The organism is Methanogenium cariaci JCM 10550 (genome assembly GCF_001315945.1).
Lineage (GTDB): Archaea > Halobacteriota > Methanomicrobia > Methanomicrobiales > Methanomicrobiaceae > Methanogenium > Methanogenium cariaci.
Genome location: NZ_BBBG01000006.1, coordinates 1 through 53,076, shown reverse-complemented (window position 1 = coordinate 53,076; position 53,076 = coordinate 1). Strand labels below are relative to the sequence as shown.

The window sequence follows — 53,076 nt, the reverse complement described above, 5'->3', positions numbered from 1 at the left end:
CTGCACAGGATGAACGGGCAGAAATGCATAAGAGGATTCAGGCGATACAGACCATCATACCCATGAGAGATATTCCGTTTGAGAGAGAAGCGCCGCATCGCGGCAGCCCGCCGAAAAAATGCACCTGCCCCCCCCTGTGTGGGTATGAAACAACGAGGACTCCTGAAGTTCCCTGCTGGAGTATGAAGTGCCCCCCCCGCTGTGACATGCCGTTGACGGGGGGGGAGTAACACCGGGCACACACCGACCAACAGTTCGTCACCTTTTTTTCTCATGCATCTCCGGGGGGAATCCTTTTCGGGACAACCGTGGCAGACTCACCTTATGAAGGGGATGAACGGATGGCAGGTATGGGCAGGTATTGCCTGCCTTACTCTGGTGCTCGTCGCCGGGTGTATGGATAATGACGGGGGGGCGGATACCCCCGGCAATGAACGAGACAGAACGGGCCATCGCCATCGCTCTCGCCGACCCGGAGGTGCAGGAGAACATCCCCCGTCGATACCGGGGGGGCGTATGAAATCGTGGATGCGAGGCCCGGCCGATATAAAGCAACCGGGCCGGATGGAACCATCTCATGGAGCGGCACCGAGGTGACATTCCGCGTCACCAACCAGTCGTCCGTCTACCATGTATTCGTTGACGTGCCAAACAGTGTTGTTGTCAAACACTATTGGCAATGGATCAAAGACCCCCCCATGCCCTGCATACAGACCGGCCCGCCGGAGGAATATTTCTCACTGGAAGCGGCGGCAACGGCCCCCCCCGGCCCTGCATGCAGACTTTCGGCCCCCCCATACTATGTGCCGGAGGGATATGGATTTACCAGAGTGCAGGTCTTTGGCGAGCCCTGCCCTCGGCGGTACATATCCTATACCGGCATTGACGACCGGCTGATGCTGGTGCAGACCTGTGCCGGTGACCCGCCCTGGGCCTTTGCCATCTCCATGCCGAAATACACCACCGTGATGGTGAACGGCGCAGAGGCGAAAGTCGGCGAGACTCAGATCTCATGGACCACAGACGACAACACGTCATACTGGCTCCGGGGGGGAACCTCAATACCAGTGAACTGCACAAAGTCGCCCGGTCGGTAGCGCCCTTCACTGGCCCTGCAACGCCGACGCCAACACAAACCCGCGGGCCGGGTGAACTCATCACACCCGGCAAGTCCCACTTCGGCACCCCCCCGGTGATATTCTGGCCGGACCACATCACCTTGAAGGCAGGGACAGAGAATACCGGAAATATTGTAGCAGAATCACGAGAGAAAGGCTACGGCATGGTGCACCTGAGTATCGTCTCCCGTGTTTCCGGGGATACCAGTCTTGCTGCCACCCTGCCCATACCGGACGGGATGGAACTCTCCATCACCCCCCCCGCTGATTTCATGACCTACCCGAAAGAGACCTACTACCCGACGATCACCGTCTCCACCGCGGCTGCCACCCCCGCCGGGAGAGTATGTCTTTTTGGTTCATGAAACATGGGAAGGAATGTATTATGGCGGAGGCCATTTTGACGTGATTGTCACCGGGTAGAGGAAAAAGCCCTTCAAATCAGAATCCAGACAAACGGCTAAGGGACCAAAAAACAGGGTATTTTTTTATTTCCTCCGTCTCTTCCCTCCTTTCCTTTGATTCGATTTATCCCATCCAATAGATGCCGGAGCTATCTGTCATCCCCCGACCGTGTAGCAAAACCAGCCACGGCGAGGCAAACCATAAATATCAGGAGAGAGTGAAAGCACTTCCTTAATGGCGGCAGATCAGGGAAAGCCGGAAACCAAACACCGGGCCGAGATACCGAACAGCTGGAAAAAGAACTCGCAGAGATGACCCGTCTCGCAGAAGAGCGTCGGGAACGGCTGTTGTATCTCCAGGCTGATTTTGACAATTACCGGAAATGGTCTGAAAAAGAGAAAGGGTCAGTCATTACCCACGCAAACGAGAACCTCATAACTGAACTCCTCGTCATCCTTGACGATTTTGAACAGTCGCTGCCATCACTTGAAAATGAAAAAAACCGGGATGGCATCCGTATGGTATACCAGAAGATGGTGAAAATTCTGGCGGGGTACGGGTTGGAACCGATTGAGTGTCTGGGGAAAAAACCCGACCCGCTGGTTCATGAGGTCGTCTGCAGAAAACGGTGTACAGAAGATGCTGACACCATTGTCGAAGAGATTGGCAAAGGATATGTGCTGAATGCAAAGGTGATCCGCCCATCGAAAGTCATGGTTGCAGAACAGGTTTCAGGAAAAAAAGGTGAGGAAAATGGGTAAAGAAAAGATAATCGGAATAGACCTGGGAACATCCAACAGCGAGGCGGCGGTGATGGTGGGTGGCAAACCCACCATCATCCCCCCTCGGCAGAAGGAGCCACCGTCGCGGGGAAGATGTTTCCCTCTTATGTGGCATTCACAGCAGACGACCAGCTGCTTGTCGGGGAACCGGCACGCAGGCAGATGGTCAGTAACCCTGATGGTACCGTCACCGCAGCCAAGCGGAAGATCGGCACCGATCATGTCTACCATATCCACAACAAGGACTACACCCCCCCCAGCAGATCTCCGGGTTTTTGTTAAAGAAAATAAAACGGGATGCAGAGGCATTTCTGGGAGAAACCGTCTCAAAGGCGGTGATCACCGTACCTGCGTATTTTAACGACAACCAGAGAACCGCAACAAAGGACGCCGGGAAAATTGCCGGTCTGGATGTGGTCCGGCTGGTAAACGAGCCCACCGCGGCATCAATGGCATACGGACTGGACCGGGGCGGAGAGTATAAAATTCTCGTCTTTGACCTGGGCGGCGGGACGCTGGATGTGACAATTATGGAGTTCGGCGGCGGGACCTTCACGGTTCTCGCCACGTCCGGGGACACCCATCTCGGCGGCACCGACATGGACAATGCCGTTTACGAATGGATTGCCTCTGAGTTCAAGAGACTGGAGGGAGTCGATATCCGGAATGACAAGATGGCCGTCAACCGGGTCAAAGAAGCGGCGGAAAAGGCAAAAATAGAACTTTCAACCGTCCTTGAAACCGAGATCAACCTCCCGTATGTCTCTGCAACACAGGAAGGCCCGAAACACCTCTCAATGAAACTGACCCGGTCAAAACTCGAACAGCTCGTCGAACCGACGATCAAACGCTGCGTCCACCCGTTCGAACAGGCACTCAAGGACGCCAAACTGACAAAGGACGATATCCAGAAGGTCATCCTTGTCGGCGGCCCGACGAGGATGCCCACGGTGCAGACATTTATTGAGAGTCATATCGGGAGAAAACCGGAACGCGGGATTGACCCGATGGAATGTGTCGCGATGGGGGGGGCAGCCATTCAGGGGGGGCGATTCTCGGGGGGGAGAGATCACCGACATGGTGCTCCTTGATGTCACCCCCCCCTAACGCTCGGCATCGAGACGCTCGGGGCGTCCGGACCGAACTGATTGAGAGAAATACCACCATCCCGACCAAAAAAAGCCAGATCTTCACGACCGCAGCCGATGTCCAGACCTCGGTCACCGTGCATGTGCTCCAGGGAGAACGGCCCATGGCAGCCGACAATGTGAGCCTCGGACAGTTTAATCTCGTCGGCATCCCCCCCCTGCACCACGGGGCATTCCCCCCCAGATAGAGGTCACGTTTGATATTGACTCCTCCGGCATCCTCAATGTCTCCGCAAAAGACCTTGGGACAGGCAAGGAGCAGAAGATGACGATTACGGCATCGACAAAACTCTCGGAAAAAGATGTCGATACGATGGTGAATCAGGCAGAACAGTATGAAGAGGAGGATCGCAGACGAAAAGATGAGGTCGAGGTCCGCAACACGGCAGATTCCCTGATCTATACGGCAGAAAAGACACTCGCGGAACTCTCCGACAAACTGAATCCCGAACTGACTGACAAGGTGAACACGGCGATCACCACCCTGAAGGCGGCACTGGAAGAGAAGGATACCCAAAAAATCAAATCAGAGACCGACCGTCTCCGGGATGTGCTGAGTGAGGCCGGTTCCGCGGTATACCAGCAGTCTGCGCAGCAGCAGGCACAGGCAGCAGGTCCGGAGACCGGGTATGCGAGTAGTGAAGGACAGGCAGAAGAAGGGAAGAGCGGTGAAGATGTGGTGGATGCCGATTTTGAGGTCCACGACAAATAATCGTTTTTTACAGATTGATGGGAAAAAAGGATTACTACGAAACGCTGGGCGTCGGCCGGGATGCATCGCCGGATGATATCAAAAAATCGTTCAGGCAGCTGGCACGGAAATATCATCCCGACCTCAATGAAGGCAGCAAAGAGGCCGAGGAGAAGTTCAAGGAGATCAATGAGGCCTACCAGGTGCTCAGCGATCCGCAGAAAAAAGCCGAGTATGATCAGGTGGGACATGCCGCGTTCACCCCCCCGGAGGACGTCGCCGGGTATCGGACTCCCAGCTATGACGATCTCTTCCGGGACTTTGGTCTGGGAGATATCTTTGACGTCTTTTCCGGGAGGACGGGACAGGCCGGAAGGCCACAAAGCCGGGCGGGGGGGCCGATCTCCGGTATGATATCAGTATCTCCCTGACAGACGCATTCTATGGTATAAAAAACACTGTTGAAGTCCCGCATGATTACGAGTGCACGACCTGTCATGGCACCGGGGGACAACCCGGATTTATGCGGGACTGTCCCACCTGCCGGGGAACCGGTGAGCTGCGCCGGGTGCAGCAGAGCGGCGGGCGGCAGGTGATGACCATCGCCCCCCCGTGTCCGGATTGCGGCGGACGGGGGGGAAGATCATCGGAAAGGTCTGTGAGACCTGCCAGGGGGGGAGAGGGACGATACAAAAGACCCGGCGCATTGAGGTGTCCATTCCCCGCGGGGGGGTGAGAGACGGCCAGTTTCTGCGCATTGCAGGCGAGGGGGGGAACCCGGCATGCAGCAGGGCGCCGGGGGGGGATCTGTATGCCGTTGTGCATGTGACCAAAAATCCCTCGTTTGAGCGGCACGGCACAGACCTCCAGAGCAGGACTGCCATCGGACTGAGAACAGCACTTCTCGGCGGGGGGGAGATCACAGTGCCGACCCTCACAGGGACCGCACGCCTGACGATTCCCGCGGGTACCCAGAGCCATACCACCTTCCGCCTGAAAGGACAGGGCATGCCGTTTCTGGGTTCGGACAGGCGGGGGGGGATCTGCTGGTGAAAGTGGTGGTGACGATTCCCAAAAACCTGACCAAAGTCCAAAAAGAGATGGTGGACGGGGGGGCCCTTTCCGGTCTCACCTGAATTCTGGTAACCTCCGGGGAATATTCCCCCCCTCTTTTCCATTCGGTTTGCAGGTATCAGGCCGTCGGGTCTGCCACCCGTCCCATGAAGAGCAGTTCGCCGGTCTCATCATCGGTGATCAAAAAGACGAACGGATGATCCGCCCGGAAGACCGGGACCGGCTCTTCCATGGGAGCCGATTTCAGACTCACAACAACCGCAGTGGCGGCGGCAGCTCGGTCCCCCCCTCCTCGTTGACATCCACAAAGGCCTTGTGGATGGCAGCACTGATGAAGAGCATATTGGTGCCGTCCATGCCGGAGAAGTCCGCATCGAGACCGAACGCGGTCGGCATCCCCCCCATCGATTTCAGGGTGTCGGGCAGGGAATAGGTAGTCTCAAGAGTGAACTTCGGGAAGAAGACCTCTACCTGTGTTGGTTCCATCGATGCAATGGCATCTGCAAGCCGGTGGTGCCAAGGGCAGTTTCTGCTGTAGTGATCTCACCATCTTTCGGGAGGAGCACGAGCATGGAGAGGGCCTTCCCGCTTTCGTGTTCATACGGCATGCGGAGAATCTGGAGGCCGTCCGTTTCTGAATATGCATAGCGGGCGTCAATATATGTTCTCTGCATCATATCCACCGTGACATACTCACCACCCTCACTACGGAACTCCGCCGGGTGGGTATTATTTTCATCAAACTGCAGCACCCAGGTGCCCTTGAAGTAGATGGCGTTGGTGATCACCAGGCGTGTGATGGAGTCAATCGCCCCCCCTTGCGGGATGAGGTCTTTGATCCGGTCTTCGGTCTGGTCCTCCACCCAGCGGTTGATTGTCTGCCGGGACTCCTCCGGCGCAGAGGCAAAGTTCATATTCCTGACCTCCGCTGCGTAATACTGCTGTGCAGTTTTGATATAGGCGGGGAGGAACGGGTAATTCTCTTCTGCCCAGAGGGCATTTGCCGTCTGAAGGGTGTACGCAGCATCCGGGCTGTTCAGGTCTGCAATGAGGACCCTATAGCCATCCTGCCGGACAGTGTCATTTGCCGGAAAATGAAAGACCGAGCGTATCTCCTCTGCGGTCATCCCCCCCTTCGCCCCCCCTTCGTAGGTCAGCGCAAAAGCGGTTGATATACTGTAAGGCGAGAAGAAGATATTCTGATCCGCATACTCTTCATCACTTTGAAGCGTGTGATAGAGATCGTAGGCAAAGCGGGTGTTTGCTTCGACAACATCTGCGGCGTTTTCTGTTGCCATCGGGGGGGTTTCAACCGGAGTGACAACCGGGGGGGTCACCACCGGGGGGGTTTCCGTCGGGGTTCCGACCGGCCCGTCGTCCGATGCCGTGCACCCGGCAAAAAAGGTGCAGGCGAGGGCGAGACAGACGACAGCCCCTATCAGGAATGCCTGTTTCTTCATGCAGAGCAATGGCTCTCAAATTTATATAATTCTAATGAGAATTACGAATCCATCTGCACCTATCACAAAAAAGGGGGGGAATAGGGATTAGAGAGGGAGGAAAAAATGGTGAAGACACCCATCATCTTCAGGCCCGTATAGACCATCACCACAATAAAGACAAATTTTCAGCTGTTTTGCGGGGGGGGTTGTGGCCCACCCGCACGCCCACCTGTGCCATCACAATGCCGGGGATGGCGAGGAGTGCCCATCGCTGCACCCCATATCTCACACTCACAGGAAGATTTCTCACCTGTGCCCCCCCATGACGAGGGAGGTGTCAGGCCATTGGATCTGCCACCCGTCCCATGAAGAGCAGATTCCCGGTTTCGTCATCGGTGATCAGGAAGATGAATGGGTGGTCTGCCCGGAAGACAGGGACTGGCGCGTCCTCTGTTGACATTCCCTTCCCCATAATAACTGCGGTGGCAGCGGCAGCCTCGGTCCCCCCCTCCTCGTTGACGTCCACAAAGGCCTTGTGGAGGACATTGGTGATGAAGAGGTCACGGGTGCCGTCCATGCCGGAGAAATCAGCATCGAGGCCAAACGCGGCCGGCATCCCCATCGCTTTCAGGGTGTTGGACAGGGAATAGGTGGTCTCAAGAGTGAACTTCGGGAAGAAGACCTTTACCTGCGTTGTTTCCATCGATGCAATGGCATCCACAAGCCCGGTGGTGCCAAGGGCGGTCTCCGCCGTGGTAATGTTGCCATCTTTCGGGAGGATCACCAGCATGGAGAGGGCCTTCCCGCTTTCGTGTTCATACGGCATCCTGAGGATCTGCAGGTCGTCCGTTTCTGAATACGCATAGCGGGCGTCAACATCCGTTCTCTGCATCATATCAACAGAGACATATTCGCCCCCCCTCGCTGCGGAACTCCGCCGGGTGGGTATTATTTTCATCAAACTGCAACACCCAGGTGCCCTTGAAGTAGATGGCATTGGTGATCACCAGGCATGTGAGGGAGTCAATCGCCCTTGCGGGATGAGGTCTTTGATCCGGTCTTCGGTCTGATCCTCCACCCAGCGGTTGATTGTCTGCCGGGACTCTTCGGGGGGGGCAGAGGCAAAGTCCATGTTCCTGACCTCCGCTGCGTAATACTGCTGTGCAGTTTCGATATAGGCGGGGGGGAGGAACGGGTAGTTCTCTTCTGCAGAGTGCATTTGCCGTCTGAAGAGTGTACGCAGCATCCGGGCTGTTCAGGTCTGCAATCAGATCACGGTAGCCTTCCTGCCGGACGGTGCTATTTCCGGAAATGAAAGACCGAGCGTATCTCATCTGCGGTCGTCCCCCCCTTCGCCCCCCCTTCGTAGGTCAGCGCAAAAGCGGTTGAGATACTGTAGGGGGAGAAGAAGATATTCTGATCCGCATACTGTTCATCACGTTGAAGCGTATGATACAGATCGTAGGCAAAGAGGGTGTTTGCGCTGACAACATCTGCTGCACTTTCTGGTGCAACCGGGGGGGTCAACACCGGGGGGGTTCCGACCGGCCCATCGTCCGATGCCGTGCACCCGGAAAAAAAGGTGCAGGCGAGGGCGATGCATACGACAGCCCCCTATCAGGAATACCTGTTTCTTCATGCAGAACGTTCATCGTCAGCTATATATAATTATGATGATTATTTCAAATTGTTCCGCAGTCATTACCAACGTGATCCAAAAGAGAGGGCCGGGAAAATGAAGACACAAATCATCTGTAAGCCCAGATAGAGATCACAGCAATAAAGACATTCACTGTTCTGTAGGGACTATGTGAACCAACAACTACCGTCACTCACTTGGGAAATCCCTCACCCGTTTCCAAAAAATTGGTGGATCTCAGACCGTCGGGTCTGCCACCCGTCCCATGAAGAGCAGCATGCCGGTTTCGTCATCGGTAATCAAAAAGACGAACGGATGATCTGCCCGGAAGACCGGAACAGGTTCCTCCATTGTTACTCCTTTTCCAAAAATGACCGCGGTTGCGGCGGCAGCCTCGGTTCCCTCCTCGTTGACATCCACAAAGGCCTTGTGGAGGATATTGGTGATGAAGAGGTCACGGGTGCCGTCCATGCCGGAGAAGTCAGCGGCGGGCCCGAACGCGGTCGGCATCCCCCCCATCACTTCGAGGGTTTTGGGCAGGAAATAGGTGGTCTCAAGGGTGAACTTCGGGAAGAAGACCTTTACCTGCGTTGTGTCCATCGATGCAATGGCATCCGCAAGTCCGGTGGTGCCAAGGGCGGTCTCCGCTGTAGTGATCTCGCCATCCTTCGGGAGGAGCACGAGCATGGAGAGGGCCTTCCCGCTTTCGTGTTCATACGGCATCCTGAGAATTTGCAGGTCTGCGGTTTCTGAATATGCATAGCGGGCGTCAACATCCGTTCTCTGCATCATATCAACAGAGACATATTCGCCCCCCCTCGCTGCGGAAATCCGCCGGGTGGGTTTTATTTTCATCAAACTGCAGCACCCAGGTACCCTTGAAGTAGATGGCATTGGTGATCACAAGTTCTGTGAGGGAATCAATCGCCCCCCCTTTCGGGATGAGGTCTTTGATCCGGTCTTCGGTCTGGTCCTCCACCCAGCGGTTGATTGTCTGCCGGAACTCCTCCGGTGCAGAGATGAAGTCCATGTTCCTGACCTCTGCTGCGTAATACTGTTGTGCTGTTTCGATATATTCGGGGGGGAGGAACGGATTGGTTTTTTCTGCCCAGAGGGCATTTGCCGTCTGAAGAGTGTATGCGGCATCCGGAATGTTCAGGCCTGCAATCAGATCACGGTAGCCTTCCTGCCGGACGGTGCTATTTCCGGAAATGAAAGACCGAGCGTATCTCATCTGCGGTCGTCCCCCCCTTCGCCCCCCCTTCGTAGGTCAGCGCAAAAGCGGTTGAGATACTGTAGGGGGAGAAGAAGATATTCTGATCCGCATACTGTTCATCACGTTGAAGCGTGTGGTAGAGATCGTAGGCAAAGAGGATGTTTGCTTCGACAACATCTGCGGCGTTTTCTGTTGCCACCGGAGTTTTCACCGGAGTGACAAGGGGGGTCACCACCGGGGTTTCGACCGGCCCGTCGTCCGATGCCGTGCACCCGGCAAAAAAGGTGCAGACAAGGGCGAGACAGACGACAGCCCCTATCAGTAATGCCTGTGTCTTCATGTTGAGCAATAGCTCTCAAATTTATATATATCTGATGATAATTACGAATCCATCCGCACCCATCATACAAAAAAGGTGAATGTAGATTAAAGAGGGAGGCCCAGGAAGGTGAAGACACCCATCATCTTCAGACCCATATAGATCATCACCGCAATAAAGACATATTTCAGCTGTTTTGCGGGGAGTTTATGGGCCACCCGTACGCCCACCTGTGCCATCGCAATGCTGGGAATAGCAAGAAGTGCCCACTGCAGCAGATTGACATACCCCAGCGAATATGCCGGAAGCCTGCTGCACCCCAGCCGTTGATGATATAGGCAATCGTGCCCCCCCAGGGCGGTGAAGATCATGAGGCAGTCGATGTTCCGACAGCGGTGTGCATCTTAAAGTGCAGGGCTAAGACCATCACCGGGATCAGGAGGACACCGCCACCGATGCCAATGATACCGGAGAGAAGACCAAGGGGATCCCCCCCACAAAAGGAAAGTGACCACATCGTCAACCGGTTTGGCATCCGCAGCAGGAGGTTTCGCCGTGAGCATCCGGATGGAACTGAGAAGGATCACCAGTCCGAAGAGGAATGTCAGATATTCTCCCGGAATAAGGGTGGCAATATACCCGCCCACAAGGGCTCCTGCAAAACCGGCAATTCCCATGGTCACTGCGGCATTCCAGGCAACCGCACCCTTTTTGTTGTGTCCGTATGCACCTGAGATGGCGGTCGGCAACACAACAGCCAGGTTTGTTCCGAACGCAATCAGAATAGCTGTTCCGGGGTCTAACCCCCCCATTGAGGTCAGAACCCAGTACTGCACCGGAATCATGATGAAACAGCCGCCGACACCAAGCATGCCACCGGCTAACCCGACCACAATACCAGTCAGAAGGAGGGCGATGATATAGATAAGTTCCATTGTCATATGAAAACCACAAATTAATTCAAATAATTTTGAACAAATTGTGTTGCCTTCGATTTACCATAAAGATAGTTTTGTGCATAATTTCCGTATTTTGACCGAAACCTAACAGGATTCCCCCCCATCTGGGAAACCTGAAATATCATTACTACCCCCCCTATCACCTGTCATGCGTACCACCCACGCCCTGCTCCTCCGCATCTGGCATGACCCGGAGTTTGACATCAAAAAAGCCGCGGTGGAATACCTCGACCGCGGGGCACCGGATGACCGTTCAACAGCAGAAGGCACATACATCAAACTCCTTGACCGGGACTATTTTGAAGTGATGACCAACACGGGAACAAAACCCATCCCCCCCTACCACCGCATCAGAAAGATCACCTACGCGGGCATCCCCCCCATCTGGGAACCAAAGGAGAAACAGGCAGAAAAACAAAAAACGTAAGCAAACCCGTCCGTCAGTAGCCGGTCACGTAATACCAGCCGTCCTCCTCTCGGATATGCACCGGCACCCCAAAGTGCCCGCTGATACGCTCACTGGTGAGCATCTCTGCCTTCGGCCCGTCCCCGCAGCACTGTCCATCCTTCATGAGAATGATCCGGGTCGTCTCCGGTATGATATCTGAGAGCGTATGCGTCACCATGATGATGCCGGTTCCCGCCTGTGCAATCTTTCGGAGCGTGGCACGGAAGATGTGCAGGGCATGGAGGTCAAGGCTCGTTGTCGGTTCATCAAGGATGAGGGCCTTCGGGTCATGCACGAGGGCACGCCCGATAAGAAACCGCCGGGCCTCGCCGGAGGACATCGTTGTGACCAGACGATCACTGAGAGAGTCAATCTCAAGGAACCGGAGAATTACATCCGTCTTCTGCTCCATCGCAGGCGTTGCCTCATTCCCGTAGAGCCCGATACTGGAAAAAAATCCGGAGATAACGACATCACGGCCGGTGATCTCGCGGGTGAAGGTGTACTGCAGTTCGTTGGAAACGATCCCAAAATGCGACCGGAGGTCAGAGACATGCCACACATCCCTGCCGCAGACACGGAACCGCACCCCGTCTCCCTGCAGCGGATAATATTCCCGCATGATGGCTTTGATAAACAAGGATTTTCCCGCACCATTCGGCCCCAGAATGGCAACGTGCTCCCCTTCCGGAATGGTCACCGAGAGGGAATCGAGCAGTTTTTTCTCTCCCTTCATCACCGTCACATTACGAAACTCCAGAAGCGGGGAAAGATGAGCACGCCCGGAGACAGTTTTCTCGGCATTCATGAATATATCAGCCTGAAACCTATCGGGAACCGTGCATATCAACATTTCCCCCACAGAAAGGAGGGCAGATGCAGCCGGAACGAGAGCACGCGTCACCCAAACATTCATTGGGGGGGATTACACAGATCACACCTGCTGTTCGGGGGGGAGTATACATGGAAAGTCACAAACTCTACGTTGGAAACATCAGCCATTCAATGACGGAAGCGGATCTCAGAGAGATATTTTCCGGGTTCGGCAAACTCACCGAGGTGAAAATCATCCGGGACCGGGGGGGATTCGGATTTGTCGCGTATGCGACACTGGAAGAGGCCGAAGATGCACGGAAAACAATGGCAGGAAAGGAATTTGAAGGACGGGCCCTCCGCGTGGAAGATGCCCGTCCGATCTATCAGAACACAAGGTAACCATACTGTACGGGTGGCGCAGGACCAGTCACACAGGAGAGAAGGGAGGCAGCTGAGTGCCGGATATGCAGTCTGCTGAACGGTCGCAGGCGACAGACCTCTGCATACGGTCGGGGGGGTTGGCTCCCTCTCTGGAATGGACAAACCACCATACCAAAACATTCTTTGGCGAATATGCAGATTTCACCTGCAATTCAGGGAGAACAAACAGATGGTAAGCCACAAACTCTACGTTTCAAACATAAAGCACTCAATGACGGCACGGGATCTCAGAGATCTCTTTACCGGGTTCGGCGAAATCAAAGAGGTTCAGATCATCCGTGGCAGGGGGGGAGCCGGGTTTGTCACCTTCGCGACACCGGAACAAGGCGAACTGGCAAAAAAATCCTTATCGGGAAGGGAATTCGAAGGAAAGACCCTCCATATAGAAGATGCCCATCCCGCCAGGCAGAACGAAAAGTGAACCAAATCCGGGTGGCGTATATGTCATTGGCAGATACGCCATCATTCATGCAGCCGGAGACCACTTTGAACCGTATTCTTCTCTCTTCATATCCTCTGCATCCATGAATGCCGGAACGAAAACAACATAACACCAGGAGATTGTATCCGTTTTTGAAATCATTTCAGGCAGCGGTGTGTTACCCGGATGCCGGAATATTCATCCGGCACCCGAAGAGCATACCAAAACAGGTGACCAGAGATATTTAAGCCATGAAGGGCACACAGGGATCAGATCCGCATGAACAGACATCAGTATGTTGACCTCGTCGCCATCGCTCTGGATGTGATGGAGAGATTCGGGTTTTACCCGGAATTTCCCCCCCGGTCTGTCCTTCGCGAAGTCAGTGTCATCAAACCGGGTTCCAGGAGGATAACGGGAATATCCGTGACCTCCGTTCCCTCCTCTGGTCGTCCATCGACAACTGGGACTCCATGGACCTCGACCAGATAGAATACTGTGAAGAGGGCAAAGACGGCAGCGTGCATGTGAAAGTCGCCATCGCTGATGTCGATGCATACGTTCCCTACTATTCCCACGCCGACCGGTATGCCGCACATAACGGCACCTCGGTCTATACCGGCATTGTTACCTTCCCTATGCTCCCCCCCGACCGGCTCTCCAAAGGTATCACCTCCCTTTTGCCGGGACAGGACTGCCAGGTGGTCGTCATCGACTACACCGTTCTCCCGGACGGAAGCATTCGCCACGGGAGTCTCTCCCGGGCCATCGTCGCAAACAAGGCCAAACTCATCTACGAAGAGGTCGGGGGGGAATGGCTGGAAGAGACCCGTGACATCCCTGCATCGGTCAGTGAGGTGCCGGGACTCGAAGCGCAGCTCCGTCTGCAGCATCGGACGGCACAGCGCCTGAGGCGCTACCGCATGAAACATGGCGCCCTTGACCTCCGGACCATCGAGGCAGAACCGGTGGTTGAATACGGTCTGGTCAGGGACCTGGTGGTCCAGCGACAGGATTTAGCCCGGCAGGTAATTGAGGAGTTCATGGTCGCCGCCAACGGGACGACCGTCGCATACCTGGAGGAGGCCGGGTCACCCATGATCGAACGGGTCGTCGTCACCCCCCCGAAATACTGGAATGAAATCGTTGATACCGCCGCAGAATACGACTGGAAACTGCCAAAAAGACCGGATGCAAAGGCCCTCTCCCGGTTCCTGGATAGTGAACGGGAGAGAAGCCCCCCCGAGACATTTCCCGACCTCTCTCTCACCATCGTCAAACTGATGGGTCCGGGGGGGAATACATCGCACGCGATCCAAAACGGGAACCCGTTGGCCACTTTGCTCTTGCGGTCACCGACTATACACATTCCACCGCACCCAACCGGCGCTACACCGACCTCATCATCCAGCGGCTGGTAAAATCGGTCATTGACAAAAAACACTGCCCGTATACCTACGAAGACCTGGAAGAAGAGTCAACATGGCTCTCTGACCGGGAAAAAGGCTCCAAGAAAGTCGAGCGGTTCATGCGCAAAGCGGCAGCGGCAGTGCTCCTCCAGGAAAGAGTGGGGGGGAGACGTTCGAGGGCTTTGTCACCGGTGCTTCAGAGAGCGGCACCTACGTCAGGTTACTTTCCCCGCCTGCGGAGGGCAGGATTATGCGTGGCGAAGAATGCCTGAAGGTGGGCCAGAAAGTTATCGTGCGCCTGATTCATACCGACCCGTATAAGGGATACATCGACTTTGAATGTACCGGCCAAAGACCGGAGATCAGACGATTTGGATAATTCCTCTCTTTTCCCACTGATACCGGGGGGGGAGGTGCACGTGATAAAAAAGGTGGGGGGGTGATTATGGGGGGGCAGATCTCTTTTTACATCGCGCTCTTGTAGATGCCAATGATCTCGGCCAGATCCGCCTCTCTCGGATTGGTCGCGCCGCAGACGTCCTTCATGGCATTCTCTGCAAGCACATTAAGATCCTCTTCCTTTGCTCCAAGCTCGGCAAGACCGGCCGGAATGCCAACTTCTGCGGCAAGTTTTTTAATTCCATCAATAGCAGCTTCTGCAGCTTCAGCTCTGCTCATCTTTGACACATCAACTCCCATCGCCTGTGCAATGACCACGAACCGTTCCGGCACGGCTTCTTTGTTGAATGTCTCCACATGAGGCAGGAGAACCGCATTGCAGACCCCCCCGTGCGGCAGGTTGTAGAATCCGCCAAGCTGGTGTGCCATCGCATGCACATACCCAAGGCTTGCATTATTAAAGGCAATGCCTGCAAGGTATTCGGCATACGCCATCATCTCACGGGCCTCGATGTCTGAACCATCTTTCACCGCTCTTGGCAGGAATTCTTTAATCAGTTCAATGGATTTCAGTGCCGCCGCATCGGTAACCGGTGTGGCAATCGTCGAGACAAATGCTTCAATGGAGTGTGTCAGTGCATCCATGCCGGTTGCTGCGGTAAGGCCCGGAGGCATACTGACCATCAGCTCGGGATCATTGATGCTACATCAGGTGTGATTCTCCAGTCAACAAATGCCATCTTTATGTGCCGGGCAGTGTCGGTGATGACGGCAAAACTGGTCATTTCACTTGCCGTACCGGCAGTGGTATTAACGGTTATCATCATCGGAAGTGGTTTCAGGTCGTGACCTGCCCCCCCTTCGTAATCTCCGATTTTTCCGCCATTCGCTGCAAGAAGTCCAATGCCTTTCGCACAGTCCATTGGGCTTCCACCACCGACAGCCACAATCATATCGCATGAATCTTGTGCATATATCTTTGCTCCTTCATGCACACTCGTATCTGTTGGATTTGGTTCTGCGCCAGCAAATATTCTCGATTCAACACCGGAACTCTTTAAAAGTGCCGCAATATCCTTTCCCAGTGCTTCACCGTGTTTTGAAACTCCGCAAACTATGAGAGCCTTCGTCCCCCCCCATTTGTTTTGCCTGGTTCCCAATTTCTTTTACACAACCCGCTCCCATAAGAGCGACTTTTGGGTTATAAAAGGTATAAACCATTTTTTTCTCCCCTTTAGCACATAAACTGTGCAGGTAACTCTCACGCATTCATCTGATATATTGATTCCCTATGATGCAAAAAAACGCCATTTTACGGATAATAATGGATTCTGGCCACATATATTTAATATATAAATCTATCATAGAAATGATCCAAAAAACAAAAAAGTAAATTACAAAAGAACACCAGATTCGAATTTTCGGCAATTGCAACATGGCTATCAGAGAAAAATAAAGCACTCTAATTTTGTGTGAATTTGTAGATCAATATTGTAAAACGAACAAATTCCAATGAGTGAGCAGTTACTCATTTAAACCGGAAAATGAAATACATATTACAGAATCCGCAGTAATGCACGGAAAATACGGAGAAATCGTATGAGCAGGCATTTATCTGAAGAAAAACGGAAGGCCCTGATGGAAGCAGCGGTAGATCTCTTTTCAACACAGGGGTTTCATGCAACACCGACACAACAGATATCGGAGCGTGCCGGTGTTTCCGCAGGTACCCTGTTCCGCTACTTCCGGACAAAAGAAGAGCTGATTGATTCCCTCTACACCTCTATTCACCGGGCACTCTCTGATGCAGTGGATGAAGGTATTCGCCCGGAAATCCCTGTGGAAGAACAGATAAAAAATGTCAAACGGCAGGTACTCCACTGGATGTTTGAAAATCCGAAAAAACCCTCTTCTTTGAACAGTTCGCCTCATCCCCCCCGAATATTACAAAAAAGGCAAAAGACGAGGCATTCATCCGGTTTTCCGCCCTTGACGAACTCTACCACAAGGCAGTCTCACGGGGGGGAACACTAAAAGGAATTAACCGGGAGGTATTTCTGGCAAATTTCTGGTACCCGAACTTTATGCTCATCCATCTGCATACCTTCGGCAAACTGCAGAGTGACGTCGAAGAGACCATTGAACAGTCGGTGGCATCGATGTGGTGTGGCATGGAGCAACAGAAAGTGAAACCGACTGAGCCGGAATACGGGACCGATGCCGCGTCATACGGGGGGGAGCCCCCCCCAGACATCTGCCCGCAAAAGCCGGATTTTTGAAACAAAACCGCAGAATTCCCGGTATAACACCGGACAGTAACCTACCGGACACCTACACCAATACAGGAACGATACAACAATGGACAAACTACAGGGATATCGAAAAATGCTCCGCACAAAAGACTGGATAAAATTTATCCGCTCTTTCCGCTTGCAGGAGCATGCATCGCTGCAGGCATCTCAGCCGACCTCATCATGGTCTTTGCGTTATTCTTCTTCATCACCGGATACGGATTTATCATCAATAATCTGTATGACGCAGAGATTGACAAAAACCATGCCGGGAAAGCAGAAATGGGAAAAAACCCGTTCGCTGACGGGGTGCTCTCAAAAGGGGAGACGGTCGGCATGTGCGCCGTATTCGGAGGAATCCCGCTCCTCATATCCCTCAGCATATCGGGCATGGGATTTGTCTTCACCCTCCTCTGCCTGATCACGCTGAGCCTCTATTCGGCAACACCCGCCCGGCTCAAGGACCGGTTTGCCGCAGACATCATCTGTCACGGCTCATGTTCGGGGGACTGCCGTTTATCGCAGGCTACACCCTTGCCGGAGGCGTTATTTCCGCCCTCGTCTCCCTTCCCGTTGCGTCGGCACTGGTCTGCACCTTCATCTGCTGTGAAGCGCTAATTGCCCATGAGATACAGGATTATCACGAGGATTTCGGCACCACGTACACCACGGTTGTCGGCATCGGTCTGAGAAACGGAGCGCTCCTTCTGGGCATCACGACGGTCCTCTCCCTTGTCGCACTTGAACTGACGGCATGGTGGTTCGGGGGGGTTGACATTGCCCTAAACGCGGCGATATTCATCTTCCTTATCGCCTATCCGCTCTACAGCTGTCGGGACAGCCTGACGCCCGCAGTGGGAAGAGGCCGCATGTTGCTGAATAACCGCATCTCCCGTATCCGGTGAACCGCATGATATCCATAATCATTCCCGCACTCAATGAAGAGGAGACCATCCTCAACTGCCTGAGATCTCTTACGGCCCAGAGCATCCCTCGGAAGGAGTATGAGATCATCGTTGTCGACGGGGGGGGATCATCGGACAACACCCGTGCAATAGCGGAAACCCTCGCGGATCAGGTGATATCTCAGAAACGGGCCGGTATCGGCGGTGCCCGTGGAGACGGTGCCGGGGGGGCGGCACACGGAACCATCCTTGTCTTCACGGACGCAGATACCCGTTACCCCCACCGACTGGCTGGAGACCATCCGGGAGAGACTCACGACGGGCAGGTATGACGTCTGCACCGGGCCGGTCCGGTTTTATAACAAAACCATCCGTTCATGCATCATCCAGGGATGGCGGCAGAGTTATCTGCTGCTCCACCCGTTTGGGTTTTACTGGCTGATCGGATCAAATTTTGCCGTCACAAAAAAATCTATCGTCAGGCAGGCGGCCACCGGGACATATCCATTCTTGAGGATTACGACCTCTCCTTACGCCTTGCGGATGCCGGTGCCCGGTGCACCTATGACCGCCGCACCGCCGTCTTCACCTCGGCACGCCGGATGAAGGGGGGGATCATCGGGTATACTGCCATCTATCTCACCGGATTTTATCACTACCATATCACCAAGAGTGATGACCGTCTCCTGAAATACCCGCACCCGCGTACGATTGCTCTTCAGCGGTCCGCGATATCCGGTGACCTGAGACAGGCCCGGCAGAAGATCAGCAGTGCCTGGGGGGAAATACATCCTGGAAGAACCCCCCCGGCTGGAATAGACCCCCCCGATACCTGACCGGAAAGCCGGAACATCCCGGAAAAAACCCTTTTTTGAACCATTCCGTATCGATTCCCCCCCTCACTGCCCACCGGTTCTCTTCCCCCCCATCGCCGGGAAACGGATCACCTGTGGGATACGCTCCTGTCATCACCCATACCCATAAGTAGCCATGCACAGATAGTACGATACCAAACCGTTCGCACAAGAACGGTTTTCAAAAGCACTATATGGAGACAATGTGATTGGACCATGAAAGGCATTCTGAAATTTTCCACCCATAACGGCCACACGCGGTCGCTGATAACCCTGTACGTCCTGCATTCCCTGCACCGTAAACCAAAAACCGGCTATGATCTCCTCAGGGAGATCGATGATATGACCAGAGGGGGGGAATGGGTGCCCAGCAAAGGGACACTCTACCCGATGCTCCGTCACCTGTCGGAAGAAGGACTGATTGCCCCGCAGGAAACGGGTGCACGTGCAAAGACCATCTATGCCCTGACAGACGCAGGAGAGACAACGCTTGCGGAAATAAAACAGCATCGGCACCGGTCACGGAAAAACTTCCAGCTCTTAAGAAACATCCATGCGGAGATCTTCGGGGGGGAGGAATTTGCATCCTTTGCAGAGAAGATGTGGGAGATACGGGAATGTGCCCGTGACCTGCCGGAGGAGAGACAGCAGGCAGCATCGGAGATCCTTGACCGATGCCTCAGTGACCTCCGGGAGCTGGAGGAAGACAAAGAAAAAGAGAAGACCGGGGGAACCCCCCCATGACCGCGATTCAGGTAGAAAACCTCACCAAACGGTTTGGGGGACTTCACCGCGGTCGATGCAGTCTCCTTTGATATCAAAAAGGAGAGATATTCGGTCTTCTGGGCCCGAACGGTGCGGGCAAGACCACGACCATCTCCATCCTATCCACCCTGCTTGCACCGACGTCCGGCACGGCCCTCGTCAATGGTATTGACATCCAGAAGGATCAGGACGGCGTGCGCAAGTCCATCGGGATTGTCTTTCAGGATCAGAGTCTTGACGAAGAGCTGACCGCATGGGAGAACATGGATTTTCACGGACGGCTCTACCGTATTCCCAAAGCAGTCCGGGAAGAACGAATCCGGGATCTCCTGCAGCTGGTCGAACTGGATGACCGCAAAGAGAATCTCGTCAAGACCTTCTCCGGCGGCATGCGTCGCCGCCTTGAGATCGCCCGGGGGGGACTGTTGCATGAACCGGCGGTGCTCTTTCTCGACGAACCGACCCTCGGCCTTGACCCCCCCCAGACCCGCAACCATCTCTGGGAGTATATCCATACCCTGAACCAGACAAAGGGCATCACCATCATCCTCACCACCCACTATATGGACGAGGCCGACCGGCTCTGCAACCGCATCGCCATCATCGACCACGGGACGATCATTGCGATGGACACCCCCCCGGAAGAGCTGAAAAAACGGGTGGGCAGCGATGTGGTGACTGTTACCTCCCCCCCGGATTCAGAGAGAATTGCAACAGAAATTTCCGCCCCCCCGTGGATCTCCGGTGCAGAGCAGCATGACGGGCAGGTCACCATCCGTCTGCACGACGCAGAGGAACATATCACGGAACTCATCCGATCGTTTGGGGATCACGGATATACCATTACCTCGGTCTCCATCCATCAGCCGACGCTGGAGGATGTCTTTTTGCACTACACCGGCAAGAGCATCCGGGAAAACGAGGCCGGAACAGCAGACCGGATGCGGATGATGATGGGGGGGGAGGCATTAATGGATATTGTCTATACGCTCTGGCTGCGGAGTCTCAAACGCTACGTCCGCTCAAAGAGCAGAATTGTCGGCAGCCTCGGCATGCCGGTCTTCTTTCTTCTGGCCCTGGGATTCGGACTCAATTCTGTCGTGCAGATACCGGGCGACACCGGAGGAAACTACCTCCAGTTTATTATCCCCCCCGGTATCATTGCGATGAGTGTGCTCTTCACCTCGGTCTTCTCCGGTATACAGATCATCTGGGACAAACAGTTCGGGTTTCTGAAAGAGACACTCGTCGCACCGGTCTCCCGCCTTGAGATCATGCTTGGCCAGACATTCGGCGGTGCCACGACCGCGGTCATCCAGGGAGCCTTTATTCTCATCCTGTCGCTCGTTATCGGCATCCGATTCACCAGTTTCACCGGGTTTCTCATCGCCTTTCTCTTCATGGCGCTCATCGGCATCTGCTTTGCCGCGTTCGGTATCGCCATTGCATCAAAGATGGAGGATATGCACGGCTTCCAGCTCATCATGAACTTCGTGGTCTTCCCGATCTTCGGCCTTTCCGGGGGCACTCTTCCCCCCCATCGAGAGCCTGCCGGAATGGGTGGTGCCCCCCCTGACGCTCATCGATCCCCCCCTCACCTATGGAGTGGAAGGCATCCGCTACGGCCTTCTGGTACATCCGCCATCCACCCCCCCCTGGTCTGCCTTGCGGTCCTCAGTGGCTTCACGGTAGTAATGATCGTCGTGGGTGCGCTGCTCTTCCGGAAGGCATCCATCTGACGGGGGGGCAGCACCCCCCCTCCGTCACATCGTGACCATCGGCTTCAGCAGCTGAAACGAATGGTCCAGAATTTCCATACCGGTGTCGATTTGCTGTTTTTCAATAACCAGCGGCGGGCAGAACCGGATCACCGAAACACCCGCGGGCAGCATCGTGAGCCCGCGGTGATAGGCCTCGGTTAATACCCGGTTGCGTTCCATTGTCGCAGGCATCTTTGTGGTGTGGTCGGTGACGAGTTCTGCGCCGATCATCAGACCCATGCCCCCCCGCACATCGCCGATCATCTCATGCTGTTTCTGCAGGGCACGCAGTTTTCCGGTCAGATATTCCCCCCCCATCCGGGTGACATGCTCCCCCCCGAAGCCGGGCTGGTCCATGACCGTGAGGGTAGCAAGGCCTGCCGCACAGGCCACGTTGTTCCCGCCGAAGGTGCTCGCATGTGAACCGGGCGGCCAGGTCATCACCTCATCGGAGGCAACGGTCACCCCCCCCAGTGGGAAGCCTCCGCCAAGCGCCTTGGAGAGGCAGACGATGTCAGGGACGACGCCGAACTGTTCGGATGCAAGGAAGGTGCCGGTGCGGTAGCACCCCGATTGCACTTCATCGACAATAAGGAGAATGCCGTGTTCGTCACAGATCTCACGCAGGCGCTTCAGAAACGTGATCGGCGGGACGATATATCCTCCTTCCCCCTGTATGTTCAACGACAATTGCCGCCACCTCCTCAGGCGAGACCTCCATCGGGAATATTTCTTCTTCAATATGCCGGACGACATCCTGGTCACAGGTCGCTTTCCGGGATCCGAACGGACGGTAGGGGTTCGGGTAGGGTGCGTGGACGACCGGCAGAAACGGCCCGAAATGTTTGCGCTGGATGACTTTTGCTGCGGTCAGACTCACCGCACCATAGGTCCGTCCATGAAAGCCGCCGTAAAATGCGATGAAATACTTCCGTTTGGTGTGGTGGCGGGCCAGTTTCAGGGCGGCCTCGATGGTCTCGGCCCCCCCGGAATTGGAGAAATAGACGCGGTTCAGGTTACGCGGGAGCATGGATACCAGTTTTTCCGCAAACCGAACCGGTGTTTCAGAGCAGTAGTCAAGAAATGCCCCCCCGTGGGAGAGCTTCTGCATCTGTTCGGATGCCGCCTGCACGACGTCCGGGTGGTTCCAGCCGAGGTTCATCACGGCGATGCCTGCGGAGAAGTCCAGGTAGCGGTTCCCGTCCACATCCCAGAGGTTCATGCCCTCGGCCCGGTCGATGACCAGCGGATATTCCCGCACCATCGACTGCGAGATGACCCCCCCGACATCCCTCCGGAGAATGGCCTGTGCCTTCGGACCCGGCAGAGGGGGGGTTGTTATGAGAGGATCCATGGTCTAAGATACCATCACGGGATATAATACCCACCGTCGGATTGGTGGTCACGGATACCAATATAATCCGGAAAAAAGATCCGTAGCGATCAGACGGATTATTTTAACCCTCCCCCCCAATATTTCAGAACGATATCGTGCATGATACTTCGCCGGGTCGGGGGGGTTTCGGCACCGGGAAAAAATCAGACACATAAATTTTGGTGAGAGAAAACATGAAGAGAGCATCCGCAATAAAATACGTTCAGGTCATCATCCTTGCAGTCACCGTGATTGCCATCACTCTCCTGGCCGTTCTTTCGACAGGAATCTTTGGCAGTCCGGGAAACACTGACGATGCCCCCCCGTATTCAGGGACAATCCGGATATTAACGACACCTGATATACACAGCCACCTGTTTCCGATGAGTGATAACGACACGGGCACACGCATCGGCAGAATCGGTGCACTCGCAGACTCGCTTGGTGAGGAGGAGGAAAATACCCTGTATCTCTTTGCAGGCGATCTCGGCGAGGGCAGTTTCTATCGCCGGTATGCCGGAGTTCCTGAGGTCACATCCTACTCGATGGCTGGGGTTGACGCGGCGGTTCCGGGAAACCATGCCTTTGATTTCTCAACGGGACTGTTTCAAAAATGGGCGATGAACGCGTCGTACCCGATTGTCTGTGCGAACCTTGATTTCACCGATCCCGCCCTGAACGATACGGTAAAGGATTATACCATCCTTGACGTCGGCGGGGGCACAGGTGGGGGTATTCGGGATCATTACCCCCCCACAGCTGGAGAAGATGGTCACGCTTGACAATGATGTCACGCTCTCCGAAAACACCACCGAGATTGGCACTGCAGCGGTGCAATCCCTGAAAGAGGAGGGTGCGGATATCATCATCGCCCTCACCCATCAGGACAAAGAGGATGATCGCGAACTTGCAGCGTCAGTGCCGGGCATCGATCTGATCATCGGGGGGGCCACGATCATCTCGTCTGGAACGAGATGGTCACCTCCGGTGACGGCACAGAGACAATGATTGTGCACGCCGGAAAGTACGGCGAGGAGATGGACACGGTGGATCTGACCATAATAGACGGTGTCGTTACCGAAACCGTCATTGAGCGCTACACAATCTCAGAGGATATGGCGGATGACAAGGCGATCACGGCGTTTGTTTCGCCCTATTACACCAAGTATACCGAGAGCCTTTCCGAGGGCATCGGGTATACAACCGTCCCGCTTGATGTCCGGAAACAGACGCTGAGAACGGAGGAGACAAATGCAGGAGACTGGGTAACGGATACCGTTCGCAGGACCGTGCCCGGTGTTGATATGGTCCTGATCAATGCAGGGTCAATACGGGGGGGTGACCGTATTATTCCGGCAGGAGAACTATCCTATCTCACCCTGAACGAAATGTTTCCCTACGAAAATATGATCGTAACGGTACAGATGACCGGCAGGGAGATAACAGAGACGCTGGAGTGGTCTGCGTCCGCACTGTCCGTCTCCGGTGACGGATGCCCCGGAGCAGACCGGGTGCCTTCGGGAGGATTTATGCAGGTGTCGGGTCTGCAATTTGCAGTCAACACCACGGCGGATACCCGCTGCATCGATGCGGAGACAGGCAAGATCACCGCCGCCGGGGAACGGATTGAAAATCTGTCGGTGGTGACCGCAGCAGGCCCGGTCCCGATAGACCGGGAACAGACCTACACGGTTGCCGTCACCGACTACATCTCCAATGGAGGAGACGGGTACACGATCCTTGAACGAATCCCGGATGACCGGAAGTTCAATACCGAAATGAACCTGATCGATCTCGTTGCAGATGAGATCGAGAAGCAGTCCCCGGTCTCGCCAAAGACCGACGGGAGAATCCGGGTGGTGGAGTGAGAAGCGACCCCCTCCTTTTTTGGTCACCGTGAAAACTACGATCCCCGGCAGAGGGGGGGTTCCGGTTTCCGGTCTCAATCACGTGGATCACCATCACGGTGTCCTCAATATTGAGAATCACCCGGTAACTTCCCACACGGAAAGAGTAAATCGGATGATGGTTGTTGCCCTTTAATTTTCTGACGTCCCGTTTCGGGTTCTCTTCATTGGAAAGATCGGTTAATTCCCGATAGATCTCGGCTGCGGCAGAGGGGGGGAAACTGTGCAAGACTCTTTTTCGCACGCTCGGTCATCAGAACAGTATAGTGCATCAGCTAAGACCCAGTTCTTCTGCGACGTCTTCCAGGGAATGAACCCTCCCTGCTTTGATATCGGCAAGGGATTCTTCTATTGCCTGTATCGTTGCATCGCTTAAGGGGGGGTCGTCATCAACGCAGTGCTCCATCAGGCGCTTGATTACATCCTCATAGGATTCCTTCGGGTGCACTTTTAATTCAGAAAGTTTGTCCTTCAGATCCGTGCTTACCCGGATGGATGTAACGCCAGACATATCCATGTATATGTGCGCATGCAAAGATATAATTGTGTGATGTCCCCCCATACTATTTGTAGGGTACAAGTCGGCCGGACAAATGTAAGAAACAGGGGTCTCACTGCCTCACCCCCCCTGTTTGGTGTCATCCGTTGTCCGGCTCATTTGATCCCCCCCTCTTTTTGACGCCCAGATATGGGGGATTTCGGGGTCAAAGGGTATATTTTTCGTGGAATGTTATTGTCGGAAATATATGCCATATTTGCCGGTTATTTGTTAAAATACAGATTTATTGCAGACTGTTGAGCGGTCGCTGTTGTTGGGATATTGTGAGAGGATGTATGGAGTGTCTTTGGATGAGTACGGCCCGCTCCGGGACGCTGTGGAGATGACAATTTCCGGGCCACATACAGACGGTATTTGGTATTTGAAGGGCGTATTATCACCTATCCGGATTTTTGCGCAAGAATACCGAATCCACACCGGACGTCCGCCAGGAATACAGACCTGCGTGATCCGGTATATATACGATACCGACCATTCTGCCGTATCATGCATGAACCCGTCACCCGTCAGCGGATGTCCCCCCCGAAAGATCTGATGATTGTGATCGTCATCTCCCTCGGTTCCTTCATGGCAGGCTGGACGCACCATCGTCAATATCGCTCTGCCCTCGATAGCCAGGGCATTTGATGTCTCGACCGTGACCGCATCCTGGGTGCTCAACGCCTACCTGATCATCCTCGTCAGCCTGCTGCTCGCCGCATCCCGTCTGGGCGACATCAAAGGATACCGCAGGGTCTTCCTGACCGGGTTTGTCATTTTTACCGCGGGTTCGGCCCTGTGCGGACTGGCCCCCCCACCATCGATATCCTGATCCTCTCCCGCATGCTTCAGGCGATCGGCGGGGCGATCATTGCCGCACTGGGGGGGCGGTGATGGTCACCAGCTACCTTGCCCTCTCTCTGCGTGGACAGGCACTCGGAATCGTGGCGATGTTCACCATGCTCGGCGCTGCTCTGGGCCCGGTAGTCGGCGGATTTCTCACCAGCGCCTTCTCATGGCGTTTTATTTTTTATGTCAACCTTCCGGTAGGCATCCTTGCCATCGTGCTGGGCCTTTACCTGCTCCCCTCTCTGAGCCCGGTCGCCCCCGAAGCAAGACTCGATCTCCCCCCCGGCGTGGCATTGATATTCGTCGCACTGGGCACACTTATCTACGGCCTCACCTCGCTGCAGGGAGCAGCGGCAATGAGCGCCGTCCTTGCCCTGATCGTATCCGCGACATTCTGGGCCTTCTTCTTTTTCCGGGAGCGGCGGGCAGCAGAACCCCCCTGATCGATATGCGCCTCTTCTCCAACAGGTCGTTTTCCCTGCAGAACGTCAGCGTCATGCTCATCCAGATGGGCATGGCAGGTGTAATGGTGCTGATGCCGTTCTTCCTTGAGCTGGTAAAACAGCTCCCGACCGACACCGCCGGAACCGTCCTGCTGGCCCTTCCCATCGGAATGATCCTCACCTCCCCATCGCGCAGATTCTCGGACGTCATCGGTACCAAAAAACCCATCATCATCGGGTTTGCGCTCTGTGCCGTGGCCCTTTTCTTTCTCTCCACCCTGGTCCCCCCCAGACCAGTGTCGGCCATGTGGGAATCTACCTGTTCCTTTTGGGAGCGGGCACCGGCGTTGCTATGCCCCCCCCTGAACAGTGCCGTCATGGGAGAATCCGCCCCCCCCAAAGACCGGGGCACCACCTCAGGTCTGATCAAGATGATGACCAATCTGGGATCGGCGCTCGGCGTCGCCCTTGTCATGCTGGTGGCCGCCGCTGCCCTGGGCCCGAAACTGGCGGATGCTCCGCACATGCCATCCCGCCCGCTGAGCTTGCCGGTGCATTCGATATCACATTCCTCTTTCTCATGGGAGTCGAGATCCTCGGGATGGTGCTGATGCTCTTTGTCAAAGAAAAGATGAACGGCTACACCACGGACGGGGAACCGGTGGCCGGGTTTTAGCCGGGGGGGGAAGGGGGAAGATGCACATCCGAATCGATACAGTCAGAAAGAGCAATCGAAAATCATCCCTTTTTTACCCTGTCACAGGAAAAGACAATAGAGCGAAGACATCCGCTTCCCGGTAACGGGAATGATGTCCGGGAAAGAGGGAGTGGTATGAAACACGACATGAATCTGATACGGAACATATTGCGCTCCGTTGATGCGAATGAAGACAAGGATGCGATATCAGGAATACAGATCAAAGGCAATTCTCATCAGGAGATTGCCCACCATGTCATGCTCCTGAATGAGGCGGGCATCATTAAGGCGGAAATTCAGTGTGATGAGGGTTCAAACATTCCCACAGAGTATGAGATTTATGCAATCACCCGGGAGGGCTATGCATTCCTCGATGCCTTCGCTGATGACAGACGGTGGAAGAAGGCGAATACTATGATCGGCGATATCGGCGACGCACCCATTCACCTCGTCATCCCGTTATTCATGGAGCTGATTACGGCCCGGATTATTTAGGTCATATCCTAAAAGATAACAGACATTCATCCATTTGTATCCGGCTTCTGAAGAAACACACTCCATGACTCACGGATATGATCCGGTCAGATGAGATTGGTGGCAATCCCTCCGTTTTTCCGGATAATTTTTTCTGAGATCAACCCAACATCAGGATGGAGTCTGCACGCACCACAGGGATAAAGTATTTCAGATAGAAATAAAATAGGACTACTGAGTAGAATTACAGGTGCTGAAATTCCCGGTATTTTTTTATTTGCAACCTTGAGGTAGTGGAAAATGAAGACCGAAAAACAACTAAATGCCCTGATCTATGCTATTGAGAAATATCCCCCCCTAATCGGCAGAACAAAACTGATGAAATTCGTTTTTTGTTGATCTGTTCCGATTCAACCAGACCAGTGAGACATTGCTTGAAGATGAATACATCCGTCTTCCGAATGGTCCGGTTCCCGATATCGGTTCTCCTATACTGACAATTCCAATGCCTACCTGACGGTTACCTGTGAACAGTTTGATCCGGAACGGCGTCTTTACCACTACACTCCACGGAAACAATCTGATCAATCCTTGTTTTCCGACGATGACATTGAACTGTTCAATGTCATCATTGAAACACTTAAAGTGCACAATACAGCCCAGGTCAGTGATTTAACCCATACATTCCGCCTCTGGAAGGATGCTCGAAATAGCGACATCATCACCAAAGAGAAACTTCAGCTTGACGAATATGAATACGATGAGCTTGAATCATTCTTCTATTATCTTCAGGCGACAAAATATGCAAAAGAAATCGCGGAATTTCCTGATGTAGCCGTTGAGGAGACCGTTCCTGATGAGATGCTCCGTCTTCAGTTCGAAACAATGGACCGGGCTGAATAATGAATGACCGGACCATTGACGAGGGAGATGTCTTTTTTCTTGATCTGACAACACATACCGGTATATCACAAAACACAATGAAAGATCCACATTACATTGCGGTGATTATGAACCCGAGAAAACTCCAGAATACCAATCATAAAACAATTATCTGTGTCCCGATGACATCAGCCCGTTCTAATTTATGGAATGAGAATGCAGGCAAGCCACGCGTCAACTCTCATCATCTTATCACCCCCCCTGCCAAATATCCTGAACTAAAACATGATACGCTGATAAAATGCGAACAGATCTACACAATAAATCGAGAATATTTTACCGATTACCGTTTCACACTTGATAAACAGGATATATCTGAAGTGAGAAAACGGATGTTCAACATTATCGGATACTAAAATTTTCTGTTTTTATCTATTCCGGCGATGAATCACCCCTTTATCTTTCCCATGCCTTACTGCAATAATTCACACATAGGATCAATTCGATATTTTTAATGAAATCAAAATATTCCCAATCCGGGAAAATTTCGTTCCTGATTCAGGAACATTTTGTTCCCGGAACGGAAACTAACCCATTGTGATACACCATGTCTGAGTCGTGCCTGACGGGGGGGATCTTTAAAACAAAAGAGAGAGTGCGCATCCTCAATTATGTCTCAACACGGGAATGTGTCACCGCAACCGACATGATCCAGGAGACGGGGGGGGCATCAAAGGATCATGAAGGGGGGGACAATTCTGGTTCAGATGTCTTCAATTTTGCAGCAAGTTTGCAGCAGGTTTGCAGCACGGAACTGCAAATGATGAGGCGTCTGAAAAAACCTGTTCTGATGAGTATTCTTCAAAAGTTGTACAATATAGAGATATATGTACAGATACGAAGGGAAGTTTACATCAGATCGGGGGGGGAACATTCACTCATACTGATCAGTGTGGGGGGGATACAGACCCCTCTTTCTCTGTTCCGGGAATTGCTGCAAACAAAGACCGGGCCCCTGAACGCACGCCGCCATTGTCATCGATTGACAAAATACGAGATATTTCCCAATTTCATCACAAAAATAAACCGGATAAAACGTACGTAAAACTGCAAAACAACCGAGTGTCCCTGAGGCACTGCACGCCCTGTAAAAAAAGGACCGGCCATCTCTCATTCGCGGGAGCAGCGGCCGAATGCCCACGAAGCCCGTTATGGATGCCACAAATAATTTCCAATAGTTAATGAACTGAACAAAAATTCCCCCCCTTTCTGTTAGAACATGCGAGGGGGAGGGATTCGAACCCGCGAACTCCTACAAGAGTGGATCTTGAGTCCACCGCCGTTGGCCACTTGGCTACCCTCGCGCAAAATGTGCGTAACATAATTGGCGTTCTCTGATATTGATGTTACTGATATGTGTGCGGTGTGCATCAGGCATTGTCTGAAAACAACAACACAGCAACAACAACCACAGTTGAATATCGCAATTGAAAATCCACACGAACGGAAAAGATCCCCCCCGCGAGGGATAAAAACAAACAAATTCAGCCCGCCTGCGGCTGACACGAACAAATATGATTGGGGGGGACCTGACCTACAAAGGGTTTGTGTTAGTGTGAACCAGTGAGGACAGGGTGATAGTTTGTTTGATTCCTAAGTGTAATAATGGATTGCATCTGATTTTCCGGCGGTAGCGGCCTCTTCCGACCGGGTGGCGGGCCATTCCGGGACGCGTTTTGGGCTGCGTTCAGATTCGGATCTCAGGCAGGCCAATGAAAAACAATCGGGAACGATACGGGGCCATGCGGGATACGACGGAATCCAACCGTAGTGTGCAGGACAGAACGCGGCAAAAGCCCCCCCGCCCCCCCCGTTTCAGAGGCATATACCGCAGGCACGCAGGCGGCAAAAGATCAAAGATCCGTGCACAAGGCAGAGGGGGGGGAAGCCAGAGGGATGGGGGGGCGGTGAGAAAGAAGAGGGAGAAGCCGGGTGAGGGCAGGGCTCGTGTACACCACGGGATGATCTCCCCCGCTCGGGCGAAGATATAATAAGGCCGGTTGACGGAAAACCCCCATGCGTACCCCTGTACCCGGTGAACCACCACCCCCCATCCTCTGCTGTGGCACCGTCCGCGCCGGAAAAAGAGATCCATCCCATGCTCCTCATCGCCGTCATCACCATCATCCTCGCCTTTGCCTTCACGTTTACCAACGGCTTTCAGGACGCGGCCACCGTTGCCGCGACATTCATCGCCTCCGGGTCGGCCACCCCCCCCGACAGGGCATCGTAATGGTGGCGGGCATGAACTTTCTGGGGGCCGTGCTCGGCGGAAGTGCGGTCGCGTTCACCCTCTCCAGTCTCCTCACCATCACGTCCGGCGTGCTTATGTTACAGGTACTTCTCGCCGCCCTCATCGCGGCCGCAGGGTGGAATATCGGAGCGTGGTACTTCGGCCTTCCCTCCTCCTCCACCCATGCTCTGATCGGGGGCATCATGGGAGCGGGAATCGCTGCGGCAGGCACCGGGAGCATCTCCTGGGGAGTAACCGAACTGCTCACCCCCCCCGCATGAGTGCACCGGCATGGTCAAGGTCATGCTCTTCTTTATCCTCTCCATCGTGCTGGGACTGGCGGGGGGGCTATCTCATGCGCAGGTGCACCCGGTTTTTGTTCAGGAATGCAAAACGCACCATAAACAAAAGCATTATCCGCGTCAACTGGCTGGCCGCGGCAGGCATGGCCTTCTTTAACGGCTCAAACGACGCACAAAAACAGCTGGGCATCATCGCCCTCGTCCTGTTTGCCGCAGGGGGGGAGTCTGCCGTCCTCGCCGTCCCCTTCTGGGCGCGGATTACCTGTGCGCTGCTCATCTCCCTGGGCACCCTCGGCGGCGGATGGCGTATCATGAAGACCATCGGACGCAGGATCTTTGTGATCGAACCGGTGCACTCCATGGACTCCCAGATCTCATCCGGGGGGGTGACGCTGGGCATCTCCACGGTGGCCGGTGCCCCCCGTCTCATCCACGCACATCATCACCATGTCGGTGATCGGCGTCGGGGGGGCCGCAGAGAATCCCCCCCGGAATGTACGCTGGCGGGTGGGCGGGAACTGGTTCTATCCATGATACTCACGATTCCCATCACCATGCTGCTCTCCGGGGCACTGCTGTTTCTGATAGAGCGTATCTGAACGGGGGAACATATGGACGAAAAAACGAATGACACCAAAAAAACCGGGAAAAAACGGAATATATTCGGCTCCGTCTTCCCGCAGAAATATGACTTTGAAGCGATGCTGGTCGAACAGGCAGAGAACACCCTCGCGGGGGGGATGGAGACGTTTATTCAGTGGATCAATGAAGAGACCCTGACTCCCCCTGATGAACTCATCAGTGTCGGAAGCGAGGTCGACCTTCTCCGGTACAAACTGGAGGCTCGACTCATCGAGCGTTCTCCACGCCGTTTAACCGGCAGGACATCTACATGCTCTCCCGGAATATCGACTACATCCTGAACTATGCCGTCGAGACCGCCCGTGAGATGCATGCCTTCAACGTCAGCCCGGACGATCCCATCCGGGATATGTCACTCTCCCTGCTCCACGGCACCCGTCATGTGGTGGAGGGCACACGTTACCTCGGCACCGACAAGGGGGGGAGAGTCGAGGACTCCATCCGGAAAGGGCGCAAGCATGTGCACATGATCGAAGACCGCTATATCACCTGCATGGCAGACCTCTTCGGGAGCGACGATGCGATGAATGCCATGAAAAAACGGGAGATATACTATCATCTCCGGGATGCCGGGAAGGCCCTGAGAATAACACTCTATATCATGCACAAGGCGATGGTCGGGCTCGCATAACACCATCGCACAGGCAGAGAAGGCCCGCCGGCAGGAGCACAGAACCGATCCACAGCTTTTTTCGCCACGGATGACCAGACATTCTGTTTATATATGGCGCAGGTATCCTACGTATGTCCCTCACTCAGACAGAAGACCGACGCCTTCCGCGGGGGGGGCTTGCCAAACGGGGGGGGAAGAGGCCGTCCGGCACGGATGTGAATATGGGGGGGAGATCACCGCAGGGTTTGTCTGCACAACCGCAGAGGAAGAGGCAACCGGCCTCCCGATGCATGCGATGCTGACCCCCCCTGCCGCCATTTCCACTCTCTACGGCGAAGGAAACCGTCTCCCGGACGGGATACGCTATATCCTGAACACCGAGACCTCGTTTCCGCACACCGACCGGTTCGGCATCCGGCACCCGGCGGCCGTCCTCCGGTGGGACGACCGGGTCTGGCTGACCGAGTTTGTCGAGATGCTGGTCTTTATCTCCGACCATCTCGGACAACCTGCGGATGCGATCGTCCTCCATCCCGGAAAGGCGCATGGCATGACATTCTCCGCGATGGCACGGGCGATGCGGTATATCCGGGACGCCTACGCCAATGCCTGTACCCGCATGCCTGCGGTGCTGATGCAGAACGGCTACCCCCTCGCTGATACAGTCGGGAAACGATATCCGGGACTTCTGGCTCACCATGCAGGCGCAGGTGCCGGAATGCTGCGATACCTGCGGTGTGCTCCTCGACCTCTCCGCCCTCGACACCGCCGCCCACCATGCAAAAGTTCCCCTCTCCACATTCCTTGCGCCCATCCCTGCCGCCGCCCTGAAGGGCTTCTTTTTGCGGCCCGCGGATGAAAATACGGATGACACCATACCATGGGAGAGTCTCTTCCGGGGGATACGGATGCTGCCCCCCCACGATGCCCTGATCATCCCGGACGTCCGCCACCCGGACGAGACCGAAGAGATGCTCGCCCGCTGCCGGGCGGGCCTTTCCCCCCCCGAACCGGACGAGTGAACTCCCGACATACGTTATCTACCACAGGCGACGTGGCGGCAGACCCGCCATCGATCCCGGAACTATTGTTCTTCAGCCTTCCCGGCTGTTCTGCGTGACAGCATCCAGCCCAGACCGGCGGCACCGAGAAGGAGCACCATCCCGATGAGAAGGATGTTTGCGTCCAGCTGGAACAGGAAGAAGAGACAGGTCACGATCCCCCCCAGAACGGCGGGGACGGGCACATTCCCGACCGTTCCCGGCACCCGGTAGCCGGGGGGTGTCAGGCATCGTCTTCCGAAGCCGGATCACGGCGGCGTTGATGACGATGAACGTGATAAACAGCGTGAAGTTCGCAATCAGGGCCACATCCCGGATATTTCCCGGCAAAAGAAAGAGCATCGAGATGAGGGCCGCACCCACAATCGCCACCACCGGTGTCCGCCGTCCCGGATGCACATATCCGATCACCGCGGGCAGCGTCTGTTTCTGTGCCATGCCATAGAGAATACGCGATGAGGCGAGCATCATCAGCAGGGCGGTATTGGCCGTTGCAAAGAGGGCAATCACGGTAAACAGCAGATACCCGCCGGGCATCGCCTGACCTGCAATCTCGGCAAAGGGGGGGTTGGGGGGGAACCGGCAATGGCCTCATAGCCCCCGATGCTCACGACCGATATCGAGACGGCGATGTAGAGGATAATCGTGATCCCAATCGCCACGAGCAGGGCTGCGGGGGGGATTGTGCGTTCAGGAGTAACGGTCTCATCCGAGAGTTTGACAATCTCCTCAAACCCCCTGGTAGGCAAAAAAGATCAGGGCGGCGGCGGCAGCGACGCCCGGAAACCCTTCCGGTGCAGCAAAATAATCAACCGAGCCGATATGCGGCAGACCGATGATGATGATGCCGATAAGACCGCCCGCCTCAATCAGGGTGAAGATGATGGCAAAGACGGCGGACTGTTTGATGCCGGTCAGAAGGATGAGCGAGAGCAGGGCCAACAGGCAGACTGCCACCGGGAGGACCGGGGGGGCACCCGTCACAACACCGGTAAAGTAACCGGCAAACCCGAGGCGACGGTGGCCGCACCCACGATGCCGGAGAGTATCACCATGCAGCCGATCACAAACGCGATACGCCTCCCGAAGGCTGGCGGGAGTATTCATACTCCGCACTGGCGCCGGGGGGGAACATGGACGAGAGTTCCATGTAGGAGAGTCCGGTAAAAGAGGCGATGAGAGCGGCAAGCACAAAGGAGATCCAGGTGGCATTGCCCGCCACCGCTGCGGCTTCCCCCCCGATGAGAGCGTAGATACCCGCACCCAGTATCACGCCGACCCCCCCGATATGACGACTTCCGGGAAGGTCAGGCTGCGCCGAAGGGAGGGGGTCTTGTCAGGAGTCATCTGTTTACCTGAACGTGCATCGACGCCGGGGGGGGTAATATGTCCGCCGGTGGTCTGCTCTCATACCGGGGATGCCGGGAAGAGTGCATTCATATATGAAGATCCAGGGCGGCAGATAAAGATAGTGCAATTTCCGAAATATCCCTAAAATCGGCCGAATACAAAATTTAAATCATTTTTGTCGGCATTGGCGCTTGCAGTGTTGTATACTTTTATTATTTTCCGGGGGGCATCACGTACTCTGCGGTTTCCTGGAAACCGGGGGGGGTTGAAGAGATGAAGATATTCAGATGTGAAATGTGTCCAAAACCGTGTACCATCACGACACTGGATGAAAAACCCATGGCCTTCTGTCCGGTCACGGGTGCGGCGGCAGAGTGGAAACAGGTCAACGGCCGGTCATCACGAAAACTGCCGCAGACGGACCGGACCGGAGAAGAGGCAGTATCCTAACGCTCTAGTCACTATTCTTCTGCCCCGTGTGGTGAGTATGCCCGTCCCCGCATGACTAACGGTGTACTCATACCGGCAGAGGGGGGGGAACAATTCTCCCCCCTCTCTCACATAAAATCGCCCAGGGACATCTGGGTCTCTTTTTCCTCACCAAATGTCGATACCAGATACATATCCAGCATCTCGATACGCTGCGCGTGTACTCCGATATGTCGTAATCCTCACAGATTTTCCGTGACATCTCGATGTACTTCTTTACCGACCCTCATGCACGGTCTGGATAATCTTTCCGCCGCAGCGGCATTTGCCTGCCATCGGCATCCGGCGGTATTTGGCATTACACGTCGGACACCGGAGTTTCTGGCGGGAGAATGCGTTGAGATTGCCCTGCAGATCCGGGATGAAATGGGTCTTGAGCACCCGTTCTGCGACATCGGAGACGTCCACGGCCCGGATGATCCTGCCAGTTCCAGTTCCGCCTCCAGTTTGTCGGACATGGTGCCCAGCGTGGTGTAGGTGGACAGCAGCGGACCTGCCGATATATCACTCGTATCATGTGTGAACCCCACTCCCTCATACTGTCCGGGGGGGGTGCCCAGCCGGTTTTCGAGGTGGTCGATTATTTTCGAGAGTTCTTTCGGGTGGCGGTATGCCAGTGCCGCGTCATAGAGTTCAATCGGATAGGACCGGCAGGCATCGACATTGTGCGACTCCCCGTCCACTTCGGCAGGATCCAGTTTGGAGGTCAGGACAAGCGGTGCATCCATCGACCCGCCGCGGGTTTCCGGCAGAAACGAACGCGAGAAGTTGATCAGTCCGTCCATCAGGAGCATGACACAGTCCTCGTCCCCCCCGTCACACTGGCCGGTGAAGATGCCGTTTGCCGCAAGGGTGTGATCCTCTGCTACCGTCAGGCAGTAGACATACTCCCCCCCAAAGTTGGGGATGTATTCCTTGGTCTCTACCCGGTCGGTCATCATCAGCCGGCTTCATAGACCGGGACCGTGTCACCCTCCTTCAGCTCCATCGCCCGGATCTTGCGCTGGTATGCAAGATCAGAGACGAGCATCGCGTGATCGGGCGTGACCGTCACCTGCTTTCCCCGGCTGGTGGTGAACCGGATCAGATGGTCCGGCGCCCGGTGCACCGAGACCGAGGTCACCTTTCGCAGGTGTATCATCCCGTTCGTGTCAAGGGCATGCACCCAGAAGGAGGCCTTCGGATCGGAGTAGTAGGTGCCCACCTGATCCAGACCGGGCCGGTCCAGATCAAAGTTCTCGACCACAAAGTGCCCGATAGGCAGGCTGCGCCACTCCGCCCCCCCGTCATAGACCTCGATCATCGTGTCGGGCGCAAAACAGTTCCGCCGTTTTGCCGCATGGAAATACGGGTGGGCATATCCCACCGGGGCCCGGGTAACGCCGATCACCCGGGCAAGCACCCCCCCCGCACTCGTATGCGGTGCGAGACCCATCACCAGCTGGCCGACGATATCCTCCCGTTTTTCTGCATGGTAATACGGGGGGGCAGACCATAGAGTTTCTCCAGCATCTCATCGATGAATTTCGCCACCCGCAGGAGCCATCCGGCGCAGTCCTCGGAAACGAGGATATCCTGTGCCCGGATTTCCAGCACCTGGTCCGGGCGGGTGAGGGGGGGCACTCCGTCGATATCGTTCGGGTAGCCGAGTTCAACAAGTCGTTCCACACTCACCCCCCCGATCTCATCCGGCCGGATATGGGTGAGCGGCAGGTCGATCATATCGTAGCGCAGGGTGCCATCCTTGAAGACATACAGATCTCGTTTTGCCCGGAGAATGCCTTTTTCAATGGATTCAACGGGCCGTTCCTTTGAGATCAGCCCGCGGACCCCCCCTTTGAGGAGTTCGACCTCATTCGGGCGCATCGCAAGGGCATGGAGGGCGTTTGCATACTCTGCTTTGATATTGACCTCCGCGTCTTTCTGCAGGCAGACCCCGTCCGCACCGCAGGACGGGCAGGTATCCTCTCCGTCCAGTTCACGACCGCAGCGGGGGGGACAGGTGAAGACGGCTTCGGTATGCCTGCCGCATTCACTGCAGATGTTCTTGTAGGTATCCTGTCCGCAGGAGGGGCAGCGGCGCTGGCCGACATCGGCGTGGATGGTGGTGCTCTTGTTGCCCTTTCCTTTGAGGACCTCCTGGAAGGAACGGCGCGAACCGCCTTCATCCCCGACCGGAAAGATGACATGGGGGGGCGGCGGACGCATCTCGCGTGCCTTTGATTTGCCGGGTCTCCCCATCCTGCCGCCGATACGGATACCCGCACGCGATCGCATACGTATGCCCGACAGGTGCATGGCCAGAGAAAGACCGTCGCCGTCCGGGATTGTCTCCCAGGTGCTCTTGGGGGGGTGCAGGTCCGCGGTGAGGCCGAGACAGGCGCAGAGGGCCTCGGAGTAGGGACAAGAATGGTGCCGTCAGTTACCGTATGTGGGACAAGCAGAATTTCCAGGTGCCGCTTCTCCGGGGGGGCATCGGCAGGCAGCTCAAGCCCTTCAGGGGGGGTGATGCTGCCTGCGGCCGCCACCCAGTCGGCAAGAGCACGGATATCCGCGGTGGCGAGATCATCCCAGACATAGGTATAGGCCGGGTGGAGGTAGCCTCCTGCTGCAGCCATCTCCATGGCCTCCGTCTCGTCCGCAGGTGTATGCGTACCCCCGTCCAGTTTCCACCACTCCTCACAGTAGGTCGGGGGGGCATGAGCGGGTGGTTGTTCTCCAGAAACTCCCCCCCGTAGGAGACGAGCATCTCGCCGACATCGAGGATCTCCTCCACACTGCTCATCAGGCGCAGGGCGGTCTCTACATCGTCGATGCGCAGCACACTACCATCAGTCAGTTTTACCGTCGGTCCTTCGATGGTGTCGACCGGCACCACGCCTGCCGCCTTGCCCGGCCGCTCCACCTTCATCTGGGTGCCGACGGCAAGGAAGTTGCCGAGGATGTGCAGCGTGGCCGGACTGAACCCCCGCCGCCGCAAATCCGGTGTTGCGCGAACGGCCGTAGCGGAGGCGGAATCCCCCCGCCCGCATGGGATAGGAAAAGACCGGTCGGCCGCCGATTAGATCACGGATGTACTTGTCCTTCGGTTTGACACCCGGTTTCTTGTCTTTCTCTTCTTCGTCGTCGCTTTTACCCTTGGACGCCCCCGAGATGATGATGTCCAGCCAGTCCCAGCCTTCCATATGCACCTTATCGACGGTCTTTTTTATTTTCGGTGCCTTGAGGGCAAGTCCCTCCGCCACGACGAGGGCCATACCGCCGCGAACCGTATTCGTCTCAATCCGTTCGAGGTTGCGGTATCCGGAGACCTCCACCCGTTCGGTCGGTTCCCCTTCCACACAGACCGGGCAGTTCTTTATGATCACCCGGAGTTCGTCGTCGGTCGGAAGATACTGCAGGGAGGCCTGACTGTTGTATTTCTTCACCTCTTCAACGTAGCGTTCGACCTCTTCCTTGCGGGGGGGAATATACGGCGCCATTCCCAGACCCCGCCGGACATAGTCCCCCCCACCAGGACCGAGAGCGCCTGAGCAGTCCCTCCCGCACTCCGTATCGGCCCTGCATAGTATATCTTCAGGTAATCCGTCCCGTCATCGTTCTTGCCGATGCCCACCTTGGCAATGCCCTCGGTGGGTGCTGCCACCACGCCTTCCGTCAAAAGAGCCATCGAAGCCCGGATGGCATGGTCCAGCGTCTCCTCGCGGGTGGTTTCTCCGAACATCTGGGCGATGAAGTCGTCACCTATTTTGAGCGCCACCTCTTCACGGGGGCATGGTCTCCGCAAGTTCCCGCAGCCGGGCGGCCACCCCCCCCGTATAGCCGAGCAGGGCCTCCACCCGGTCGGCGAGATCGTTTGCCACCGGTATCTCCACTACCGTCCGCGGGTCAATTCCCTTTGCCCGCGCCTCATTGGCGACCCCGATCGCCTCTTTGAGCTTTGCCTCAAGTCCGGCAAAGTAAGCCTCCATCTCCGGTGACGCATGCATGAAGATGTAATGCCTCCCGGAGGCACATTATCATTTGTGTTCAGGTATGGCTGAGGCCGGGATGGTGTGCAGTTCCATTAACAGTTTTTTAATCTGTTCAGGAAGAATAGATAGTGTAGAGAGAGGCAACTCCCGGTGCCTCCGGAGCGATATCTGTTATGTTTAATGTCCGTGCATTCTGCCTTGGCAAGGCGCATGAAGAAGTGATTAAGACCATCGTGAAGCATGGCACGTTCCTTGTCACCGAAGACAATGAAAAGACGCTGGAACTGCCGGAACCCTTCAATATTCACGTGGGTGACCCGTTTGCAGACTATATGGTAAGCCCCCCCCACAATATGTTCGGCGAGCGGGCGATGCAGCAGTATGTCCATGACCTCATCGAGGGCACGGATAACGAGTTCGTCTACACCTACCACGACCGCCTCTTTGATTACCCGCGGCGGGACGATACCGGAAACCCGCGCGGAAACGGAGACGGGGACGGCATCGACCAGGTGGCATATATCATCGAAAAACTCCGCTCGGACCCCCCGCGTCCCGGCGGGCGGAGGGGGATCACCTGGTACCCGGAGTACGACGATGTCTCCGACAACCCCCCCCTGCCTCCAGCGTATCCAGTGTATGGTGCGGGACGGTGTCCTCAATATGCATGTCGAGTTCCGGTCCAACGACATGCTCTCCGCACTCGGTGCGAACATGTATGCACTGGTCCATCTGCAGAAACATATCGCTGACGCCTCGGTCTCCCGGTCGGCTGGTATTCCCACACCTCGGTCTCGGCGCATATCTACTATGAGCGTGACCACGAGGAACTGATGAAGTACGTGAACGGTCTGGGACTGGCAGATCAGATAAAAAAATTGGACAATAGTGCCTATATCACCCTATAGGCTTATTCATTCATCATCGATAGGGCAAGGGCTTCGGTCCCTTCCCCCCCGCCCATCCGGTAGAGGGCCATCTTTGCGCAGCGTTTGCGCAGGCCTTCGGACTCTTCGATGAGTTTCACCAGACGCTTTATTGCCGGTTCACCCATCCGTCCGAGGGCAAGGGCAGCATATCCCCCCCGGACCTGTGCGTCCTCATCATCTAAGAGTTCGATGAGCGGTTCGAGGGCCGGTTCTCCCATCTCTCCGAGTGCTGCTGCCGCATACCGTGCGGTGTCCGGATCTTCCGGGACGGTGATGAGATAGATGAGTGAATCAATGGCAGGAACGCCTATCATCGCGATTGCCCGTGTCAGATACCATCGGACGTCGTTGTCCTCTGCAATGATGAGTGCGCCCACGAGCGGGTCGACCGCCTCATCGCCAAAGGCGGCAACGGTGCTGACCGCCTCACGGCGTGCCTTTACATCCCCTGTCCGTATCGTTTCGATACATCCGTTAATCTCTTCCATATCTCCCATACGAATACTACTGTTTCACCAGAACAGGTATCAGTTGTTCGGTCAGGAAATCAAATCCATTATCTGTGAAGTCTGCCTACCTCACCTGTAGAGAAGGAATATCATGGAGAAAGATGCCACGGAGACAGACGCCCTGCAGCGTACCGTCAGAATCGTCGTTAGCGGACGGGTTCAGCATGTCGGATTCCGTGTCTGCGTGAAAAAAATGGCACAGCACCTGAGTGTCACCGGAGTGGTCATGAACCTGCCGGACGGGACAGTTGAGATTCGTGCCACAACAGAGCCGGTTATTCTGGAAAAATTTATCTCTCTTCTCTACTCCTGTCCCCCCCGCGCCATCGTCCGGGATCTGGAGATCACCGATACGGAACGCCACAGTTATGACGGTTTTTCCGTCATCATCCCGGAATAGCGGATGAAACAGCGATCCGGATCACCGGGTTCCGGGGACGGATATCGCGAAAAAATCTGAATGATCGGGGGTCCTGTCATCGGGATTGGGGGGGACACGATCTTTGTAGAGTCCGGGAAACTGGTAGGCAAGAGATAACGACCCTTCCCCCATTACCGCCTGAGAAAGGGAGAGCACATTGTCATCGATGATCTCCTGATTTATTGAGGCACGGAGGGCGGCAATCAAAGCGTCTATCACCTCTTCGTTGAGATGGCAGCGTTTGGTGCTGACCCGGTATCTACCGTCAATCAGACCCGCCCGTGCAATGGAGAAGACCGCCGTATCCACCATCGATGTCTTCAGGGGATCGATGAGGTCTACCACAAGCGACCGTTCCCCCCCTTCCCGCATAAATCCGTGATCCGGGTCAAGGTATGCACCGATGACCGACACGATGGTGTTGCCGAAGAGCATGGCATACCCTAAGGAGAGCATCGCGTTGACCGGGTCCTGGTGGGGCCGCGGCGTCCGGCGGCGGAACCCGAGTTCCGGTGAGAGGCTGCGTGCCATGATCTCGTAGTACATGTCTCCGGCCAGTCGGTGCACCCGGCGGATCTCGTCCATGGTGACCAGGTACTCGATGTCGGAGAGGAGATTGTGCATGATTTCCTGTTCCCCCCCCTTATAGAACAGGCTCTCGCCCAGCTGGTCCTCGGTCCGCTCAATGGAAAGCAGCCGTGATTTCAGGGTGACCTGTGCAATTTTCCGGGCAAAGGTATGGGGCATGCGGGCCCGCTGGGCTTCCCTGATATCCGCTCCCACATCACTGCCGAAGGGGTTGAGCATGCAACCGGCGTCCCGTCCGCGTCAAAGAACGAGACGGATGAACCCTGTCGCAGCAGGCGTGTCACCGCCGAGGTATGGATATTGTGCCCTCCCACAAGAAGCAGGTGCTGTACCGATGGAAGCGGGAACTCCTTTTGTTCGCCTTTGTAAAGAATACTGAGTGTTGTTCCGGTTGACTTGATGTGGGCGCCGAAACCCGCCACAACATGCCAGGAGTGTTCGCTTGTCATATGTACACACGATAAATAGAGTACACAAGTACTCCATCCATACATTAATTCATCGTTTACGTTCTCGGACGCTGCATTCGTCGCAGCGGGTGACGATACCGATCTCCGGAATATGTTGCCTGAAAATGCCGGTAAATTGCTGTTCAGAGTTAATTTACTCGTAATTTGTAAGCGAATACATATATTGTTCATATGCATTAGATGAACTATGGAATTTGAACAAACAGAAGTGATGGTCTCCGGGGGACGAACTGATCTCCGCTGCCTGGTGGGTGTTTATCCTGCAGGGCCTTATTGGGATCACCCTCGGCGGACTTGCGATGCTCTTCCCTGAATTTATCGTCGGCCTGCTGGCAGTCCTCTTGGGCATTATCATTGTGCTCTACAGTATGTCCATTATCGTCCAGTCGATTGTGAGCAAAGACTCCGGCGGACGAAAGATACTCATGATCATTCTGGGCATTATCGGCGTCATCATCGGTGTGCTTGCACTGATGAACACCACGGTGCTGGGTCTGACGATTGCCCTTATGCTGGGTCTCTGGGCGTTTATTTCAGGGTTTGGCGCACTCCATACGGCACTTACCGCAACCGAGTTCCACTGGTACAGGATCCTCTTCTTTATTATAGGGATTCTCTTCCTCGTGTTCGGCATCTATGTGATCTTCTATCCGCTTGCCCTGACGGCAGCGTTTATCTGGGTACTGGGTCTGTTTGCCCTGATCATCGGAATCATGACCATCATCCTCGGGTTCATCATGCAGTCACAGATGAAGAAGGCCCTGCAGGGATCCGGGTTCTGACCGAACCGGCCTGACAGGATTCCAAATATCCGGCGTGCTATGCTACGGCATAGCAATCTTTTTTCAGATCATCCCTGCATAGTTATACTATGATTATTCCGGGTGCTGCTGCGCCTCTGGGAATATACAATATCCGGCCGATACGCATACCCATTGCCCGGCCCGGCACAATGAGTTGGTTATCAGAATGAAATACTGGAACAGGGAGATGGAGACCCTGAAGGGCGATGCACTGCACACCCTTCAGGCAAAACGGCTCAGAAAAACCGTCGAGCAGGCAGAAAAAGTACCGTTCTACCAGAAGATGCTGAAGGAGGCAGGGGGGGTCCGTCCCGAAGATATCAAAACGGTGGACGATGTGCAGAAACTGCCCTTTACCAAAAAGACCGATTTACAGGGCGGTTATCCGTTCGGGTTCTTTGCGGTGCCGATGAAGGAGTCGTGCGGATTCATACGACATCCGGGACGACCGGTAAACCGACCGTGGTGGGATACACCCGGCAGGACCTGGATAACTGGTCCGAACTGATTGCACGGAACCTGACGATGATCGGCCTCACCGATGAGGATGTCTTCCAGAATGCGGTGAACTACGGTCTCTTTACCGGAGGGCTCGGCTTCCATTACGGTGCCGAGAAGGTCGGAATGACCGTCGTCCCGAGCGCCACGGGAAATACCCGCCGCCAGATCGAGATGATCGATGACTTTGGGGGGGTGACGGCCATTCACTGCACGCCGAGTTATGCGATGCATATCGCCGAGGTGGCCGAGAAGGCGGGCACCACGCTGCCGACGCTGAAGACGGGTGTCTTCGGGGGGGCGGAACCCTGGTCAGATAATATGCGCCGGATGCTGGAAGGAAAACTCGGGGGGGTGACGGCGTATGATTCCTATGGCATGTCCGAGATGTACGGGCCGGGTGCGGCGTTTGAGTGCCCGGAACGAAACGGTCTGCACATCTGGCATGACATGTACCTCGCAGAGATCATCGACGAAGACCGGGGGGGAGGTGCTCGAACCCGGTGAACGCGGCGAACTGGTGGTCACCCCGCTCGTGAAGGAGGCGATGCCCCTGCTGCGTTACCGGACCGGGGGGGATATCACGATGATCCTGGAAGAGGAATGCCCCTGCGGTCGCGGCATGAAGATTGCCCGCCTGCACGGGAGGAGCGACGATATGCTCGTGATCCGGGGGGGCATCAATGTCTTCCCGTCCCAGATCGAGCATGTGCTGCGCTCGGTGCCCGAGGTGGGCGACGAGTTCCTGGTCTATGTGGACCGGGTAAACCATCTGGATGAGATGACGATTGAGGTGGAGATGGACCGCAGCGCCTTTAAGGGCGAGCTGGAAGATCTGACCCGGGTGCAGAACCGGGTGGTGGCGGCATTAAAAGAGGCGCTCAACCTCCGGACCGCGTGCACCTGGTTGAACCCGATTCCCTGCCCCCCCGGTATGAGGGGGGGAAGGCCAAGCGGGTCATTGACCGGCGGGGGGGTGATGCACTGTGATCGCCTGGGACCCGAATATGGAGCTCAGATCGGAGGCAGAACTGAAGCGGATGCAGTTCAAGCTTTTGAAGACGCTGGTCTACCGGCTCTACTCGTTCTCGAATTTCTACCATGACCGGATGGTGGCCCACGGGGGGGTGCACCCGGACGACATTACCAAGCTTACGGATGTCGGGAAACTCCCCCCCTATATGGTCAAATCCGATCTGCGGGACAACTATCCGGACAGGATATTCACGGCGACCCCCCCGGAGGAGCTGGTGCGCTATCATGTCTCATCCGGGACGACCGGGAAGCCGACGGTGGTGGGCTATACCAAAAACGATCTGGAGAACTGGACGGAGTCGCTGGCCCGTGCCCTCAGCTCATGCGGTGTCGGCCGTGGGGATGTGGTGCAGGTGGCATACGGCTACGGTCTTTTCACCGGGGGGGGTCTCGGTCTGCACTACGGGGGGGCGGAACGCATCGGGGGGGCCACGGTGGTACCGGCGTCGGTGGGCAATACCGAACGCCAGCTGGAACTGATTCAGGATCTGCGGGTGACGACAATCTGCTGCACGCCGTCCTACCTGATGCATATTGGCGAGACGGCAAAAAAGCTGGGCATATCCATCAAAGATGACACCCGTCTGAGGACGGCCATTCTCGGCGCAGAGCCTGGTCGGATCAGATGCGGGAGCGGATTGAAGCGGAGATGGGCATCAAGGCCTACAACATCTACGGCACCTCGGAACTCTCCGGGCCGATGTTTACGGAGTGTACCGAGCAGGATGGTATTCATATGTGGAGTGACCTTGCCCTGGTGGAGATCATCAGTCCCGATACCGGCCAGCCGGTGCCGGACGGCGAGCAGGGTGAGATGGTGGTGACCATTCTCCAGAAGGAGGCCCTGCCCATCATCCGCTACCGGACGGGAGACATCACGTCGATTGACCACGCTCCCTGTGCATGCGGCCGGACGCACCCGCGTATCGCACGCCTCGCCGGGCGGGTGGATGACATGCTCATCATCCGGGGCATCAATGTCTTCCCGTCGCAGGTGGAGCACACCCTCCTTAGCATCCCCCCCGAGGTCTCGGGCCATTTCATGATTGAGGTGGACCGGGCCGGTGCACTCGACAATATGCTGGTGAAGGTGGAGCTCAACCCGGAGGCGTTCTCGGATAAGATTAACGATATCCTGGATATCCGGCGCAGGGTCGGACACACGCTTAAGAATATGCTCAACGTAAGTGTTGATGTAGAGATCAGTGAACCGGGGGGGTCACTGCCGCGGTTCGAGGGAAAAGCAAAGCGGGTTATTGACAGGAGGGAGCTGTAATGGATGCAACAGAGTATACAATCAAACAGATCTCGGTCTTTTCCGAGAACAAACCGGGGAGGCTTGCGGCAATTGCAGGCGCCCTGCAGGCAGAGAAGATAAACATCCTCGCATTCTCGATTGCGGAGGCAAACGGCTTTGGTGTCGTGCGGGCACTGGTGGACAAACCGGAGGCCGCCTATGAGAAGCTCAATGCGATGGGGGGGTTCATGGTATCCTTTACCGATGTCATCGCCGTGAAGATGCGGGATGTGCCCGGCGGTCTCTTTGAGATGGCAAGCATTCTCTCGGAGGCGGATATCAATATCGAGTACTCGTATGCCTACTCCGGCCGTGAGGCGGCGGTGCTCATTCTCCGGGTCGACCGGGTCGATGCGGCGGTGGAAGAGATTCTCGCACGCGGCGGGACGCTGTTGAGTGCTGCTGAGTTTTCGTGAATATTTTTTCTCCCCCCTTCTCTTTTATTTGCATACAATCCATAATCATGCCTGATTTTTGAGTTCATTTCTTAAAATTACGTATTTGTTGTGGTGGATTATTTTTATCGGGTGGTCATTACGTGCGGATGATGGGAGCATGAAGCACCTCCATGAACCAGATGGCAAACCGGGGTTTTATTCATATCAGGTATTTCTAAAAATGGATAATAATAATAATCCTCAGTAATTACTACAATCCGGATCAAAATAAGATTATCATAAGTAAATAAAATAAGATGGAATTAATTCATCCCATACCTTTTTTTGCAGTAAGTTCATCGTATACCATAACCTGCTGCCTGAATTGGTTATACCCGACATATTTCGTTTCATTGATATCATTCGAGAACTCCCATATCGGCATAAACTTAGACATCGTCTGTTCACAGGGTTTCCATACGAGCCTAAAACTCCATTGATCTTCATATCCTTCATCATAAAAGACTTTTTTCGCTTCCTCAAGACTTGGCATTATAATACTGGTAACGTTCTCAAGTGCAGCACATGCGCCAAACATAGCAGTATCATCTTTTATGCTAATCATGGAGATAACAACAGGGATCCCGTTCTTTTCAAAGGAGATCAAATAATAATCAGGATATTTTTCATCAAGAGAATAAACAAGTAATGTCTTTCCCGGAGTTGTTCCTTTTAGCTCTTCTTGGAACAGACCTTGTTTGTTCATTTGGTCCCTTGCAAAACAAGCTATGTCTGTGTCCTTTGTTAAGAGGGTACTCACTTCAGATTCATCGGTAAATCGTATGTTTTCTGTTTCTTTTTCGTAATCCGGTTTGTTGCGGCTTCCCCAATACCCCTGCACAGTTACCCAGTAATTATCCCATGTTGAAGATAGGAAATCCACCTGGGTAAATTCATTTTTCCATAAATTAACGGAATAATAAATATTTGGTGCCATCGTATACCACGGATCATGAATCCAGACACCATTTATTTGATAAATCTGGCCACCATAAGGAGTATAACTTACTCCCTTCATAAGAGTCCAGTGATACCCTTCACTAATTAATGATGCAGAAGGAATCCCCCCCCGATTTACAATGTCAATTGCCTGACCCATTATTGCAGAATCGGCAGAACTCCATTTATGATCATCAGCCACAATATTTGGAATATAATTTTCAACACAGTCTTCAAGTCCCTGAGGATCGGTATACCACCCTGATTCGATATTATGGTTTTGGATGAAATTGTAAAGAGTATCCTGGCCTATAAAACTGCTATGAAAATCGGTCCACATCTGTGCAACTGCCGGACCACAATAATAATCAGTCTCCTGACTGTAATACGTGACCCCGAGATTGGTATCCGTCGCTACTACCGGCATTGTCATTAATGACATCAGAACCAGCACAACAAAAGTACCTGTTTTTAATCTTTTCATGTGTTCGTTTCTCCTTTTAATGATGATAGTCTCGCAGAAAAATCAAAATAAACCCCTGCTGTGTATATACAGATGATACCATCTGAATAATGCTGATTTGAAACCGGATGATTCTGGGTTTTTGGGATCTGCCTGACTATTTTGTGCATTTTTAATGTATCTGGATTTTCAAAAACCGGATTTATCCACTCTGAGAAAATCCCCCCCGCCTGAAAGAAGTGTTTTATTCATTGCTTCCAGGATAATTTTAGATTATATTTGATCCTATATCAACCTCTTAAAACCGTTCGGTTTTTACCTGACAACATGGAACTATTAAAATACGAACAAAAATTTCTATCCAATCATTCATCTGATTTAATAGCTGCACGGACCCTAAATAACAGAATAAAAACCAAAATCCCGGCAAATAAGAGAATAATGCCGATGCCAGCGGAAAAAAAGTCAAAAACGGCATCCCCCCCGGCATACCCTCCCCCCCATGACAAGGTGTCATAATTGTTTTATGGTCCATGAAAGCCAGGTAATAATTAATGTTGCAAATGATAATGCCATAAAAATGAATCCAGCAGAAGTAAGGAGAATTGTGACCGTTATTGTATTTTCCGGCTGGATCAGATTCTCCCCCCCTTTACGGGTAATTTCATAATATTTCCACTGGTGTTCATCAGGGACGGGGGATTATCAAATCGACACTGGTCAACAAGACAAGATGTTCATGTACCGTTGATTTCGCTATCTTTAAATCACGTGATAATTCGCTGGTCGTCATCCTGCGTTCTGCAAGTTTTTTTAAGATTTTAATTCTTGTTTCAGATGCAAGGATCCGGATGATATCTCCTGTCAATAGTATTCGGTCAGGATCCATTGAACTTTGTATTTGAGCATTCTTCATAATATACTTTGTAATCATAAAGGAACAGTCAGGGCAGGGCATAAATAGCACCAGATTACTCCGAGCCCTTGTCAGATACAAACTTACTGAGAATATCGATAAACCCCGAATCAATCACAAAAGAAGAACCCTCAGACCTCTGCCTTCTTAATTTTCTGGTAGATGTCTGACCGCATCAGGCCCTCTTCTTTCCCTCACTTTTTCCCGCACCCCCCCTCCGTCCCGGTTCGCCTCCCGGACCAGCCGGGCATAGCACCCTTCACAGACACTCGTCCGCTGCTCTGTGGAATGATACACCGCAGGGTCGTTGTTGCAGAGCGTGCAGTGGCCGAGGATACCGGGGAACGGCAGCGTCCCTCCCTCCGGTCGGTTGAATTTCACCTCTTCACCCGTTTTCTTTGGTTTTCTTTTATGAGGATATCGGGAAATATCCCGGTTTTTGCCAATCGATGCCAATGAAGACGTGCGTTTGCGGCCCATACTTTCATCTTCACCCATCCCTAAATCAGAGGTGGACGAGTTTCTACCTCCACCCGTATCTGCCCTGCTGAATGAGGCCCCCCCATCCTCATGAAATTTACTCTCTCTATCTGTACCTATATCTCTATATTGTAGTTCTTTAGAAGAATCATTGTCAATACGGTTTTTTCCGGATGGGCTGTCAGTATCATCCAACGGGTGAAGACCGGGTGAAGGAGTGAAATCATCCGGGCCGGAATGATTCCTCCCTCGTCATCCGAATCATCAAGCCAGACATCGGCCTTCTCCATCCATTCCCGGTAGACCTCCCGGTCAAAAAAGAAGTAATGATCCCGTCTCTTCAGTGCAACCCCCCCGGAGATTCGTGGGGAAAACCCCCCCTTCTGTGATGCAGGAATGAATCACAATATATTCCTGTATTCATCCTGCCCCCCCTCCTTTCAGTCATGAAGGCATGCTCCTCTCCTCTGCCGATATGCATTATGGGACTGTTCCGGAGAGTTCCGGCTTCGTGTCGGCCCACGCCTCCACGGTCTCCCGGATCGCGTCATCCGAATACGAGGAGATGCGGACAACCGCTCCGTGTCGCAGACACTGGGTGCACCGTTGGCGGCATGTACAGCAGGGTGTAGCAGCATGTCGACAGGTGTCCGCCATCAAACAGGGCGACGAGGTTGCTTTGTTTGAGTTATTCTGCCGTAATTGCGCCGGAAGCAATATGGCTGGCGGAAAATCCCTCGGCACAGGCACCCGAACCCGCACCTGCACAGGAGACGTCCGGAAGCTGGGGGGGGTCTCATTCTGCTGCACCTTCCTCTTCTTTTGAAGAAGCGTCTCTCTATTCTCTCTTAGATCTCTAGTGTACAGTTGGAATGCCCGGTTTTATCCTGGCGGAAAGTGCTGCCATCCTGCTGCAAAGCTGCCGCCATTCCACCAACGTCACACCCGGCATCCCACCCAATCCCCCCCTTCACCAAAACAAAATCTTCAGTCCGATGCCCACGAAGGAGGATGCATTCTCGATATAAACTGAGAGTATAGCTGCTATCGGAGAGGAATGCACCGAAGAAACGAATTGGGCATCAATACTGACACCAAATATTCAACGCCATTTTGGACCTCCCTTAGCAGGGAGACGTCCTTCGTCACCGGGCCATATCCGGGTCAGACCAATATACCCTCTTCACAAACAGAAAGGACAAACGGATTTTTGTTCCTGACAAGCTCTTCAAACTCCTGTCGTGTGTAACAGACAGGCTCAATTGGGAGATCTGTGATGTCGAAAATATCAAGCGGTCTTTTGTGGAAGCGTTCCTTGAAGTCCGCAACGATCAAGAGGTCAACATCACTTCCCTCGTTGAAATCACCACGGGCCACAGAGCCGTACAGGATTATCCTGTCGATATCCATCCGGGAACGGATCTCTTCTGTAAAAGCAGATATTTCTGCCATTAAATACTCAGAAATGTCCCTGCCTTCTTCAATATTAATTCTGCGCACCTGATACATTCTTCTGCATCCTCCAATTCAAAGTATTCAGACGGCGTCAAATCACCAACGATACTGTCAGGATACCTCGTTGTAATATACACAGCATCCAGAACCCTGGCCTCTTTTTTCAACTCCATAAAAGAAGAGTCAAACGTTCCTATCTCCCTCACCAGATCATAGACCGAATGTGTTAAAATCTTCCGGAACCCCTTTGCATAGAGTATCGCTTTTAACGATTTTTCAGCGCTCTGTTGTGCCTGAAAGCAGGCCCATTCATAGTCTGAGGTGCTGAGGCTGTTTCCGGAGCTTACCAGATCCCTTTCGCCCTGCCTAAACCATTTTCCCGCTTCATGCAGATTTGCGTCCATATCTTATCGACCTGTTTGTGTTGGTATTCAGGAGTTTATTTTCGGACATGTAGTATACAGACATCAGATATATAAGGCGATTCCCAAAAGAACCGGCCAGCCAAAATTCCGTCACAAAAACAAAATCTTCAGCCCGATGCCCACGAGAATCACCCGCCTGCCACCTCGGCGTAATCGCCGATGATGTGGCCGACCCCCCCTCTACCCGCAAAGACCCCCCCGCCCAGCGAGAGAATCGCGGTCACCGCACCGATGGCAATTGCCGGAATGAGTACCGGTTCACCCAGAAGGGCAATGCCCATCCCGGCAAAGAGGGCGTCAATCGATGTCGCAACGCCCATCATCAGGAGGCAGATGTGGTCTCAATCGGGCTCTCCCCCCCGGTACCTTCCTGTCGACCCTCGTAGATCATTTTGATGCCGATACCCGCGAGGATCAAAAATGCAATGAGCGGCCCATAGCCTGCAAGAAACGAGGAGACCGCACTGCCCGCATACCAGCCGAGAATGGCCATGCCTCCCTGAAATCCCCCGAAGACCAGCGCTGCCATGAGGCCGGTCTGTACCAGAGACCGCCGGGTGGTGATGCCCGCAGAGACTGAGACGGCGAACGCGTCCATCGCAAGACCGATGGCAATGATGAGGAGTTCATGTGAATGCACGGCTATGCCTCTCCGGGAGTATGATCTGTCGGGCCCATATGTCTGCTCAGTACTGGGGCATCCCGGTATATCGGGTTATTTATTCCGGCCTCTTCTCCGGAGATCAACACTCCTGTTTTCCCCCCCTCTCCCCCCCGGATACTGTTATTAGGTATGCGCCGCTTATGAGTCGTTCATGACATCGGGCATTACCGGGAGGATAACGGGTGTGCTGTTTCACCCGACGGAAACGTTTGCGGATACCATCCGCTCCGATACGCTGAAGGATACGCTCATCTACCTGCTTATTCTGGTCGTGATATTCACCGTCTTTTCAGCGGCGCTTTTGCTGGTGGGGGTCAGTGTGTATGCAGGCCTTGCCACCGGCATTGCGGCAGGCGGCCTCTCGGTCATCGCCCTCATCCCCCCCATGCTCTTCTTCGGGGGGGGCTGGTGGGGGCCATCATCTTTGCCGCCTACATGCATATCTGGGTCTATATCGCCGGTGGCAGAGAAGGGATCACCGAGACCTGGAAGGCGGTCATCTATGCCTCCACGCCGTCCCTGCTTTTGGGGTGGATTCCGGTGGTCGGGTTTGTGATGTGGGCCTGGTCACTCGTGCTCATCATCATCGGCATCCGTGAACTCCAGGAGATGACAACGACGCGGGCCGTTCTTGCAGTCTTCATCGGCTACCTGATCCTCGCCGCTCTCGGCGTGACCCTTGTCGGATCGATGCTTGCAGGCATACTCAGCGTATCGTAAAAAAGAGTGGCCCCCCCTTCCGGGCCAGAAAATCCTTATTTCTTTTCCCATTTCAGGAGTTCGCTCACCGAGGCGAGGGTGGAGCCGCGGCGGATCTCTTCCCGGATACGCTGCTCGGTCTTTTTGACCTCCAGCGCCCGGCGGGCCACCTCATAGGCACGCTCCCGCGGCACGACGACGACCCCCCCGACTCGTCACCAATAATCCAGTCGCCGGGCCGGACCGCCTGACTGCAGCAGGTGATCCCTGCGCCTATCTCGCCGAACCCCCCCTTGGGCTCCCCCCCGGCGTTGGGTACCACATTCGTGGCAAAGACCGGGAAGCCGTAGGCCCGGATATCGTCCACATCGCGAACGGGCCCGTCGATGACGATGCCCGCCACCTTGCGGTTCATCGCCGAGAGGGTGGCAAGTTCGCCCCCCCACGGCGATACCGAGGTGTCGCCGGAGTTGTTGATCACGATGACCTCGCCTGCCTGCGCCACGTCGATTGCCTCCACCGGTTTGGCCCAGTCACCGCCGAAGGTCTGCACCGTGACCGCCGGTCCCGCCATATGCACCCTTCCGCAGATGGAGACGATACGCTGCATCGCGCCCATGCGGTGCATCGCATCCGTCACATTCGGGGGGGCCGAGACCTGTGCGAAGAGTTCACGGATCTCCTCGTCCTTTGAGCGGCTGACCGGCGGCACAATGGACGGGTCGTTGATGGCAGCCCTGACCCGTGCCGCCGAGCCCGTCACATCGTCCGAGCGCACGATATTTCCGCCGACAATGACGATCGCAGCGCCTGCCGCCACCGCCTGTGCCGCCGTCGCCGCGTCAAGACCGCCTGCC

At 54.7% G+C, this 53,076-nt stretch carries 68 protein-coding genes, 1 tRNA gene and 14 pseudogenes; 49 read left to right on the top strand and 34 right to left on the bottom strand.

The window, feature by feature from the left end; all coding sequences use genetic code 11:
* Positions 1–37 precede the first annotated feature (37 nt).
* On the bottom strand, positions 38–262 hold the full coding sequence (locus JCM10550_RS18465; RefSeq protein ID WP_157200029.1) for a hypothetical protein: 225 nt from the start codon (positions 260–262) through the stop codon (positions 38–40).
* Positions 263–361: 99 nt separating this feature from the next.
* Between JCM10550_RS18465 and JCM10550_RS18460 the strand changes: the two genes are divergently transcribed.
* The 8 genes and pseudogenes from JCM10550_RS18460 to JCM10550_RS06975 all read left to right on the top strand — a co-directional run bounded on the left by JCM10550_RS18460 (position 362) and on the right by JCM10550_RS06975 (position 5,197).
* Positions 362–520 carry a hypothetical protein gene (locus JCM10550_RS18460; RefSeq protein WP_157200028.1) on the top strand — a complete coding sequence of 53 codons (159 nt, stop codon included), beginning with the start codon at positions 362–364 and terminating at the stop codon, positions 518–520.
* A 4-nt stretch (positions 521–524) separates the two neighbouring features.
* Positions 525–1,097, top strand: a complete 573-nt coding sequence (locus tag JCM10550_RS07000; protein ID WP_062398008.1) for a hypothetical protein — start codon at positions 525–527, stop codon at positions 1,095–1,097.
* Positions 1,013–1,483 (top strand): hypothetical protein, encoded by a 471-nt coding sequence (locus JCM10550_RS18455; RefSeq protein WP_157200027.1) that lies wholly within the window; start codon positions 1,013–1,015, stop codon positions 1,481–1,483. The genes JCM10550_RS07000 and JCM10550_RS18455 overlap by 85 nt, the downstream gene beginning before the upstream one ends.
* Positions 1,484–1,807: 324 nt before the next feature.
* Positions 1,808–2,284, top strand: a pseudogene (locus JCM10550_RS06990) (nucleotide exchange factor GrpE); the annotation flags it as partial.
* Positions 2,277–4,165: pseudogene (gene dnaK / locus JCM10550_RS24680) on the top strand (molecular chaperone DnaK). The pseudogenes JCM10550_RS06990 and dnaK, both read left to right, overlap by 8 nt.
* Positions 4,166–4,182: 17 nt before the next feature.
* On the top strand, positions 4,183–4,575 hold the full coding sequence (locus JCM10550_RS06980; protein ID WP_062398002.1) for a DnaJ domain-containing protein: 393 nt from the start codon (positions 4,183–4,185) through the stop codon (positions 4,573–4,575).
* Between the two features lie 92 nt (positions 4,576–4,667).
* Positions 4,668–4,880 carry a hypothetical protein gene (locus JCM10550_RS17000; RefSeq protein WP_083475355.1) on the top strand — a complete coding sequence of 71 codons (213 nt, stop codon included), beginning with the start codon at positions 4,668–4,670 and terminating at the stop codon, positions 4,878–4,880.
* Positions 4,856–5,197: a J domain-containing protein gene (locus JCM10550_RS06975; RefSeq protein ID WP_172673801.1), complete on the top strand. Its 342-nt coding sequence runs from the start codon at positions 4,856–4,858 to the stop codon at positions 5,195–5,197. The genes JCM10550_RS17000 and JCM10550_RS06975 overlap by 25 nt, the downstream gene beginning before the upstream one ends.
* 139 nt (positions 5,198–5,336) lie before the next feature.
* Here the strand turns inward: JCM10550_RS06975 and JCM10550_RS24675 are convergent, their stop codons facing one another.
* From JCM10550_RS24675 to JCM10550_RS24640, 10 genes and pseudogenes are all read right to left on the bottom strand, one after another.
* On the bottom strand, positions 5,337–5,471 hold the full coding sequence (locus tag JCM10550_RS24675) for a serpin family protein (RefSeq protein ID WP_281175307.1): 135 nt from the start codon (positions 5,469–5,471) through the stop codon (positions 5,337–5,339).
* A pseudogene (locus JCM10550_RS06970) lies at positions 5,468–6,516 on the bottom strand (serpin family protein). Before JCM10550_RS06970 ends, JCM10550_RS24675 begins: the two are co-directional and overlap by 4 nt.
* Before the next feature lie 307 nt (positions 6,517–6,823).
* On the bottom strand, positions 6,824–6,955 hold the full coding sequence (locus JCM10550_RS24670) for a hypothetical protein (protein ID WP_281175306.1): 132 nt from the start codon (positions 6,953–6,955) through the stop codon (positions 6,824–6,826).
* 42 nt (positions 6,956–6,997) lie between these two features.
* Positions 6,998–8,259 (bottom strand): annotated as a pseudogene (locus tag JCM10550_RS06965) (serpin family protein).
* Positions 8,260–8,536: 277 nt separating this feature from the next.
* On the bottom strand, positions 8,537–9,154 hold the full coding sequence (locus JCM10550_RS24665) for a serpin family protein (protein ID WP_281175305.1): 618 nt from the start codon (positions 9,152–9,154) through the stop codon (positions 8,537–8,539).
* Positions 9,093–9,533 carry a serpin family protein gene (locus tag JCM10550_RS24660; protein WP_281175304.1) on the bottom strand — a complete coding sequence of 147 codons (441 nt, stop codon included), beginning with the start codon at positions 9,531–9,533 and terminating at the stop codon, positions 9,093–9,095. The genes JCM10550_RS24665 and JCM10550_RS24660 overlap by 62 nt, the downstream gene beginning before the upstream one ends.
* On the bottom strand, positions 9,499–9,855 hold the full coding sequence (locus JCM10550_RS24655; RefSeq protein WP_281175303.1) for a serpin family protein: 357 nt from the start codon (positions 9,853–9,855) through the stop codon (positions 9,499–9,501). The genes JCM10550_RS24660 and JCM10550_RS24655 overlap by 35 nt, the downstream gene beginning before the upstream one ends.
* 86 nt (positions 9,856–9,941) lie before the next feature.
* The gene (locus tag JCM10550_RS24650) at positions 9,942–10,205 is read right to left on the bottom strand and encodes a TSUP family transporter (protein WP_281175302.1); all 264 of its coding nucleotides are present in this window, start codon (positions 10,203–10,205) and stop codon (positions 9,942–9,944) included.
* Positions 10,202–10,351 (bottom strand): TSUP family transporter, encoded by a 150-nt coding sequence (locus JCM10550_RS24645; protein WP_281175301.1) that lies wholly within the window; start codon positions 10,349–10,351, stop codon positions 10,202–10,204. The genes JCM10550_RS24650 and JCM10550_RS24645 overlap by 4 nt, the downstream gene beginning before the upstream one ends.
* A gap of 31 nt (positions 10,352–10,382) precedes the next feature.
* A pseudogene (locus tag JCM10550_RS24640) lies at positions 10,383–10,769 on the bottom strand (sulfite exporter TauE/SafE family protein); the annotation flags it as partial.
* A 172-nt stretch (positions 10,770–10,941) separates the two neighbouring features.
* Between JCM10550_RS24640 and JCM10550_RS06945 the strand changes: the two are divergent.
* Positions 10,942–11,220 carry a DUF504 domain-containing protein gene (locus JCM10550_RS06945; RefSeq protein ID WP_062397997.1) on the top strand — a complete coding sequence of 93 codons (279 nt, stop codon included), beginning with the start codon at positions 10,942–10,944 and terminating at the stop codon, positions 11,218–11,220.
* Positions 11,221–11,233: 13 nt separating this feature from the next.
* Here the strand turns inward: JCM10550_RS06945 and JCM10550_RS06940 are convergent, their stop codons facing one another.
* Positions 11,234–12,049, bottom strand: coding sequence for an ABC transporter ATP-binding protein (locus JCM10550_RS06940; protein WP_062398179.1), 816 nt, complete (start codon positions 12,047–12,049; stop codon positions 11,234–11,236).
* Positions 12,050–12,117: 68 nt separating this feature from the next.
* Between JCM10550_RS06940 and JCM10550_RS06935 the strand changes: the two genes are divergently transcribed.
* Positions 12,118–12,456 (top strand): RNA-binding protein, encoded by a 339-nt coding sequence (locus tag JCM10550_RS06935; protein ID WP_245618831.1) that lies wholly within the window; start codon positions 12,118–12,120, stop codon positions 12,454–12,456.
* Between the two features lie 28 nt (positions 12,457–12,484).
* Here JCM10550_RS06935 and JCM10550_RS19625 read toward each other — a convergent pair whose 3' ends face one another.
* Entirely contained in the window at positions 12,485–12,643 is a 159-nt protein-coding gene (locus tag JCM10550_RS19625) for a hypothetical protein (protein WP_172673799.1), read from the bottom strand.
* 24 nt (positions 12,644–12,667) lie between these two features.
* Here JCM10550_RS19625 and JCM10550_RS06930 point away from each other — a divergent pair, with 24 nt between their 5' ends.
* Both JCM10550_RS06930 and JCM10550_RS06925 read left to right on the top strand, forming a co-directional pair.
* The gene (locus JCM10550_RS06930) at positions 12,668–12,919 is read left to right on the top strand and encodes an RNA-binding protein (RefSeq protein WP_062397995.1); all 252 of its coding nucleotides are present in this window, start codon (positions 12,668–12,670) and stop codon (positions 12,917–12,919) included.
* A 279-nt stretch (positions 12,920–13,198) separates the two neighbouring features.
* Positions 13,199–14,707 (top strand): annotated as a pseudogene (locus JCM10550_RS06925) (RNB domain-containing ribonuclease).
* 86 nt (positions 14,708–14,793) lie between these two features.
* Here JCM10550_RS06925 and JCM10550_RS22410 read toward each other — a convergent pair.
* Positions 14,794–15,887 (bottom strand): annotated as a pseudogene (locus JCM10550_RS22410) (iron-containing alcohol dehydrogenase).
* Positions 15,888–16,326: 439 nt separating this feature from the next.
* Here JCM10550_RS22410 and JCM10550_RS06915 point away from each other — a divergent pair.
* Together JCM10550_RS06915 and JCM10550_RS06910 are read left to right on the top strand one after the other, a co-directional pair.
* Positions 16,327–16,761 (top strand): TetR/AcrR family transcriptional regulator, encoded by a 435-nt coding sequence (locus JCM10550_RS06915; RefSeq protein ID WP_062397993.1) that lies wholly within the window; start codon positions 16,327–16,329, stop codon positions 16,759–16,761.
* 50 nt (positions 16,762–16,811) lie between these two features.
* Positions 16,812–17,006 (top strand): hypothetical protein, encoded by a 195-nt coding sequence (locus JCM10550_RS06910; protein WP_062397990.1) that lies wholly within the window; start codon positions 16,812–16,814, stop codon positions 17,004–17,006.
* Between the two features lie 327 nt (positions 17,007–17,333).
* Here JCM10550_RS06910 and JCM10550_RS22405 read toward each other — a convergent pair whose 3' ends face one another.
* A complete protein-coding gene (locus JCM10550_RS22405) occupies positions 17,334–17,510 on the bottom strand; it encodes a hypothetical protein (protein ID WP_245618830.1) in 177 nt (58 codons plus the stop codon).
* 5 nt (positions 17,511–17,515) lie between these two features.
* Here JCM10550_RS22405 and JCM10550_RS22400 point away from each other — a divergent pair, with 5 nt between their 5' ends.
* The 6 genes and pseudogenes from JCM10550_RS22400 to JCM10550_RS16985 all read left to right on the top strand — a co-directional run.
* Entirely contained in the window at positions 17,516–17,923 is a 408-nt protein-coding gene (locus tag JCM10550_RS22400; protein WP_062397986.1) for a hypothetical protein, read from the top strand.
* A 5-nt stretch (positions 17,924–17,928) separates the two neighbouring features.
* A complete protein-coding gene (locus JCM10550_RS06895) occupies positions 17,929–18,255 on the top strand; it encodes a glycosyltransferase family 2 protein (RefSeq protein ID WP_062397984.1) in 327 nt (108 codons plus the stop codon).
* 60 nt (positions 18,256–18,315) lie between these two features.
* Entirely contained in the window at positions 18,316–18,759 is a 444-nt protein-coding gene (locus JCM10550_RS06890; protein WP_157200026.1) for a hypothetical protein, read from the top strand.
* 234 nt (positions 18,760–18,993) lie between these two features.
* Positions 18,994–19,521 carry a PadR family transcriptional regulator gene (locus JCM10550_RS06885; RefSeq protein ID WP_062397980.1) on the top strand — a complete coding sequence of 176 codons (528 nt, stop codon included), beginning with the start codon at positions 18,994–18,996 and terminating at the stop codon, positions 19,519–19,521.
* Positions 19,518–20,468, top strand: a pseudogene (locus JCM10550_RS06880) (ATP-binding cassette domain-containing protein); the annotation flags it as partial. The gene JCM10550_RS06885 and the pseudogene JCM10550_RS06880, both read left to right, overlap by 4 nt.
* A 45-nt stretch (positions 20,469–20,513) precedes the next feature.
* Positions 20,514–21,074: pseudogene (locus tag JCM10550_RS16985) on the top strand (ABC transporter permease); the annotation flags it as partial.
* Between the two features lie 231 nt (positions 21,075–21,305).
* Here JCM10550_RS16985 and JCM10550_RS22395 read toward each other — a convergent pair.
* A pseudogene (locus tag JCM10550_RS22395) lies at positions 21,306–22,524 on the bottom strand (aminotransferase class III-fold pyridoxal phosphate-dependent enzyme).
* A gap of 347 nt (positions 22,525–22,871) precedes the next feature.
* Here JCM10550_RS22395 and JCM10550_RS22390 point away from each other — a divergent pair.
* Genes JCM10550_RS22390 through JCM10550_RS22380 form a run of 3 tightly spaced genes read left to right on the top strand, consistent with a single transcriptional unit; the run spans position 22,872 to position 24,545 of the window.
* A complete protein-coding gene (locus JCM10550_RS22390; RefSeq protein ID WP_245618829.1) occupies positions 22,872–23,459 on the top strand; it encodes a metallophosphoesterase in 588 nt (195 codons plus the stop codon).
* A complete protein-coding gene (locus JCM10550_RS22385) occupies positions 23,446–23,685 on the top strand; it encodes a hypothetical protein (RefSeq protein ID WP_245618828.1) in 240 nt (79 codons plus the stop codon). Before JCM10550_RS22390 ends, JCM10550_RS22385 begins: the two co-directional genes overlap by 14 nt.
* Positions 23,652–24,545: a 5'-nucleotidase C-terminal domain-containing protein gene (locus tag JCM10550_RS22380; protein WP_245618827.1), complete on the top strand. Its 894-nt coding sequence runs from the start codon at positions 23,652–23,654 to the stop codon at positions 24,543–24,545. The genes JCM10550_RS22385 and JCM10550_RS22380 overlap by 34 nt, the downstream gene beginning before the upstream one ends.
* A gap of 310 nt (positions 24,546–24,855) precedes the next feature.
* Here the strand turns inward: JCM10550_RS22380 and JCM10550_RS06865 are convergent, their stop codons facing one another.
* Positions 24,856–25,095 (bottom strand): hypothetical protein, encoded by a 240-nt coding sequence (locus JCM10550_RS06865; RefSeq protein WP_245618826.1) that lies wholly within the window; start codon positions 25,093–25,095, stop codon positions 24,856–24,858.
* A 534-nt stretch (positions 25,096–25,629) separates the two neighbouring features.
* On the opposite strand from JCM10550_RS06865, the gene JCM10550_RS22375 reads away from it, so the two are divergent.
* The 8 genes from JCM10550_RS22375 (at position 25,630) to JCM10550_RS06835 (ending at position 29,572) form a co-directional block, all read left to right on the top strand.
* Entirely contained in the window at positions 25,630–25,770 is a 141-nt protein-coding gene (locus JCM10550_RS22375) for a hypothetical protein (protein ID WP_245618825.1), read from the top strand.
* Complete coding sequence (locus JCM10550_RS24635) at positions 25,754–25,954, top strand: hypothetical protein (protein ID WP_281175316.1); 201 nt, start codon at positions 25,754–25,756, stop codon at positions 25,952–25,954. Before JCM10550_RS22375 ends, JCM10550_RS24635 begins: the two co-directional genes overlap by 17 nt.
* 61 nt (positions 25,955–26,015) lie before the next feature.
* The gene (locus JCM10550_RS24630) at positions 26,016–26,414 is read left to right on the top strand and encodes an MFS transporter (RefSeq protein WP_281175315.1); all 399 of its coding nucleotides are present in this window, start codon (positions 26,016–26,018) and stop codon (positions 26,412–26,414) included.
* Positions 26,354–27,025, top strand: coding sequence for an MFS transporter (locus tag JCM10550_RS24625; RefSeq protein WP_281175314.1), 672 nt, complete (start codon positions 26,354–26,356; stop codon positions 27,023–27,025). The genes JCM10550_RS24630 and JCM10550_RS24625 overlap by 61 nt, the downstream gene beginning before the upstream one ends.
* Positions 27,026–27,246: 221 nt before the next feature.
* On the top strand, positions 27,247–27,606 hold the full coding sequence (locus tag JCM10550_RS06850; protein ID WP_062397976.1) for a DUF2513 domain-containing protein: 360 nt from the start codon (positions 27,247–27,249) through the stop codon (positions 27,604–27,606).
* Between the two features lie 570 nt (positions 27,607–28,176).
* Positions 28,177–28,488 (top strand): hypothetical protein, encoded by a 312-nt coding sequence (locus tag JCM10550_RS06845; protein WP_062397974.1) that lies wholly within the window; start codon positions 28,177–28,179, stop codon positions 28,486–28,488.
* Positions 28,488–28,883: a type II toxin-antitoxin system PemK/MazF family toxin gene (locus tag JCM10550_RS06840; protein WP_062397972.1), complete on the top strand. Its 396-nt coding sequence runs from the start codon at positions 28,488–28,490 to the stop codon at positions 28,881–28,883. The genes JCM10550_RS06845 and JCM10550_RS06840 overlap by 1 nt, the downstream gene beginning before the upstream one ends.
* A 191-nt stretch (positions 28,884–29,074) precedes the next feature.
* Entirely contained in the window at positions 29,075–29,572 is a 498-nt protein-coding gene (locus tag JCM10550_RS06835; RefSeq protein WP_062397970.1) for a hypothetical protein, read from the top strand.
* A 175-nt stretch (positions 29,573–29,747) separates the two neighbouring features.
* On the opposite strand, the gene JCM10550_RS06830 is transcribed toward JCM10550_RS06835, so the two are convergent.
* Positions 29,748–29,831: transfer RNA gene (locus JCM10550_RS06830), tRNA-Leu, on the bottom strand.
* A 466-nt stretch (positions 29,832–30,297) separates the two neighbouring features.
* On the opposite strand from JCM10550_RS06830, the gene JCM10550_RS18450 reads away from it, so the two are divergent.
* From JCM10550_RS18450 to JCM10550_RS19620, 8 genes are all read left to right on the top strand, one after another.
* Entirely contained in the window at positions 30,298–30,438 is a 141-nt protein-coding gene (locus JCM10550_RS18450) for a hypothetical protein (protein WP_157200025.1), read from the top strand.
* Between the two features lie 124 nt (positions 30,439–30,562).
* Positions 30,563–30,760, top strand: a complete 198-nt coding sequence (locus JCM10550_RS22370) for a hypothetical protein (RefSeq protein ID WP_245618824.1) — start codon at positions 30,563–30,565, stop codon at positions 30,758–30,760.
* Positions 30,761–30,771: 11 nt separating this feature from the next.
* A complete protein-coding gene (locus JCM10550_RS22365) occupies positions 30,772–31,041 on the top strand; it encodes an inorganic phosphate transporter (protein WP_245618823.1) in 270 nt (89 codons plus the stop codon).
* Positions 31,038–31,661: an inorganic phosphate transporter gene (locus tag JCM10550_RS22360; protein WP_245618822.1), complete on the top strand. Its 624-nt coding sequence runs from the start codon at positions 31,038–31,040 to the stop codon at positions 31,659–31,661. Before JCM10550_RS22365 ends, JCM10550_RS22360 begins: the two co-directional genes overlap by 4 nt.
* A gap of 12 nt (positions 31,662–31,673) precedes the next feature.
* A complete protein-coding gene (locus JCM10550_RS22355; protein ID WP_062397966.1) occupies positions 31,674–31,985 on the top strand; it encodes a hypothetical protein in 312 nt (103 codons plus the stop codon).
* Positions 31,955–32,335: a hypothetical protein gene (locus tag JCM10550_RS22350; RefSeq protein ID WP_062397964.1), complete on the top strand. Its 381-nt coding sequence runs from the start codon at positions 31,955–31,957 to the stop codon at positions 32,333–32,335. Before JCM10550_RS22355 ends, JCM10550_RS22350 begins: the two co-directional genes overlap by 31 nt.
* A 70-nt stretch (positions 32,336–32,405) precedes the next feature.
* Complete coding sequence (locus JCM10550_RS06805) at positions 32,406–33,176, top strand: hypothetical protein (protein ID WP_062397962.1); 771 nt, start codon at positions 32,406–32,408, stop codon at positions 33,174–33,176.
* Complete coding sequence (locus JCM10550_RS19620) at positions 33,160–33,339, top strand: hypothetical protein (protein ID WP_062397960.1); 180 nt, start codon at positions 33,160–33,162, stop codon at positions 33,337–33,339. Before JCM10550_RS06805 ends, JCM10550_RS19620 begins: the two co-directional genes overlap by 17 nt.
* 72 nt (positions 33,340–33,411) lie before the next feature.
* Here JCM10550_RS19620 and JCM10550_RS22345 read toward each other — a convergent pair whose 3' ends face one another.
* From JCM10550_RS22345 to JCM10550_RS22330, 4 genes are read right to left on the bottom strand one after another with little or no spacing between them, the layout of a single operon-like run.
* Positions 33,412–33,915, bottom strand: coding sequence for an APC family permease (locus JCM10550_RS22345; protein ID WP_245618821.1), 504 nt, complete (start codon positions 33,913–33,915; stop codon positions 33,412–33,414).
* Positions 33,885–34,127 (bottom strand): hypothetical protein, encoded by a 243-nt coding sequence (locus tag JCM10550_RS22340; protein WP_245618820.1) that lies wholly within the window; start codon positions 34,125–34,127, stop codon positions 33,885–33,887. The genes JCM10550_RS22345 and JCM10550_RS22340 overlap by 31 nt, the downstream gene beginning before the upstream one ends.
* Positions 34,108–34,485 (bottom strand): hypothetical protein, encoded by a 378-nt coding sequence (locus tag JCM10550_RS22335; protein ID WP_245618819.1) that lies wholly within the window; start codon positions 34,483–34,485, stop codon positions 34,108–34,110. Before JCM10550_RS22335 ends, JCM10550_RS22340 begins: the two co-directional genes overlap by 20 nt.
* Positions 34,442–34,651: a hypothetical protein gene (locus JCM10550_RS22330; protein ID WP_245618818.1), complete on the bottom strand. Its 210-nt coding sequence runs from the start codon at positions 34,649–34,651 to the stop codon at positions 34,442–34,444. Before JCM10550_RS22330 ends, JCM10550_RS22335 begins: the two co-directional genes overlap by 44 nt.
* Before the next feature lie 350 nt (positions 34,652–35,001).
* Here JCM10550_RS22330 and JCM10550_RS18445 point away from each other — a divergent pair, with 350 nt between their 5' ends.
* Positions 35,002–35,178 (top strand): hypothetical protein, encoded by a 177-nt coding sequence (locus JCM10550_RS18445; RefSeq protein ID WP_157200024.1) that lies wholly within the window; start codon positions 35,002–35,004, stop codon positions 35,176–35,178.
* A gap of 107 nt (positions 35,179–35,285) precedes the next feature.
* Here the strand turns inward: JCM10550_RS18445 and JCM10550_RS20040 are convergent.
* Positions 35,286–39,206: pseudogene (locus JCM10550_RS20040) on the bottom strand (DNA-directed DNA polymerase II large subunit).
* 158 nt (positions 39,207–39,364) lie between these two features.
* Here JCM10550_RS20040 and JCM10550_RS06785 point away from each other — a divergent pair.
* Positions 39,365–39,943: a hypothetical protein gene (locus JCM10550_RS06785; protein WP_062397959.1), complete on the top strand. Its 579-nt coding sequence runs from the start codon at positions 39,365–39,367 to the stop codon at positions 39,941–39,943.
* 158 nt (positions 39,944–40,101) lie between these two features.
* Here the strand turns inward: JCM10550_RS06785 and JCM10550_RS06780 are convergent, their stop codons facing one another.
* Entirely contained in the window at positions 40,102–40,608 is a 507-nt protein-coding gene (locus JCM10550_RS06780) for a HEAT repeat domain-containing protein (RefSeq protein ID WP_172673798.1), read from the bottom strand.
* Between the two features lie 112 nt (positions 40,609–40,720).
* On the opposite strand from JCM10550_RS06780, the gene JCM10550_RS06775 reads away from it, so the two are divergent.
* Entirely contained in the window at positions 40,721–41,029 is a 309-nt protein-coding gene (locus JCM10550_RS06775) for an acylphosphatase (protein ID WP_062397955.1), read from the top strand.
* A 21-nt stretch (positions 41,030–41,050) separates the two neighbouring features.
* Here the strand turns inward: JCM10550_RS06775 and cas1 are convergent, their stop codons facing one another.
* Together cas1 and JCM10550_RS24620 are read right to left on the bottom strand one after the other, a co-directional pair.
* The gene (gene cas1, locus JCM10550_RS06770) at positions 41,051–41,833 is read right to left on the bottom strand and encodes a CRISPR-associated endonuclease Cas1 (protein ID WP_172673797.1); all 783 of its coding nucleotides are present in this window, start codon (positions 41,831–41,833) and stop codon (positions 41,051–41,053) included.
* Entirely contained in the window at positions 41,755–42,087 is a 333-nt protein-coding gene (locus tag JCM10550_RS24620) for a CRISPR-associated endonuclease Cas1 (RefSeq protein WP_172673796.1), read from the bottom strand. The genes cas1 and JCM10550_RS24620 overlap by 79 nt, the downstream gene beginning before the upstream one ends.
* 272 nt (positions 42,088–42,359) lie before the next feature.
* On the opposite strand from JCM10550_RS24620, the gene JCM10550_RS06765 reads away from it, so the two are divergent.
* From JCM10550_RS06765 to JCM10550_RS06750, 4 genes and pseudogenes are all read left to right on the top strand, one after another.
* Positions 42,360–42,890 (top strand): DUF308 domain-containing protein, encoded by a 531-nt coding sequence (locus JCM10550_RS06765; protein ID WP_062397954.1) that lies wholly within the window; start codon positions 42,360–42,362, stop codon positions 42,888–42,890.
* Between the two features lie 187 nt (positions 42,891–43,077).
* Positions 43,078–44,399 (top strand): annotated as a pseudogene (locus tag JCM10550_RS06760) (phenylacetate--CoA ligase).
* A 17-nt stretch (positions 44,400–44,416) separates the two neighbouring features.
* Positions 44,417–45,720, top strand: a pseudogene (locus tag JCM10550_RS06755) (phenylacetate--CoA ligase).
* Complete coding sequence (locus tag JCM10550_RS06750) at positions 45,720–46,157, top strand: ACT domain-containing protein (RefSeq protein WP_062397952.1); 438 nt, start codon at positions 45,720–45,722, stop codon at positions 46,155–46,157. The pseudogene JCM10550_RS06755 and the gene JCM10550_RS06750 overlap by 1 nt, the downstream one beginning before the upstream one ends.
* 289 nt (positions 46,158–46,446) lie before the next feature.
* Here the strand turns inward: JCM10550_RS06750 and JCM10550_RS06745 are convergent, their stop codons facing one another.
* The 3 genes from JCM10550_RS06745 to JCM10550_RS18400 all read right to left on the bottom strand — a co-directional run bounded on the left by JCM10550_RS06745 (position 46,447) and on the right by JCM10550_RS18400 (position 49,266).
* Positions 46,447–47,601, bottom strand: coding sequence for a C39 family peptidase (locus JCM10550_RS06745; RefSeq protein WP_157200015.1), 1,155 nt, complete (start codon positions 47,599–47,601; stop codon positions 46,447–46,449).
* Positions 47,602–48,643: 1,042 nt separating this feature from the next.
* On the bottom strand, positions 48,644–48,976 hold the full coding sequence (locus tag JCM10550_RS06735) for a hypothetical protein (protein WP_157200014.1): 333 nt from the start codon (positions 48,974–48,976) through the stop codon (positions 48,644–48,646).
* A gap of 116 nt (positions 48,977–49,092) precedes the next feature.
* The gene (locus tag JCM10550_RS18400; protein ID WP_157200013.1) at positions 49,093–49,266 is read right to left on the bottom strand and encodes a hypothetical protein; all 174 of its coding nucleotides are present in this window, start codon (positions 49,264–49,266) and stop codon (positions 49,093–49,095) included.
* A gap of 164 nt (positions 49,267–49,430) precedes the next feature.
* Here JCM10550_RS18400 and JCM10550_RS06730 point away from each other — a divergent pair, with 164 nt between their 5' ends.
* Complete coding sequence (locus JCM10550_RS06730) at positions 49,431–49,802, top strand: hypothetical protein (protein ID WP_062397945.1); 372 nt, start codon at positions 49,431–49,433, stop codon at positions 49,800–49,802.
* Positions 49,803–50,140: 338 nt separating this feature from the next.
* On the opposite strand, the gene JCM10550_RS06725 is transcribed toward JCM10550_RS06730, so the two are convergent.
* The 4 genes from JCM10550_RS06725 to JCM10550_RS24610 form a co-directional block, all read right to left on the bottom strand.
* On the bottom strand, positions 50,141–50,428 hold the full coding sequence (locus tag JCM10550_RS06725; protein WP_245618817.1) for a nucleotidyltransferase domain-containing protein: 288 nt from the start codon (positions 50,426–50,428) through the stop codon (positions 50,141–50,143).
* Positions 50,428–50,835 carry a HEPN domain-containing protein gene (locus JCM10550_RS06720; protein WP_062397941.1) on the bottom strand — a complete coding sequence of 136 codons (408 nt, stop codon included), beginning with the start codon at positions 50,833–50,835 and terminating at the stop codon, positions 50,428–50,430. Before JCM10550_RS06720 ends, JCM10550_RS06725 begins: the two co-directional genes overlap by 1 nt.
* 149 nt (positions 50,836–50,984) lie before the next feature.
* Positions 50,985–51,179, bottom strand: a complete 195-nt coding sequence (locus tag JCM10550_RS24615) for a manganese efflux pump (RefSeq protein WP_281175300.1) — start codon at positions 51,177–51,179, stop codon at positions 50,985–50,987.
* A complete protein-coding gene (locus JCM10550_RS24610) occupies positions 51,179–51,496 on the bottom strand; it encodes a manganese efflux pump (RefSeq protein ID WP_281175299.1) in 318 nt (105 codons plus the stop codon). The genes JCM10550_RS24615 and JCM10550_RS24610 overlap by 1 nt, the downstream gene beginning before the upstream one ends.
* A gap of 175 nt (positions 51,497–51,671) precedes the next feature.
* On the opposite strand from JCM10550_RS24610, the gene JCM10550_RS22325 reads away from it, so the two are divergent.
* Together JCM10550_RS22325 and JCM10550_RS06705 are read left to right on the top strand one after the other, a co-directional pair.
* Positions 51,672–52,076, top strand: a complete 405-nt coding sequence (locus JCM10550_RS22325) for a hypothetical protein (protein ID WP_245618859.1) — start codon at positions 51,672–51,674, stop codon at positions 52,074–52,076.
* Entirely contained in the window at positions 51,962–52,240 is a 279-nt protein-coding gene (locus JCM10550_RS06705) for a YIP1 family protein (RefSeq protein ID WP_245618846.1), read from the top strand. Before JCM10550_RS22325 ends, JCM10550_RS06705 begins: the two co-directional genes overlap by 115 nt.
* Before the next feature lie 35 nt (positions 52,241–52,275).
* On the opposite strand, the pseudogene JCM10550_RS06700 reads toward JCM10550_RS06705, so the two are convergent.
* Positions 52,276–53,076 (bottom strand): annotated as a pseudogene (locus JCM10550_RS06700) (bifunctional hexulose-6-phosphate synthase/ribonuclease regulator); the annotation flags it as partial.

Bases quoted from the DNA above. Each gene is read 5' to 3' on its own strand.
- JCM10550_RS06885 (WP_062397980.1), top strand. From the start codon at position 18,994: ATGAAAGGCATTCTGAAATTTTCCACCCATAACGGCCACACGCGGTCG.
- JCM10550_RS06980 (WP_062398002.1), top strand. From the start codon at position 4,183: ATGGGAAAAAAGGATTACTACGAAACGCTGGGCGTCGGCCGGGATGCA.
- JCM10550_RS06865 (WP_245618826.1), bottom strand. From the start codon at position 25,095: ATGTCTGGCGTTACATCCATCCGGGTAAGCACGGATCTGAAGGACAAA.
- JCM10550_RS24630 (WP_281175315.1), top strand. From the start codon at position 26,016: ATGGTCACCAGCTACCTTGCCCTCTCTCTGCGTGGACAGGCACTCGGA.
- JCM10550_RS06735 (WP_157200014.1), bottom strand. From the start codon at position 48,976: ATGGGCCGCAAACGCACGTCTTCATTGGCATCGATTGGCAAAAACCGG.
- JCM10550_RS06945 (WP_062397997.1), top strand. From the start codon at position 10,942: ATGCGTACCACCCACGCCCTGCTCCTCCGCATCTGGCATGACCCGGAG.
- JCM10550_RS06745 (WP_157200015.1), bottom strand. From the start codon at position 47,601: ATGAAAAGATTAAAAACAGGTACTTTTGTTGTGCTGGTTCTGATGTCA.
- JCM10550_RS06890 (WP_157200026.1), top strand. From the start codon at position 18,316: ATGGCGGCAGAGTTATCTGCTGCTCCACCCGTTTGGGTTTTACTGGCT.
- JCM10550_RS22375 (WP_245618825.1), top strand. From the start codon at position 25,630: ATGCATGAACCCGTCACCCGTCAGCGGATGTCCCCCCCGAAAGATCTG.
- JCM10550_RS24665 (WP_281175305.1), bottom strand. From the start codon at position 9,154: ATGAAAATAAAACCCACCCGGCGGATTTCCGCAGCGAGGGGGGGCGAA.
- JCM10550_RS22345 (WP_245618821.1), bottom strand. From the start codon at position 33,915: ATGCCCGGCGGGTATCTGCTGTTTACCGTGATTGCCCTCTTTGCAACG.
- JCM10550_RS22400 (WP_062397986.1), top strand. From the start codon at position 17,516: ATGTTCGGGGGACTGCCGTTTATCGCAGGCTACACCCTTGCCGGAGGC.
- JCM10550_RS22335 (WP_245618819.1), bottom strand. From the start codon at position 34,485: ATGAATACTCCCGCCAGCCTTCGGGAGGCGTATCGCGTTTGTGATCGG.
- JCM10550_RS24645 (WP_281175301.1), bottom strand. From the start codon at position 10,351: ATGTGGTCACTTTCCTTTTGTGGGGGGGATCCCCTTGGTCTTCTCTCC.
- JCM10550_RS22350 (WP_062397964.1), top strand. From the start codon at position 31,955: ATGCTCTCCCGGAATATCGACTACATCCTGAACTATGCCGTCGAGACC.
- JCM10550_RS06940 (WP_062398179.1), bottom strand. From the start codon at position 12,049: ATGAATGCCGAGAAAACTGTCTCCGGGCGTGCTCATCTTTCCCCGCTT.
- JCM10550_RS18445 (WP_157200024.1), top strand. From the start codon at position 35,002: ATGAAGATATTCAGATGTGAAATGTGTCCAAAACCGTGTACCATCACG.
- JCM10550_RS06750 (WP_062397952.1), top strand. From the start codon at position 45,720: ATGGATGCAACAGAGTATACAATCAAACAGATCTCGGTCTTTTCCGAG.
- JCM10550_RS22360 (WP_245618822.1), top strand. From the start codon at position 31,038: ATGAGTGCACCGGCATGGTCAAGGTCATGCTCTTCTTTATCCTCTCCA.
- JCM10550_RS06785 (WP_062397959.1), top strand. From the start codon at position 39,365: ATGTTTAATGTCCGTGCATTCTGCCTTGGCAAGGCGCATGAAGAAGTG.
- JCM10550_RS24660 (WP_281175304.1), bottom strand. From the start codon at position 9,533: ATGAGATACGCTCGGTCTTTCATTTCCGGAAATAGCACCGTCCGGCAG.
- JCM10550_RS06850 (WP_062397976.1), top strand. From the start codon at position 27,247: ATGAAACACGACATGAATCTGATACGGAACATATTGCGCTCCGTTGAT.
- JCM10550_RS22355 (WP_062397966.1), top strand. From the start codon at position 31,674: ATGGACGAAAAAACGAATGACACCAAAAAAACCGGGAAAAAACGGAAT.
- JCM10550_RS06915 (WP_062397993.1), top strand. From the start codon at position 16,327: ATGAGCAGGCATTTATCTGAAGAAAAACGGAAGGCCCTGATGGAAGCA.
- JCM10550_RS24615 (WP_281175300.1), bottom strand. From the start codon at position 51,179: ATGATGGGCGTTGCGACATCGATTGACGCCCTCTTTGCCGGGATGGGC.
- JCM10550_RS18400 (WP_157200013.1), bottom strand. From the start codon at position 49,266: ATGGAGAAGGCCGATGTCTGGCTTGATGATTCGGATGACGAGGGAGGA.
- JCM10550_RS22325 (WP_245618859.1), top strand. From the start codon at position 51,672: ATGACATCGGGCATTACCGGGAGGATAACGGGTGTGCTGTTTCACCCG.
- JCM10550_RS22380 (WP_245618827.1), top strand. From the start codon at position 23,652: ATGGTCACCTCCGGTGACGGCACAGAGACAATGATTGTGCACGCCGGA.
- JCM10550_RS06725 (WP_245618817.1), bottom strand. From the start codon at position 50,428: ATGGCAGAAATATCTGCTTTTACAGAAGAGATCCGTTCCCGGATGGAT.
- JCM10550_RS06895 (WP_062397984.1), top strand. From the start codon at position 17,929: ATGATATCCATAATCATTCCCGCACTCAATGAAGAGGAGACCATCCTC.
- JCM10550_RS06780 (WP_172673798.1), bottom strand. From the start codon at position 40,608: ATGGAAGAGATTAACGGATGTATCGAAACGATACGGACAGGGGATGTA.
- JCM10550_RS06730 (WP_062397945.1), top strand. From the start codon at position 49,431: ATGCTCCTCTCCTCTGCCGATATGCATTATGGGACTGTTCCGGAGAGT.
- JCM10550_RS06930 (WP_062397995.1), top strand. From the start codon at position 12,668: ATGGTAAGCCACAAACTCTACGTTTCAAACATAAAGCACTCAATGACG.
- JCM10550_RS06840 (WP_062397972.1), top strand. From the start codon at position 28,488: ATGAATGACCGGACCATTGACGAGGGAGATGTCTTTTTTCTTGATCTG.
- JCM10550_RS22365 (WP_245618823.1), top strand. From the start codon at position 30,772: ATGAACTTTCTGGGGGCCGTGCTCGGCGGAAGTGCGGTCGCGTTCACC.
- JCM10550_RS06775 (WP_062397955.1), top strand. From the start codon at position 40,721: ATGGAGAAAGATGCCACGGAGACAGACGCCCTGCAGCGTACCGTCAGA.
- JCM10550_RS06935 (WP_245618831.1), top strand. From the start codon at position 12,118: ATGCAGCCGGAACGAGAGCACGCGTCACCCAAACATTCATTGGGGGGG.
- JCM10550_RS17000 (WP_083475355.1), top strand. From the start codon at position 4,668: ATGCGGGACTGTCCCACCTGCCGGGGAACCGGTGAGCTGCGCCGGGTG.
- JCM10550_RS06720 (WP_062397941.1), bottom strand. From the start codon at position 50,835: ATGGACGCAAATCTGCATGAAGCGGGAAAATGGTTTAGGCAGGGCGAA.
- JCM10550_RS24620 (WP_172673796.1), bottom strand. From the start codon at position 42,087: ATGACAAGCGAACACTCCTGGCATGTTGTGGCGGGTTTCGGCGCCCAC.
- JCM10550_RS06805 (WP_062397962.1), top strand. From the start codon at position 32,406: ATGACCAGACATTCTGTTTATATATGGCGCAGGTATCCTACGTATGTC.
- JCM10550_RS18455 (WP_157200027.1), top strand. From the start codon at position 1,013: ATGGACCACAGACGACAACACGTCATACTGGCTCCGGGGGGGAACCTC.
- JCM10550_RS22385 (WP_245618828.1), top strand. From the start codon at position 23,446: ATGGTCACGCTTGACAATGATGTCACGCTCTCCGAAAACACCACCGAG.
- JCM10550_RS24650 (WP_281175302.1), bottom strand. From the start codon at position 10,205: ATGATCTTCACCGCCCTGGGGGGGCACGATTGCCTATATCATCAACGG.
- JCM10550_RS06910 (WP_062397990.1), top strand. From the start codon at position 16,812: ATGCTCATCCATCTGCATACCTTCGGCAAACTGCAGAGTGACGTCGAA.
- JCM10550_RS24655 (WP_281175303.1), bottom strand. From the start codon at position 9,855: ATGAAGACACAGGCATTACTGATAGGGGCTGTCGTCTGTCTCGCCCTT.
- JCM10550_RS22390 (WP_245618829.1), top strand. From the start codon at position 22,872: ATGAAGAGAGCATCCGCAATAAAATACGTTCAGGTCATCATCCTTGCA.
- JCM10550_RS06835 (WP_062397970.1), top strand. From the start codon at position 29,075: ATGTCTGAGTCGTGCCTGACGGGGGGGATCTTTAAAACAAAAGAGAGA.